Here is a 57,671-nt window from a genome sequence, read left to right on the forward strand (position 1 = left end):
ATAAAGATTTTAGTGCAACTTGCGTAGATAGCACATCAAAAATATAGTATAATAATGTGGCGATAATTATAGAATATGGGACTTATGATAGAAACACCTTATTTTAGTAGTTCCGGTGGTGGTCCCCAATAGAATTTTAGGCAATGGATGCCGTTTTCACGGTGAAAATCAAAGGTATATGACCTGTTTTCATAATAACTGGGCAAGTTTTCAGGATAGTTATCGGTATTTATTTCTTTTAATCGCTCTTTGAAATACAAAAAAAATTCTTCCAGCACATTATCCACACAAAATGCAATAATATTGGCAAGCGACATCTTCCATAACTTCTTCACATCTAAGAAAAACTCATATTCCGATTGATATAACACTAAATGTACCCTTTTCCACGGATTGTCTGTACAGCGCTTGCGATAGGCTATGCGTTTAAATGCCACATACTTTTTTTTCTCATTCTTTGCTGCATACATAACCATGTATACAATAAGTGTCCTAAGCGGCACATCTAATTTTTGTGCATCTTCTTGAAGGATGGCTAAATGCTGCAAAGAAATGCAGGTGGTAGTTTCAAAATCCATTATTTCCTCCCAATGTATATTTTTATTGTGGCAAAGTATACTACCGATAACTATCAGTGCAAGCATTTTATTAGAGAATATAAGGTTTTTTCAACACATTTCAGTATTCGATAATAGCAAAATTACAAACCATATTGGACTTTATAATATTAAACAATACAATAATTAATTATATGCCAATGAATAATATTAACTTGACATATTCAGTAACATGTTGAAAAAAACATTTATGAAAAATATTAAATCATTCCAGCAGTTAAAAGAATCTGAGAAAGAAAATAGGAAAAAGATTATTGTTGATGCTGCAGAGCGAGTATTTGCAACAAAGCCTTTCAATCAAGTAACAATGCGAGATATAGCTAAAGAAGCAGGTATTACAGCAGGTGCCATTTATCGCTATTTTCCGGACCAGCAGTCATTGTTTGTGGAAGCTTTCTTGCGAGGTGCAGAAAAAATAATCAATGACCTTGAACATGTTATTTCTCGCAATAAAAATCCTTTAAAAGATACTATCGCCACATTCTTGAAATTTTTGATGAAGCATGATCAGTATTTCAAGATGATGACCCATTTTATGCTGGATGCACATTTAAACCAGGATCTTGTTGAAAAGCTTAATGAAGCAGAACGCAGATTGCTGGATCAGTTTACAAAGTTGTTTGAACGCAGGCAACATGCCAGGCTCCTTGCTCATAGTTTATTTGCTGCAATGAATGGCGTTGTCATTACATTTCACAATTATCCCGGCAGAAGTCAGAAAGACATACACCAGCATATGAACAGGTTGGGTGATATGCTGTATCAGCTATTTTCTAAGTGATGTTAACTCCGTTGCATGTTCTACTTCATGTAATGCACAATTCTGAAATTCATGCAAAAGGTCATGGCATGCATTTTCCCACATAATACAAAGATGCTCGTTTTCCTGTCCCGGGTAAATAAAATTAATCTGCAAACATTCCTTAAATGATGCAACAATCTCATCAATTGATTTGTTGCTTGCATTATAAAGGATATCGTGAATAAAATCATGTACCGGGTACCATGCTGAAGCGCGTTGAATGTCGCGATACATTTGTGTTAAAAGCACATTGCGTGGACCTTCCCATAATTCATTGATCATCATATCACGGAAAAGTCGTGGCAGGCTTGAAAAATCTTCCATAACGCCATGGCCTCCAAATACTGAAATCGCTTTTCGCAAGATATCAGTAGCATCCCATGAAGCAACTATCTTCTGCAGCATGATAAGGATGCGCACACGGAAACGTTTTTTTTGAATTTCTACATCTTCATCTGTCACAAGGCCACCTTTTAATCCGCCAGGTAATGACTGAAACATCTCGTAGATTTTAAATGCACCGGCCAGTGTCCGTTGTGCATAGTGATTAATTTCATCAAGCTGTCGTTTGAGCAGTGGGAATTGGTTAATGGGGAATCCAAATGCGGTTCTGAACTGTGCATACTGTGTTGCTTCGCGCGCAGCACGTATCATGGCAGCTGCTGCTGATAACCCTACCGTGAGCCGGGAGTGTGTCAGGACTATACCTACAACATTGGCAATACCTCGTTCTATTGGCCCAGCTTTATAGGCGATAGCTCCATTGAATGTAATCTCTGCTGTAGGAAGTTCGGCTGTTCCCAACTTCCATTTAAGTCTGTCGATAGTATATCCATTGCGTTTTCCATTTTTTTTATCAATCCAAGACGGCATGACAAAAAGGCCAACATGCTCAGATTCCCTTGGGCGAGCAGTGATAACAACATAATCTGCGTGTGTTGCAGAACAGAAGAATTTTTTACCGTAAAGAAGCCAGTGGTCACCATTATCTACTGCTTCAATATCATTGGCAGCAACATCTGATCCTCCCTGAATTTCGGAGAGGTACTGGGCACCAATTGCAAACTCACCGTCAATCCCTTCTTTACAATGCTGTAAAATTTTTTCCAGTTCAGTATGGTCATGGTATTTTTCCAGAAGTGCAACCAGTCCTTCGGTACATACTAATGGACAGGCAATACCTGCTTCTCCATTTTCATATATAAGTATTAATTTTACCAGACGTTCCCATGGCAGCGTTTTAGATGAAAATAATCCCTGGCCAAATACTTCCCTTTCCATTTCTTCAAGTTCTTTTGGGCGTACAATGCGGTCTATCCTGTGATTATGCCCATCGTAATGTTGTATGAAAATTCTGTTGTGTGGTTGTGCTATTGTATCAGCTATGTCCCGCCATCGGTAAGAAGCTAATGTCGAAAGCTTACGGGCAGCATGGTCAATTTTTTCAAAATCATCTTTTGCAAAATAATGGGTTACCTTTTGTAAAAATAGATCATCTGCATAATAGTCCACGTTTTGACGCCATTTTAGATATTCATCAAAGGTGTAAGTAGTATTCAGTGCCATAATGCCTCCTATAAAAATTAAATTTGTGACCTTTACATAAGAATGACAAATATCGATTCGTTTTTTTTTCAGTATGGTTGGCCATACGGTAAATAAGTATAATAAAAAAATAAACAATGTTTACAATAGTAAATATAATTTACTATATTATATTTTGTCAATAATTTCATTAATTATTTCTAAATGTTGAAATTTGAATAAAATATAAAATAGTGTACACCGGGGGTGTCCCAAAAGACACCTCTTTGCAATGACTTTTGCCTTCCTGTCATTGCGAGGAACGAAGTGACGAAGCAATCTTGCTTTTGAGGGGCATTGAGATTGCTTCGCTTCGACAAGCTCAGCACAGGCACTTCGTTCGCAATGACATTGCGCTCACGCCATTGCATGCCCTACCGTTTCTTTTGAGACGGCCCCTTGTAGACTTTATTCTTTATGAAATTTTTTAAGGAATTATTACTGCAATAATTTCAGTATATATGTATAAAAATTCTTATTTTAATTGTAAACAGTACAGGCATGCCACTTTGAATTAGGGTGTGCTTGAGTTAGGCAGATAAAATGTAGAAAGCCTATAAGTTTGCTGTGTTTTGATTTGGCACTTTCATTTATATATATTTTTGTTGTATGTTTTACTATATATTTAATATGTAATGGTAACAAAAACGATTGATAATGTAACACTTTGGTACTAAATTGATATTTCATGCCGCATGATGAAATTATAGTTTTTAATATAACCGATATTTATTTTTAAGATATGTTTTCAACAGGTGTGTGATATATGAACGAAAATGTATTAACAAAAATATATGAATTAATACTACAACGCTTACAGCAACCATTTACAGTAGATAGCGCGGTGCTGCATTTTGTTGAATCAACATTGGGGATTGATCCACAGGAACTTGCTGAACATATATCAGATGAAAATGGGATTATTGATCTTGTTATAGTACCTGATATACATTTCAGGAAGATTATTGAACCATATATACCAATGTCTGGTGTAAACGGTGAAGATATAGCAACGATAGCAGGCAGCATTGAAAAAGCTATTCATTATATTTCAATTACTATAGAAGGAAAAAGTATCAATTGTAGTAACTCATCGTATTGCAGTGCATTTATACATAAACTTTATTTAGATAAGAAAAATATTGCTATTTCCCCACAAGAAGAATTATTCAATAAATATATTGCAGCACGTATTGCAATACGTTTATTTGCAAAAAATCATGATTTACACATGTTTCAAAAAATTGCAGATGCTCTGGTAGAGGAAAGTGAAGAATTATTAATATATGATTCAATAAAGTTATTCACAAGCATTGTATATGATGAAACAGACATATACACTGCATTGTCAATATATAAACAGCGTTTACAAAAGCAATTGTGGGATATGTATGAATTTAATAGACTTATGGAATCCTATAGTATGGAATTTTTAATGTCAGTGCGGAAAACATTTCCCGTAGTTGATCCTATCAAAGAACAGTATCACATACGACTTATTGATGCTATATGTATTGCTCTCTTTGGCATGCCTGCAAAAAGTTTTGTTCCGGAAATTGAAATTGATAATGATAACTACCGTGATTTGCTGAATACTATTTAGTATTTTTACTGGTTTAGAGTAAAATCATTGATAATAAGTACGTCATTAAATCCTTCAAGCTTACTGGGTAATTCTTTTTTGTTATACAATTGCCTGATGACATATTCCGGTATGGGAAGACTTAACCGTTTGCTTTGCTCAATGCATTTTTCAAGTGGTGTATCCAGAAAGATGGCACCTATAGTTTTTTTATTTTCCTTTGCAATAGTGATAAACCGTTGTCGGGATTTTTTTGTCATAAATGTGTTGATTATCAATACATTGTGCTTATTTTGAATAAAGTGTTCAGTTATCTTGCGTTCAACATGTTTAGCCAGCACATCATCTTCTTCAGAAAATTTTTCTGCTGCCCATGGTTCACCAAAATGTGTCATTTCATACATAAGTTTTCTTAGCTCCAACCGTGATATACGATATAATCCTGAATTTTTAAAATACATGTTTGTAAATTCAGTTTTACCTGATCCATAAAGACCACAAAGAAGAACTATATTATACGTTTTAAATTTTTCTATGGCTTCATAGTATTTCATGTGGTTACCCTCCAACAATACGATTTAATTATTGTGTCATTTGTAATAGCCCAACATGTGGAGATAATAAATTGTATTATCCAGATATTCATTTTGAGTGTACATAGAGCTCATGGAATCCCATGGTGATAAAAGAAATTCATAATCTCAATTTTGTTGGTACTCAGAATGACATTATGTATCAAGATTTCTCCTTGCTGCTTTTGTCAAAATGCCAATGGAAAAAATGTGAATAGAATGACACGTTAAAACATGCGCAAAACGGCAAAATGATTCAATGCGTTAAAATGGTGCTTCTAGTATAGATTATCGGCAAAAGCTGGTTGTTGTCAATAATTATTACCTAGTTACTATCGCCCCATTTAATCTTTGCAATGCATGCATCCATGTTAGGAACCAGAACATCGTTTTGTATGCGGCCACGCAATGGAGTTGCCCTGTATTCTTTTATAAGGACAGGATTGCCTGAGGCACTTGGGGGATACTGTGCATATTCAACCACAAACAATGGTGTATTGTATTTGTACGCACTTTTTGCAGCTTCAAAACTTCCGGCATTGTTTCCTGTTTCAATGATGATGAGCGCATCAACCATTGCTGCAATTAGGCTGTTACGTTTATATGAATTGTGCAGGGCATATTCTTCCTGAGGATTGAATGGCGATATAAAAAGCCACTGGGACATAGTAACGATATCTTTCAATACATCAGGTATTGAAAGTACATTTATTCCCATAGGTAGGACTGCAATGGTGTTACCGCCCGCTTCTACAGCGCCACGATGTGCCATGGTTTGCGGGCCTTTTGCCAAGCCACTTACCACAGTGACGGAATGCTGAGCGGCAATAGCTGCGGCATGATACGCTATGTGATACCCACGCTCACTGGCATTGTGGTCGGATAATATTGCAACTTTTCTTGTTTTAATGATATCCATATTGGCCAAGTAATACAACACAGGGGGTGGATAATCAACATTCTTCAGAATTTTTTCTGGATAGCGTGTGTCAAAAAAAAGGACTGGCTCAATGTTCCTATCAATTAAATCTTCATATTCACTTTCAATTTTTTCGATAGTTACTGCGATCTTTGCAATAAGCTGACTCAACTCTAATGATAAGCCTGTTTCATGAGCTATTGCCTTTGGTTCTAACTCAAAAATATCATACAGTGATAGATTGAGATGAGAAAGTGCTGTATGAATTGTCTTCAGAGAAGCAATCCCTGCACCTTCAATGCGTGATAGGGCAATCCATAATTTTGTATCGTTCATAATGTAGTATAGTATTATACAATATTCAGAGCGATTGTTATTGTACAAGGTATTTAATCAACTAAATTTTATGTGAAGATCCTATGGAGCAAAAAATATTATATCTGGTTATTGTTTGGACAGGTTGTACGCAACATTGTACTTTTGGGAGATGTTTACTAAATTTTTTATACATTTTTGTTTTATAAAAATTCTTGAAATTTTTATGTAGCAAAATAATAAATTTGTAATTTAGTGGAAACAGATGGAGGAATAATTTGAAAAGAGTTCTTTTCCTATTGATTATATTAAGCGTTTTTAATTCTTTTGTCTTGGCAAAAGATAAACCTGAAATGTTTGTTCAATTAGGACACTCTCACTGGGTGACTTCAGTAGCGTTTAGCCCTGATGGAAGATATGTAATTTCAGGTAGTGAAGACAATACCATTAAACTGTGGGATGCAAAAACTGGGATTGAAATAAGAACATTTACTGGGCACTCAGATTATGTAACTTCAGTAGTATTTAGTCCTGATGGAAGATATGTTCTATCTGGAAGCCGTGATAATACAGCTAAACTATGGGAAGTTGAAACGGGAAAGTGTATTAATACTTTTTCGGGTCACTGGTTTTGGGTTGAAGCAGTAGCATATAGCCCTGATTGTAAATATATCCTTACAGCAAGTAGAGACAATACACTCAAGCTATTTGAAGTGAACACAGGAAAAGAAATTTATACATTAAAAGGGAATTCAGAGGCCATTGTATCAGTTGTATTCAGTCATGATGGAAAATATATTGCGGGGGGTGGTGAAAACAAAGCTATAACAGTATGGGATGTTCAGTCTGGTAAAAAAGTTGCTATTCTAAAAGGTCACATAGGATTGGTAACGTCAGTGGCATTCAGTCCTGATGATAAATATATTGTTTCAGGAAGTGATGATAAAACAATAAAACTATGGGACATGCAAACATACAAGAATATATATACATTCGGAGGTCATCAAGGGGGTGTGACTTCGGTAGCATTTAGCCCTGATGGAAAATACATACTTTCAGGAAGTGAAGATAAAACAATAAAGCTCTGGGAGATAGCAACCGGAAATGAAATCTATACTATGGTAGGTCACCTTTACTGGGTAACGTCAGTAGCGTTTAGTCCTGATGGCAAGTATGCCATTTCGGGGAGCAAAGATAATACAATTAAATTATGGGATATTGAAATAAGAAATGAAATTTTAACGTTTAAAGGTTACGCAAGTGTAATTACATCACTGGCGTATGAACCTGGGAAAAATTATTTAGCTGTTGGGGGCGAAGATAAATCTATTAAATTATGGGATTTAAAAACAGGGAAAAAATTTAAAACGTTAAAAGGTCATTCAGATTATATTACATCAGTAGCCTTTAGTCCAGATGGTAAATATGTCATTACGGGAAGTGAAGATAAAACATTGAAAATATGGGAGATAGTAACTGGCAAAGAAATATTCACATTAAGCGGACATCAAGGAGTGATAACCTCTGTAGCATTTAGTCCTGATGGTAAGTATGCAGTATCAGGAAGCGAGGATAAAACTATAAAACTTTGGGATGTATTAGCAGGAAAAGAAATAAATACATTTACCGGGCATAAAGATTATGTTTCTTCAGTAGCATTTAGTCCTGATGGTAAATATATAGTATCAGGTAGCTGGGATAAAACTTTAATTTTATGGGAAAGGGATTCTTCAAACATAGTTCATATTTTTTCCGGCCATGAGTTTTGGGTAGAATCAGTAGCATTCAGTCCCGATGGAAGATACATAATTTCTGGTGGCAAAGACAATACCATTAAGTTATGGGATAGCATTAGTGGAAAATTAATAGTAACATTTAAAGGCCACACAGGAGATGTTACCAGTGTATCATTTAGTAAGGATGGTAAATTATTGCTTTCTGGAAGCAAGGATACAACGTTACGTCTCTGGGATATAGATACTGGCAAAGAAATCCAAACGTTTAAGGGGCACCTGAGTTCAATACAATCTGTTTCTTTTGATGCAACAGGCAGATATGTTTTTTCGGGCAGTTGGGATGGGACTGTACGACAGTGGGATGTTAGTTCTGGAAAAGAGATAGCTCAATTCATAAGCTTTAATGATGATGAATGGATTATTATAACACCAGAAGGGTATTACACTGCTTCAATCACAGGCGATAAATATTTAGACGTTCGTATTGGGAATACTGTATATAGTATAGAAAATTATAGAGAATCCTTTTACAGGCCTGATCTGGTTAAACTGGCAATTATAGGCAATTCCCTAAAAGAACATAAATCAATTGCTGAAGTAAAAAAACCACCTGTAGTAGAAATTGTTAATACATCCAAAAAGGTTGATGTTGATGAGATCCAGATCACTTTAAAACTTATCGATATGGGAGGTGGTATTGGTGATATTAGAATTTATCTCAATGATACATCCGTGGTTCTGGATAATGGAAGAGGAATTCAAATCACGGAACAAATAAATGATAAAGAAATGTATAGAAAATATTCTATTAAAATTCTCACTGGTCAAAACATTATCAGAGCAATAGCATTTGATAAAGATGGTACTGTTGCAAGTAATCCTGCTATTTATAAAGTAATTTCAACATATAAACCCAATGTTCGGCCATCACTATTTGCAATAGTTATTGGCATCAATGAATACAAGAATCCAAAATTAGAATTAAAATATGCTGTAGCTGATGCAAAACTTTTTGCTCAAGCATTAAAAGATAGTTCCCAGCCACTATTTGATAATGTTTCTGTAAAACTTTTAACTAAAAAAGAAGAAACGACTAAAGAAAATATTATTTCAGCTCTTAAAGAATTGAAGAATTTAAATCCAGAAGATGTGTTTGTATTTTATGTAGCCAGTCATGGCATAGTAGATGATGGAGAATATTTTTTGGTAACATCCAATGTTGGTTCATTAAGTACTGCTAAAGTAAAAGAGGATGCAATAAGCCAGGTTGCATTAAAAGAGTTGATTGCTAACGTGCCTTCAACAAAAAAATTGATAGTTATAGATACCTGTAATGCAGCCAAATTAAGTGAAGCGTTACAGGTAGCCTTTCTTACACGTGGGATGAGTGAAGAAACAGCTATGAAGATACTTTCAAGAGCAGTTGGGTCAACAATATTATCAGCTTCTACCTCAAAGCAGGAGGCGTTGGAAGGATATCAGGGACATGGTCTTTTTACCTATGTGCTTGTGGAAGGTTTAAAAGGAAAAGCTGATTATGATAACGATGGTTTTATCAAAACTCTAGAACTAGCAAACTATATTGATGATCAGGTTCCAATATTGGCTGAGAAAATTTTCAAAAGATCCCAATACCCAACTGCTACACCACATGGGCAGGCATTCCCTATTGGAAAAGTAAAATAAATTAAAATTGTTTTTTTATTGCAATTTAAACTTGAATTTGCTTTTTTTATTAAAGGTAATTGTTAATGGAGGTTACAGTAATTATGAAAAAAATAGTATTGTATGGAGCAATTATCATATCATCACTTGTAACATTGGATGCTTATTCACAGGAATATATTGTTACAGGTATTATGCCGTTTACAGCCACAAACAAAAGTCACTCTGAAGTGGTTGTATCACAATTAACTAAAGTTTTACAGCAGTATCCGTTTATTCAATTAGTCGAGCGTTCACAGATGCAAAGTATTGTGAATGAAATCCAGCTTTCTATGACAGGGCTGGTACATGAACAAACTGCTCTTCAGCAAGGAAAGATTTTAGGAATAAAGGTTATGATTTTTGGAGCTATCGATAAAAATAATATAAGCGCCCGTGCTGTGCATACTGAAACAGGCAGGATAATTGCTGCGTCAAGCAATGCTTTTGGGATGGTAGAACAGATTGGCAGCCAATTGGCTCTAGGTATTGAAAGTTTTTTGGCACGGGAAAATTTAAAGAAAATGCGTAACGATAGCCCCGATATTCACGTTGATTTTTGGGTTGAAACAAAAGATGGTAAAAAACTAAGTCCTGGCCAGGGTTTAAAAATTGGAAATTCGGTTAAGTTTAAATTCAAAGCTAACAAATCAGGCTATGTAACAATTGTGGATATACAACCTACCGGGGAAGTAGTTATTCTTTTCCCTAACCAGTTTAAGCAGGATAATAAGATTTCTGCAAACACTGTATATTCAATTCCTGCAGATGATGATGGATTTGAGTTAACGGTAACAGAACCTGCTGGAGAGGATACAATAACATTGTTCTTTACGGAGAAAAAGGTTGAATGGCTGGATATGAAGAAACTGCAGGGTGAAGGTTTTAAAACTGTCAACACTGAGGAACGGTTAGCAGTAACCCGTGGTTTTGCAGTAACGGCTACTGGGCTCAACAACAAACAATGGGAAAGTGTTATATTGAATATAAATGTTACCAAATAAGGGAGCTTCTAAAACTAGTTTTTTGGATGTTCCCTTGTGTGCACAATATAAGGAAGATAAAACTGCTTTTTAGTATATGAATAATTTAGGAAGAAGTTAGTTTTAGAAGCGCACGTAATTTTTCTGGAGGCACAAATGAAAAGAATATTGATATTTGTTGTTATGTGTATGGTTTGCTGTATGGTAACTGGCATAGTTATTGCAGGTGATACCAGTGTGTATGATGATGCAAAGGCAATTGAGCGCGATTCAAAAAATGCCCAAAAAGAAGCAGAAAAGGGCAACTACGAAGGTTCAAGAGAAGAGGCGGGAAAAGGGTTTGATACACCAACAAGCCCATCAAATAATAACAGTGAGTATGATATTCCGATGCCGGGAGATCCGCAGATTGATAATGAATAGAAATATTTTTATATTGGCAGGGTTGTCTTTACTGGTTATTATAGTGTTATATGCTGACGATTTCCTTACTATAAAATCCGGCTGCATACAGGCAACAATAAATGCTATTACCTGGGAGTTAGAAAATTATCAAAATAAACATACGGTAGCGGAAGAAAAAGGTGATATGGTAAGTGCCCAAAAAATGGCAAAAAGAATTTTACAGTGTCAAGAGGAACTCAAACGTATAAAAGCCATAACTCCTGATAAATATATATTACTGGATACAGAAAGCCAAAATGGGAACCAATTGCTTTTTGAAAAGGATAAAATTTTTGGAATGCTCATGCCACCGCTAGTGAAGCATGTAACAATTACTTTAAAAGAAAAGTGTGAAGAAAAGAAACTCCTTTATATTGATGGCATCACGCGCTCTGGGCCCTTTTATCATGTGGCAGGTATTGTTGATAATTATGAGAATCTTAAAGTGGGCAAAAGGTATAGGTTGACTATTTATCTGGTGTATAAAAAAGAATATTTTGGATTTATACCCAATTATTATGTGTATATATCACACTATGAAGCGATGTAATAATTATGTATACGTTAGTTACTGTTGATTGGCTTGGTACTAAATTTGAAGTGTATAATGATAGTCAAATTATTGGTACAATAGTAAATAAAGTTCCCTGGCTTAAATATAGAAGCATTATTACCGTCAATGATACAAAATACATTGCATATCGTGAAAGTTTAATGGGAAAATGGTTATTTTCATCCAATGAGAATAATGCAGTAATAGCAACTGCAATAAAACCAAGTTTTTTCACGGATAAGTTTATAATACAATATAATTCACAGGAACTATCTCTTTCATCGCCTCAATTAAGCATTAAGAATTATTTCATCATTGAAAGAAACAATATAGAGATAGGAATGATTAAAAGGCCAGGGCTTGTAACAAACAAATGGGTGTGTACCATAAGTGACGATATTCCGGCAGAGATAATACACTTTATGTTTTATCTATCACGAATTGTTATTAGCAGTAGATCTTCATAAAAGGTTAATGATAGCAAGCCAGATAATTTTACAGTTACTATCGCATAGAATATGGTATTGACATTATACATTGATAGTATACCATTTGTTTATAGCTATTACATAATACTGAACAGGGGTTTCTATGACACAAAAAATAACCATTGAAAAGAAAGGACACATATTGCTGATTGGGCTCAACCGCCCTGAAAAGCGCAATGCGTTTGATGTCGATATGTACTGGGACCTGGCAAAAGCATATGGCACGCTGGATGCTGATGATGATCTTCGTTGTGGCGTGCTCTTTGCGCATGGTGAACATTTTACTGGTGGACTTGACCTGGTACAGTGGGTTGAGCCGTTTTCAAAGGGTGAGTATCCCACACTGCCGGCTGACAGCAAGGATCCTTTTGGCATTGATGAGGATAATAGAGTATCAAAGCCAATTGTGGCGGCAGTGCAGGGTATATGCTTCACAGTGGGATGGGAGCTTATGCTTGCAACGGATGTGCGTGTTGCTGCTACTAACTTGCGTTTAGCGCAAATTGAGGTGAAGCGGGGTATTTATCCTGTTGGTGGTGCAACCGTAAGGCTTTTTGAGGAGATAGGCTGGGGCAATGCCATGCGGTATTTACTCACTGGTGATGAGATGAATGCACAGGAAGCCTACCGCCTTGGGCTGGTACAGGAGCTGGTTGAGCCAGGTAAACAGTTAGATCGTGCAATTGAAATTGCTGAAGTTATAGCCAAACAGGCACCACTAGGGGTCAGAGCCATCTTGCGTTCAGCACGGCTTTCGCGTGTGGAAGGGGCTAAAGCAGCACTGGCGCGGTTACTTCCCGACCTTTTGCCCATCATGAAAAGTGAGGATGCTCAGGAAGGGGTCAGAGCCTTCATTGAGCGACGTGAAGCTAATTTCAAAGGCAGATGATGTAAAAAATATTTTACGGGAAAAGTTGTGTAAAAGTTATTAAATAATGTGGTAGGTGGGCAATGCGGGTTGCCCCATTAATGCTTTAGCTATATAATATGCTATTGTGATAGTATATCCTAATTTAAAGCCCGTACTTATTAAAAAACCAACAAATGTCATACAGGCTGCTTTCAGGGCAATCCTTGCATCATTTTGAGCTATAAGCTCGCCTATAAATGCGCCAATAAAAGGGCCAATAACAATACCAATGAATGGTAATAGAATACTGCCCACAATAAGCCCAATCATTGATCCCAGTACACCTTTTTTTGAGCCACCAAAGCGGTTAACAATCCATGATGGCAAAATGTAATCCAGCACAGTCAATATTGCGGCGATAGCTCCTGCAACAAGTAAAAAGGTGAAACTAAAAGAAGCAAAACCACTGAAATTAAGAAGAATAAGTGCAAAGAAGCTCAGTGGTGGTCCGGGAAGTATTGGAAATACCGAACCCAAAATACCACCAATGGCACACAGTATTGCTACTATTAAAAGTACTAATTCCATTATATCATGTAATCAAATAAAAATTTGTGAACAGGGGACGTCTCAAAAGAAACCGTGAAGCACGCAATGACCACAGTGTACGTCACTGCAAGCACAGCGTAGCAGTCTCAATACCACGAAAGATGGGATTGCTTCGTCACTTCGTTCCTCGCAATGACAGGAAGGTAAAAGTCATTGCAAAGATGTTCCTTTGAGACACTCCCTGTATCCTTATTTTTTACCACTCGTCACTTTGCCTATCTACATATTTTTCTCGGACTATGGCTGTAATATCGTCAATATAAAAGTAATTCCAGGCAGGTAGACGTTCTAAAGTGCTTGGATTATAAAGTATCTTCACAATTTCTATGTTTCTTTTCTGTGCTAAATATTTATCTTCCTGTGCTATTTCATCGGTAATGGGAACTGACAATTTACGCCATCCTAAAAAGTTTAACTTCCCCAGTACCAGACGTTTGATATTACCATTTGCATCCTTAACTAAAATTGAAAGCTCACCTGAGAAATTTTTTCCATATACCCACATGTTTATGTATTTGCAGTATTTATCAATAATCAACGGTTTTGCGGGTATAATTGTTAATACCGAACCGCTTTTTGCAAATACCTTTACACCTAAATACCGTTTTGAGTTTTGTACAGGGGCAGGATAATCGGTCCGCATTGCTACTCCTGCCTTTTCGTCTTTTACCACCCGTAAACTAATATTTTTATCGGTATAATCTGTTGTTTCAAAATCTTCTATAATAATTTCTTTATATACCTGGTCACTCAGCTGTTTTTCCTGTTCTAAAACTTTCTGTGCTTCTTTTGCTTTTTCATCCTGTGCATATAAAATGCCAATTGAACAGCATAACAGCAGTGCCATGCAACCATATATGATTTTCTTCATACTCCTAATGACCTCCTTGATGATTTTTACTTATTTTGCTTCATTATAAAGATTTATCAATGTAATGTCAACTTAAAATATTTTACTATTTCATTAAACACAGTTCTAATCAATTCTTATTTCAGCATACACACCAAAGTGGTCCGATACATGTATGCCATCGTAAATAGTATCACAGCAAACTTTTGAATTAATTATTTTATCAGGTGATATTGATGTATTAACAATAACATAATCTATACGCTTTGGCTCAAGTTCATGTATTTTGCTTACGTGTGTATATAATGATTCAAATATTTTATTGGTATCTATTGTGTAATATTTTTGTATATTAAGATTTTTCAATGGATTCCATGTGTACGCGTCGGCAATTTTGTGTTGGACAAAAGTATCCTGGAATCCCTGTTGTAAAAAATATTGCATTTCAGGCATGTCAACTGTTGCGTTAAAATCACCCATAACGATGAGTGGTGCATGTTCAGGGACTATTGCTTTGCAATATTCTGCCATAAGCTTTGATTCATTTTTGCGCCACGTATTATCTGCTTCAAGCTTTTTGATAGCATCCTGGTATTCAGCATCAGTATAACCAAATTTTTGCTGTAATTCTTTCAGCAACATCCTGGTGTGTGGTGTATCCATAGGTGAAGCGTGCCAGTGGGTTACAGCAACATACACTGGTTTAGCATTAACTATCACTCTGCCAATCAGTACCTGTGTAGCATCTTCAGTATGGAATGAAAAATAATTGGTAATAATTCCTCCACCCGAAAGTTGTTTGTGTCCAACCTCTTGTAGATGCAATCCTTTACGGGCAAGGATTGCATCACCTTCTTTTAAGTTTACAGGAATGCCGTATCTTCCAATCTTAAGGCCTGCTACTCCAACATGGTAAATGTAGTCGTAATTAATGTCTTTTGCAAGCTTCTCAACATAATAGGGTAGAAAGTTGGCTTCATTAATAGCTATTATATCAGGATTGTATTTTGCTATTTCTTTTAAAAGTGCCTGATATCGTTTTTCACGTATTTCTGGACTTTCATATTCACCCATTTTAAATGTGCCAATATAATCAAGCCCGGACCATACATTAATGGTCATGCATTTTAAGGTATTAGTTTTTAAGCTTTCCAGTGTATTTTGTTTTTTACATGAAATAACAGTAATCATAGCAGCCACCAGTATGATTAAAAAAAAGTAACCGGGAATATTTTTTAAATACATAGCAACCTCCATTATGTAGTCCCATAGAAAAAGGGATTTTTTAATCCTGTCTTTGAACATGGGATTCTTTGCATTTGACTCAGAATAATAATAACTATCGCATTTTATTTTTAATAATGAATAATGATGATTTCTTTATTATAGTTGTGTCAATTACATTTTGCAATTGATTCCTGGTAACTATCGCCCAGAATACTGTAACAAAATAATTGATTGAATTTCAAAAAGCGATAGTTTACGTAAATAGACTAATTTAAGTTGACTTATGTATAATGACACTATACATGTTTTATGAATTGGTTAACTTCAAATATTGAGAAGGAATGGCTGTTGGCTGAAAACTGTTATACAATGAAATGGGTATCATTACATAGATTATACATGCACTATAGCGGATTACGAAGAATACTACATCTGATATCGGTTGGCTTTTTTGTTGTTTTTTCTATGAGCACGTGCGCTTTAGCAGGTAATGATTTTGACTGGTTCTGGTTTGTGTATGAAAAGGGTGAGTATTATAACAGTACATATACAGTTTACCGGCCAGTATACCTGAAAAACATCTACTATGATTCTTCATTCACTGCTTCGTTAATGCCAGTACTATACTGGAAATATACCACACAACGCCAGCATACTGCTAAAGGTGTGTTTGGCTTCTATGAATCTGTTGATTACTGGGGGCCACATCATTACGAAAATGATACTGGTATTTTCCCATTTCTTTTGTATGGCACTTCAACAGATGAAAAAGATAGATATGTGCATGTGTGGCCATTTGGTGGAACCATTAAAGGCAAGCTTGCAACTGATTCAATCACAACATATTTTTTCCCGGGTGTAGCATTGTTCTTCCTGTATCCAACAACATCATATTATGGTATGGCTGTGTATTTAGTTGCTTCACTGGTACCTGTCTATGTTCATTATACCAGTAAAGATTATGATGCGCATGGAATTTTGTGGCCACTTATTCAGTGGGGTAAAAGCCCTGTGCGTGATGATTTACGCATCATGCCAATATATGCCCACAGTAAAAAGAAAGGATTTTATGATACGTATTCATACGGGCTTTTATATAATGTGCGCAAGGAATATATTGGCAATGACATCATGCATACTGTTTTCTTTGTCCCTTTGTATGCACGGCGCTGGCTTGAATCAGGCAAGGCCCAGAGCTCTTCTTTACTGTGGCCTTTCTTTTCATGGGGTTACAATGATAAACATGGAAATCTTGAAATAAATTTTCCATGGCCATTTGTTCAGATACGTGATTGTGATGATCCATTTATTTATAAGCGTATATATTTTCCATTCTATGGGAAATATATTGAAAAAAATAAAACCACTTTTTTTATTACACCTTTTTACTTTGTACTTGAAAAACAAGCAACCGGGTATGAATCTCAGTATTCCATATATGGAATTCTTTTCTGGTATTTTAAGAGGGATTACAACAATGAGCACCAGCGGTATGGGAAGCACTGGCGTTTTTATAAATTGTGGCCATTGTTTCATTATGAGTTCAATGATAGGGGCGATAGTTCCTTTGCATTTCTTTCCATAATTCCTTTCAGGGATGAAGAGGGCTATGAACGCCTGTACCAGCCGTTTTTCAGTATTATTGAGTATTCCAAGCAGTCAAATGGGGATAGACGCTTTGGGCTGTTATTACGAACGTATTTTCAGCGATGGAATAATAATTATTTTGCAATGAAGATTCCATTCATTATATCATATAGCGAAAGAAGTAATGTACTAAATCATTTATCATTATTGTTATCTTTTTTCAGCTATACCAACGATGATGCTGTACAGGAATTGTGTATTGGTTGGATACCAGTATATAAAAACGTTAAGGATAAAAAAGCCTATAAAGCCAGAATTAAAAAGTTGGCTTCAGTGCGGAATGCAGAAGGTGGTATAATAGTACAGGATTTAAGCTTTTTGTGTGTAAGTACATTGCCAGGCGCAACGGTTTATTCATTACGATTTTAATATTTATGGGGACCTTTAAAAACTGCTTTCTTTGGAAATTATTCTTAAAATAGAAAGCGGTTTTGTCCTATATGTTGTGCCCACAAGGGAACATCCAAAAAACAGTTTTTAGAAGTTCCCTTATTATTTGAATTGTTATGTAAAATTTTTAAAAGGGATAGTTTATATACCTAAAGCTTTTTTAAGGCTGGAATATGGTAGAAAAAATTAAACATACTGTCATTAATTTTATAAGCGATATCGGTACAAATACACTGAATATTATTGCAATGATGGGATATTGTATGCTGCTCTTTTTAGAAGTTGTATATTATTCTAAAGCAGCGTTTGAAAAGCGCCGTGAAATTTTAAAACAGATGTATTATGCAGGGGTTAAAACGTTTATTGTAGTATCAATAGTTGCACTTTTTACAGGGATGATACTTGCTCTTCAAACAGGGCTTGAATTAAAGCCGTATCAGCAGCAGGCTCTGGTTGGTAATATTATTATAGCAACGCTAACACGGGAGATGGCACCATTTGTCACAGCAATTATTTTAATTGCTGCAGTTGGTTCAACCATGGCTGCTGAAATTGGTACCATGACAGTTTCAGAAGAGATAGATGCACTTGAGATGATGGCAATAAGTCCTGTTAAGTTTTTAGTCATGCCACGAGTTATAGCTCTTGCCATTATGTTGCCTATTGCTACAATTTATACTAATCTGCTGGGCAGTATTGGGGGTGGTATTGTTGCATACTTTCAGCTGGATGTAAGCTTTGATGTATATTATACACATGTCCTTGATTCATTGCATTTCAAGGCTACCTATGTTGGGCTTTTGAAAGCTTTTGTTTTTGGTATGATGGTTTCTACCATCAGCTGTGCTAATGGTTTGCGAGCAACAAACGGAGCGTTAGGTGTGGGGAAAGCAACACGCAATTCTGTTGTGTCATCATTTTTGATGGTACTCATTGTGGGATACTATATTACAGCTCTTTTTTATGGAAAATAAAATTCTATAGTCATCAAAATGTGTAAATTATGATTGAATTCAGAAATGTTACCAAAACACTCAGTGGAATAAAGGTTCTCAATAACTTGAGTTTCAAAATTGAAAAAGGTGAAACGTTTGTTATCATTGGGCGTTCAGGTACAGGTAAAACAGTAACATTAAAGCATATTGCAGGATTGCTTGAACCCGATAACGGACAGATTTTAGTTGATGGTGAACAAATGAACAGTATCAGCAAAAGCCAGAGAGATAGATTACGGGAAAAAATTGGATTTGTATTCCAATCAGGGGCATTAATTAACTGGATGACCGTTGAGGAAAATATAGCCCTTCCCCTGTTAGAGCATAAATTGTATCCACCAGATGAAATAAAACGAATTGTAGAAGAAAAGATGGATTTATTACAACTCACATCAGCCCGGGATAAGATGCCAGCTGAAATAAGTGGTGGAATGAAAAAACGTGCAAGTTTGGCACGGGTTTTGGTACGTAATCCCCAAATTATTTTATATGATGAGCCAACGTCAGGGCTTGATCCAGTGATGTCCAGTTTAATTAATACTATTATAAATCAATTAAAAAAAGATTATACAATAACACAGGTTGTTGTAACTCACGATATGGATAGTGCTTATGCGGTTGGTGATAGGATTGCAATGCTGTATGATGGAAAAATTATACAATGTGATGAACCTGATGGAATACGGAATACTGATAACCCAATTGTACGGCAGTTTATTTCAGGTTCATTAGAAGGACCAATTGATGTGTTATAATTATTATACTATTGGAGGGTGATATGAAACAGGAGATAGCGGTAGGGATAATAGTTATTATAGCTCTTACGGTGTTGGGCTATTTTACTATAATAATGAGTGGAGAAATCTTTGAAACACATACATATTACCCAATGACAGTTGTGTTTAAGGATGTTGAAGGTTTGTCGGCAGATGATAAAGTGCGGGTTAATGGGGTGCTGTCGGGATATGTTGATACAGTAGAATTAATTGATAATAATGTTGTTGTAAAATTACGGTTATATAATCATTTTACGCTGTATGAAAATTATGAAATTATGGTACGAAATGAAACAGCTCTGGCTGGGAAGTATGTAAGTATTAATCCAGGAACACCTATGGACGAAAATGGCAAACAGTATGCAGTTATTACCACCAGGGACAATCTTGTGGGAACTGCAGTTACCGACCCTTTTACACTGCTTTCGCGTCTCATTGCTGATAATAGGGGAAATGTTAATGCCACTGTTAAGAATTTGCGTGATATAACTGATAAAATTAATTCGGGAAAAGGCACACTGGGCAAGATAATTAACGAAGATACTGTTCATGGACAGGCAACTGATTTGATCAAGCAATTGCAGGATACTATTGAAGATACCCGTGAACAGGCACCAATAACAAGCTTCCTGCGTGCTGCGTTAACAGCGTTTTAACAATATATGTTACAATCACGTTAAATTTTTCACAACGATAAAAAAAAATATTGGAATTTTACTTGCACCAAACTCATTGTTCTGAAGTTTTAATGGTTATTTTAATAAATTTTGATAAATTTTGATATAACGTATTTCAACACCACCTCACAGAAAGGAATGTTTACATGCCCAGGCGCACTGATATTAAAAAAATTTTGATAGTTGGTTCAGGACCAATTGTTATAGGGCAGGCGTGTGAATTTGATTATTCTGGTTCACAGGCCTGTAAAGCGTTACGGGAAGAAGGTTATGAGATAGTTCTGGTTAATTCCAACCCTGCAACGATAATGACCGACCCTGATATGGCTGATAAAACCTATATTGAGCCAATAACTCATGATATTGTAGCACACATTATTGAAAAGGAAAGACCTGATGCATTATTGCCTACCGTTGGAGGGCAGACTGCACTGAATATTGCTGTCCAGCTTCATGAAAGCGGGATATTACAAAAATTTGGTGTTGAACTGATAGGTGCAAAGATTGATGCCATAAAAAAAGCCGAGGACCGGGACCTCTTTAAAAAGGCAATGCTTGATATTGGGCTTCGGGTGCCAAATTCGGCACTGGCATCTTCAATTGATGAAGCTTTGAAGGTACTGGAAACCATTCCACTGCCCATTATTATCAGACCCGCCTTTACATTAGGTGGTACAGGTGGCAATATTGTGTATAATCAGGAAGACTTTGTTGAGCTTGTGCGTAAGGGATTGGATGAATCGCCAATAAGCCAGGTGTTGCTGGAAGAATCCGTCATTGGTTGGAAAGAGTTTGAGTTAGAGGTAATGCGTGACCTCAAAGATAATGTAGTTATTATATGTTCCATTGAAAACTTTGATCCAATGGGAGTTCACACCGGCGATTCCATAACTATTGCCCCCCAGCAAACCCTAACCGATAAGGAATATCAAAATTTGAGGGATATGGCTATCAAGATAATACGTGAGATTGGTGTGGAAACAGGCGGTTCCAATATTCAGTTTGCAGTAAATCCCAAAGATGGCAGGGTAATGGTTATTGAGATGAATCCCCGCGTCAGCCGAAGTTCTGCATTGGCTTCAAAAGCAACGGGCTTCCCCATTGCAAAGATTGCTGCAAAATTAGCTGTTGGGCTTACCCTTGATGAAATTGCAAATGATATTACCCGTGAAACACCTGCATGCTTTGAACCTACCATTGATTATGTTGTTACCAAGATTCCACGCTGGGCATTTGAAAAGTTTGAAGGTGCTGACACAACGCTTGGCACACAGATGAAATCAGTTGGTGAGGCAATGGCAATTGGGCGTACTTTCAAAGAATCATTTCAAAAAGCGCTGCGTTCGCTGGAAATTGACCGATATGGGTTTGGTTCGGATGGCAATTTGAAACTTGATGCACTTGTTGATGCAATTCCTGAGCGGCAAAGAAATGACATTATTGAACAGAATTTGCGCATTCCACGAGAACAAAGAGTGTTTTATATCAAGAAAGCTTTAGAGTTACAGTGGAGTGTTGAAAAAATCCATGAATTAACGTCAATAGATCCATGGTTTTTAAATCAATTAAAAGAGCTTGTGGAAGCAGAACGTGAATTTGTTGCACAGGCTAAACAGGGTTTGCAAAAAGATAATATTCTCAAAATGAAACAATTGGGTTACTCCGACAGGCAGCTTGCGTTTTTACTTCATAAAGATGAATTGAAAGCATTATACGATAAAGGCCTTGATGTGCAGAAAGACTATTCAAAGCGGTTGAATGAACTGGAAGACAGTATCAGGAAATTTAGATTTGAGCATGCGATAGTTCCTGGGTACAGGCTGGTTGACACCTGTGGAGGTGAATTTGAAGCATACACCCCGTATTACTACTCTTCGTATGATGATGAGGATGAAGCAAAGCATACAACAAAACGCAAGGTCATGATATTAGGTGGTGGCCCAAACCGTATTGGGCAGGGTATTGAGTTTGATTACTGTTGCTGTCATGCATCATTTGCATTACGAGAAGCAGGTGTGGAATCCATTATGGTAAACTCAAATCCTGAGACTGTCTCAACCGATTATGATACTTCAGACAGGTTGTACTTTGAGCCATTGACATTGGAAGATATACTGCATATCTATAACAATGAAAAACCTGATGGCGTTATAGTACAGTTTGGCGGGCAAACCCCTTTGCGGCTTGCACGCCGACTTGAAGCAAATAGCGTTAAAATTTTAGGTACATCTCCTGATTCCATAGACAGGGCTGAAGACAGACAGCGTTTTGCCCAGGTTGTAAATAAGCTTAAGCTTAATCAACCGGAAAATGGCATAGCATTCACTCGTGAAGAGGCAATTGAGCAGGCAACACGGATAGGGTATCCAGTACTTGTGCGTCCATCGTATGTACTGGGCGGAAGGGCAATGTCCATCATTTATGATGAAAAAAGCCTATTAGAGTATATAGTGTCTGCTGTGGAACTATCGCCTGAACATCCTATCCTTATTGATAAATTTTTAGAAGATGCTTTAGAGATAGATGTTGATGCGCTGTGTGATGGTACGGATGTATATATTGGTGGCATTATGGAGCATATTGAACTGGCAGGGATACATTCAGGTGATTCTGCATGCAGTTTACCACCCGTAAGCGTTCAACCTGCCATGATGCAAACAATTATTGAAACAACGACTGCACTGGCAAAGGAACTCAATGTTATTGGACTGATCAATATTCAGTTTGCTATAAAAAATGGCATTTTATATGTTCTGGAGGTTAATCCCCGTGCGTCCCGTACAGTGCCATTTGTGTCCAAAGCAACGGGCGTGCCGCTTGCAAAGATAGCGGTGTGGCTTATGCTTGGTAAGAAGCTAAGGGATTTTGGATTAATTCACATGAAAAAGATTCCCTATGTTAATGTAAAAGAAGCAGTATTGCCTTTCAACAAATTCCCTGGTGTTGATACGTTGTTATCTCCCGAAATGAGGTCAACTGGTGAGGTGATGGGCATTGCTGCACATTTTGGCGAAGCATTTTATAAAGCAGAATTGGGAGCAGGTGACAGGTTGCCCCTATCGGGTAGCATTTTTTTAAGTATTAACCAGCGGTCAAAGGAGGAACTGCTGGAAGAAATGCGGCAGCTGCATAAAGAAGGCTTTAAGCTTATTGCCACAGAAGGTACCGCGGCGTTTCTCAATGAGCATGGTATTCCCTGTGAAAGAGTGTTCAAGGTCAGTGAAGGACGCCCCAATGTTGTTGATATAATAAAAAATAAGCAGGTTGACCTTATTATCAATACCCCAACAGGAAAGCGGCCAAAAGAGGATGCCTACACCATACGCCAGGCTGCAGTGCGTTACCGGGTACCTATTATCACTACGCTGGCTGCTGCTAAAGCTGCTGTACAGGGTATTATTTCTATGAAAAAAGCTGGACAATTTACCGTAAAACCTGTACAGGAGTATCATCTGGAGGTGCAGTAGTGTGTGAAGAAAAAGTATTGATGAATGCAAAACAAATTGAAGCAGCAATTAATACAATCAGCAAAGGTATTGTCAAAGAATTTGGTGATATATCAAATGTGGCGCTAGTTGGCATACAAACCCGTGGGGTGGAGATAGCCAGACGGATAAAGAAACATCTGGAAACAAGTAGCGGTAAAGAAATAAAAATGGGTACTCTTGATATTACATTTTATCGTGATGATTTAGCAACACGGGGAGTGCTTCCGGCAATAAAAGAAACAACAATAACATTCAATATTACCAAAAAGATTATCATTCTTGTAGATGATGTGCTTTTTACCGGAAGAACAATCAAAGCTGCACTGGAAACATTGATGTCATTTGGCAGACCTCAAATAATACGACTGGCTGTCCTTGTTGACCGTGGTAACCGTGAACTTCCTATTCAGCCGGATTATTGTGGCTTGAAGGTGCAGACAAAAGTTAGTGATAAGGTAAAAGTTCGACTTAAAGAAACAGATGATATTGAAGATACTGTGTTATACTGCACCGAATAAATCAAAGAAAAATTATGAAACCCACCTTCCATTGTATTCCATGCCATGTGAACCATAGTTATCGTATTGTATCAAAACTAAATCTTAATGGAGATAGTTCATTACGTTTAATGCAGGAACTTACGCGCGTTAGCATGGATGGTTTTCCAACTCCTCCTGATTGCGCATATAAATTATATAAAACAATTTCGCACGTTACGGGGGTACAGGATCCCTTTAGTGATGAAAAAAAACAAAGCAATGCCTTGATGCTTGATTTGTTACCACAGTTGCGTGCGTTGTGTTCAGGCAAACAATCAATTCAACAGGCTTTGCGGATAGCTGTTGCTGCAAATAGTATTGATTATGGCATTGGAGATCAGGATTGTGGTACTTTTTCGGTGCAGTTTAAAAATTTAGTGGATGATATAGAAGTTCCAGATGATTTTTACAATGAATTTATTAAAGCAATGTCACACTCACAAAAGATTCTTTATATAGCTGATAATGCAGGTGAGATAGTAGCTGATATGCTACTAATACAACAACTTCCAGTGCAAAAGATTACCTGTGTTGTTCGTGGAAATCCTGTGATAAACGATGCAACAATGGAGGATGTGCACTCTGTTGGACTTGATACAATTGTTCCAGTAATTACAACAGGCGATAGTACTCCAGGAATAAACCTTCATAGAAGCAGTAAAGAATTTTTACATGAACTATCGCAGGCGGATATGGTAATCCTTAAGGGGCAGGGAAATTTTGAAACCATGATAGATGCAAATCTTAAAGGGTTTGTAAAAAAAGACACAAAACTTTTTTTTATTTTTAAAGTGAAATGCTTGCCGGTTGCGGAATTTTTACAAAAAAATATAGGTGATAGTGCGTTTATACTACGGGAAGTATAAAGCGTCCATATGACCATATCCATTGATTCTTATGAAATTCTTTTAACTTAATTGAGAAAGATTAAGACATTAAAAAATATGTGGCTTTATAAAAGTCAAGTGCCACAGAAGGGAGTGAAGATTTTTTTGAGGGTCAGAGCCCTGAAGGAACAATAAAAAAGGCCGCCCCAAATTTTGTTTTGAGACGGCCCCTTTATATAAACCTTGTAGCTAAAATGTTTATGCAGCTTTTTTCACAGGAGGCTTGAGCAGAGCCATTACTATCATAAGACCAATAACACCCAGTACAAGTGTTGGCCAGAAAGCAACCTGATATGAGCCAAATACATCTTTTGCCTGCCCGGATATGATGCCACCTATGATTGCACCAAGGCCGTATGCAAAAAATACTACACCATAATTACGTGCATAATTCTTCAAACCGTAGAAAGCAAGTGTAGTAGTTGGTGCTATTGCAAGCCATCCACCCAATATAAGCCAGAATCCACAGAAAGCTACTACGTAAAGGATAACATCCCCTTCTTTTGCCAGTAACATCATAATAGATACTGCAATAATTATTAACAGGTTAAGAATTGCTGCACCTTTTGGAGTAATCTTATCAGTGAGCCAGCCAAAAAGTGGCCGACCTAATGCGTTAAAAATTGCAAAAATCCCAACCAGGGTTGTTGCAGTTTCGCCATCAATTTTGATTATTTCACTGCCTACTGGTTTGGAAATACCAATAGCCATCAAACCAGCCAGACAGCCAATGATATATGCTAAAAATAAGCCCCAGAAGGTAGATGTTTTTACCATTTCAGAGGAATCAAAATCAACTGCACTTGCTGCTGCAGCAGAAGGTGTCCATCCAGCAGGTTTCCAGCCGGATTCAGGATTTCTAAACGGAAGTGCAAGTAGTACAATAAGAATTGCAAATGCAATACCAAAATAAAGGAATGTCGTTGAAAGGCCAACTGAAGGTATCAGAGCGCCTGCTAATTTAGCAGTGATTAACGCTGAGCCGCCAAAACCAGCCAGTACCAGACCTGTGGCAAGCCCTTTTTTGTCAGGGAACCACTGGCCAACAATGTTTATGGGACATCCATAAACAATCCCAACACCGCTACCTGCAATGATACCATATGTTAGTATTAAAAGGTTAATGCTTTTTGCTTCTGCAGCAAAGTATGAAAGCGCCCATCCTAACCCAACAACAAGGCCGCCAAAAATGGATAACTTTTTGGCCCCCAGTTTAGCCATTATTCTACCTGAGAAAAACATGAGGATTGAAAAAAATGCCAGGAAAAACATAAATGGCAAATTACCCTGAGTTGCAGTGATACCAAAGCTTTCCGTGATTGGTTTTAAAAATACGCTGTACGAATACACACTGCCCAGGCACAGGCATATTATCAAGCCTGTAATAACATACACCCATCTACCAGCTTCTGGCGACAGGCCAAAAAGTTTGTTGTGATGTGTCATATAACCCGATCCTCCTGTAAATTTTTAGTTACCTATAGGTTTTATATAAAAAACTATGCAAAGCAAATGTATATTCCTTATATTAGTCAAGAATATTTTTTTGGGCACCTCTAAAAACTACTTTCTTCCTAAAGTTTTATATAATCGAAAGCAGTTTTATCCTAATATATTGTGCTCACAATGAAACATCCGACAAAACCAGTTTTTAGAAGTTCCCTTTATTTGTGTTAAATTGCTTCTTTTTTGTTATTATCCGCTTTTGATATACTCTGCGTTTTGAAGTTGGAGTAAAATTGTCTGGTAACCGCACATGGCTCATCGTACTGCTGTGAGGCATTCCACCATATAAAACCTTTCACGCCAGCATCATGTACCGCCTGTATTTGTTTTGCCATGTATTCCTGGAATGATAAGCCTGACATGGCAACACGTATTTTAAACGCCTGTATGTACATAACAATCTGGGCATTCTTTGTACGTTCTTTTGCTCTTTTCCCGGTTATAAATACCGTGTAATACGGATCGGCCATTAATTTTTTACTCCATGTATAGTGGGAGGGATATGCCATGGGGCAGATGACATCAACCACCTGATCAAGCCCTTCCATGCGCTGGCCAATAGTATCATTGGTATTGAGAGGTATACGGCCAAATATGTCGCAAGCAACTTTTACATTGTATGGTTGCAATTCTGTTTTTGCTCGTGCTAAGAATCCTTCAATAGTTTTAAAACGCTGTTCCAGAGGGACATGTTTCAGTATACCATAATCATTAAAACGTATATAATCAAACTGTATTTCCCTGAAGCCACTTTCACAGGCTTTTTTTGCAAGTTCTAACCTTCCTTTGATGAGTTCCTCAGGGACAGGATATACTTTTAATCCATCGGGGAACATTACCACACGGGCAATTGGATAAATACCTTGCGAAATTACGTAATCAACATTTTCCTTGGGAATTAAAAACTTATTATTGGATTCATTGTGTACATCAATTACTACTGCATTGAATCCTGCATCTTTTGCTTTTGTAATAAAATTTTTAAGTAGATTAATATCACGTCCCGATTGTGAGTTTAAGTAAATCCCTTTATAAAACTCAGGTGCAGGCATTGGCTGTTTGACTTCTTCAACAGTAACCTGCGTATCAGTTTTTCCAAACATCTCAAAGCCAATAAGAATAGCTACTATGGTGATAATACATATAAGCAGTACGGCAATCTTTTTCATAGTGGTTCCTTTCTGTTAGTTATGATTGTGGTATATGGTTATACTATTGCTAAATTTGTCGACTAAAATATATATTCGTTATATCAAAAAACAGTGCTAAAATTTTTATTTACTTATAATGTATGGTTGTTATGTAATACAATGTGTACTACTATATTCTGGCGATAGTTCATGTGTAAACTGCTATGCGATTATGGTCATTACATCCAAAATATTTAGACCCTCAGGGAATCGTTGCTGTATGGCGGGAAGGGTTGCTTGCAAAGAAGGTACTTGAAGGCAATACTAAAGGGTACAGGCATCATCCGCAATTGATACGGTTTGCCAATTACACCCAACCACTGCAAGCTATACAGGCTTATCTTTTCTGGATCTATGATGATGCAAAAAGGCGAGGCTATCAGTTTTCTGCTGAAAAGATTGACACAAAACCACTGATGGCGTTAATCCCGGTTACTATCGGGCAACTACACTATGAATTTGAACATTTGCTAAAAAAGGTGTATATTCGCAACAGAGCCTGGTATCAGGAACTATCGCACAAAAAAAAGAATATACAATGTAATCCTGTGTTTTACTATATTGAAGGTGATAGCGAGCCATGGGAGAAGAAGCAATAAAATCAAAGATCATATCAGATAATCCATTCAGAGCACTGAGGGTGTATAATTTCAGGCTTTTTTTTATGGGCCAGTTTATTTCACTCATTGGGACCTGGATTCAGCAACTTGCTTCAAGCTGGCTTATGTACCGCTTAACTGCTTCATCCATGTGGTTGGGGTTACTTGCATTTTCTGCACAGCTTCCCATTTTTTTATTTACGCCCATTACCGGTGTGGTGGCTGACCGTTATAATCGGCATCGTATATTAATGATTACGCAAATCCTTTTATGTATGCAATCCCTGGTTTTAGGATTACTGGTGGTACTGGGGTATATTACACCAGTGTGGCTATTGGTGCTTAATATCATGCAGGGGTGTTTTAATGCTTTTGATATGCCGGTGCGACAGTCATTTGTATTTGACATGGTTGCCGAGAAGGAACTTTTAAGCAATGCCATTGCCTTAAATTCAGTTGTATTTAACAGTACCCGCCTTATTGGGCCGCCACTTGCTGGTTTCTTAGTGGCGCAGTTTGGCGAAGGTATGTGCTTTTTAATAAATACTGCAACATTTTCTGGAATTATTATTGCACTGCTTTTTATGAAAAATGTTACTTATACTTCTATATCTCGTGCAGGTAATTTCAAGGAAAATATCATTGAAGGCTTTCAATATGTAAAAAACCATTACCCAATCCGTACGGTGTTATTGCTTCTGGCTTTGATCAGTTTACTGGGAATGCCGTATATGGTGCTTATGCCGGTTGTTGCAGTAGAAATTTTGCATGGTGATTCCCACACTCTGGGTTTTCTTTTAGGTGCGGCGGGGTTAGGTGCGCTTATTGGTGCGCTTTTTATAGCATCACGAAGCCATACTACACGGTTTGAAAATACTATTGCTGCTGGTTCACTTTTACTTGGATGCGGGCTTACACTGTTTTCATTTTCACGGAATTTATATATTTCACTGGTTCTCATGTTTATTATTGGTATTAGTTTAATTGTTCAGATGGCATCATCAAATACGTTTATTCAGTCAATGGTGGAAGATTCAATGCGTGGCAGGGTCATGAGCCTGTATACCATGTCATTCATGGGTATGGCTACCATTGGCAATCTATTTGCAGGACTAATAGCACACCGTATTGGTGTTCCCCTTACGCTGCTTTTAAGCGGTGTGGGATGTACTATTGTTGCATTATTGTTTTATAAGAATTTGCATATATTGAAAAAAAATATTATGAATCTTGTTCGATAGTTACTGTATAGGTGAAATTGTTTTTAAAACTTTTGTTGACATACAAACATTATCATTTTATATGTGTAAAGCTCTCCATTTTAGCTTTATACTTCCGTCATAAAATCCTTGTATTATGGGGTATGTGTATGACTATTCTTACCACAATTGAATCCGACCTTAAAGATGCAATAAAAAACAAAAATGAACTGTTAGCAAGCACTCTGCGTATGCTAAAGTCTGACATAATGTATGAAAAAACAAAGGGCACTGAAGAATTAACCAATGAAAAAATAATTGAGGTGTTAACACGCAGTGCCAAACGACGCAAAGAAGCCATAACTGAATATAAAAAAGCAGGTAGAAATGATTTAGCTTCAAAGGAAAAACAGGAACTGGAGATCATCATGAAATACCTGCCGCAGCAGATGAGCGAAGCTGAAATTGCTGCTCATATTGATACGGTTATTGTTTCTATGGGAACTGTTACTAAAAAAGATATGGGCAAGGTCATGGGGCAGGTTATGAAAGACCTGAAAGGCAAAGCAGACGGACAGATTGTTAAGCAGATTGTACAGAATAAACTTGAAAATCTGTAAATTTTTATATATATTATTATCAAATGGCTATCCCCCAAGATACGATTGAACATATACGGCAGAAAGCTGCTATAGAAGATATAATCAAACGCTATGTTCCCACCCTTACCAAAAAGGGTAAGAACTATGTTGGATTATGTCCATTTCATAAAGAAAAGACTCCTTCGTTTACGGTATCACCCGATAAACAGATGTTCTATTGTTTTGGATGTCATGAAGGCGGTAATGTCTTTACGTTTATAGCAAAGGTTGAGCATGTTGATTTTGTTGAAAGTGTAAAGATTGTAGGGGAACTTGTTGGCATACCAGTTCGTGATGATGTAAAATATAAAGATGATGAATACAGCAGGCTTTTAAAAATCAATGCTCTTCTTTGCCAGAACTATCGCAAAGCATTACACCAACCGGCAAACAGACATGCGCTTGATTATCTTTTGAACCGTGGAGTAACCATGCAGAGCATTGATGAATTTGAGCTGGGCTATGCTCCTGACGGGTGGCATTATGCTACTGATAGTATAAAAAATATGAATATTTCACTTGATGTGGCAGTAAAAACGGGCAATATTAATAAAGTAGAAAAAAATGGCACCACTCATTACTATGACAGATTCAGAAACAGGGTTATATTCCCTATTTTTGACCAAAAAAATGAAATTATAGGATTTGGTGGTAGAATAATTGCTCAGGGTGAACCCAAATACCTAAATTCTCCGGAATCACCTGTTTTTCAAAAGCGGAATATCCTTTACGGACTGAATAAATCACGGCAACACATAGCTGAACTTGGCAGGGCAATAGTTGTTGAAGGTTACCTGGATGTCATTGGCGTGTATCAGGCGGGTATTCAAAACGTGGTTGCTCCTTTAGGTACCGCGTTAACACTGGAACAATTGCAGCTTTTGTCACGTTTATGTCATGAGGTAATCATTGTATTTGATGCTGACTCTGCCGGGATTAAGGCTTCGCTCAGGTCACTTGAAGTTGCTCAGAGTTTAAATATTGATATTCGTATTGCACAATTGCCACAGCTTGACCCGTTTGATTTTGTAGCAAAGTTTGGCGTTAGGGAGTTTATGGCAATTATTGACAGAGCATTACAACCCGTTGATTTTAGAATTGAGCGTGTCATTGCGGAAAATAAGGGCAAACAGGTTGATGTATTAAAGCAACTTTTTGCAGTATTGAGGGATATAACTTCTGAAGTAGAGCGGCAGTATTACTTTAAAAAGCTGGCCACCATGTTTCAAGTTCCAGAGCAGGCTATACGCACTGATTATGAGCGTTTTGCAAAAGGGCAAAAAACAAATGGGAGGGCGATAGTAACCAATAATACGCCTTTAGATTTTTATGATAAAAGCCAGCGTGAATTGGTACTTTTACTGTGCAATTACCCTGAACTGGTTGAACATGCAGTTGTGGATTGCTCTCTGTCACAGTTTACCGATACAGTAGCAAAAAATATCTACCAGGCAATAATTGACCTGTATGAAAAGAATGAACCTGTTTCACTGGATAAAATGTTTGATTTTTTCCCTGAAGGCCAGGAAGCACAATTACTTACTCAGGGTTTTTCAAAGCAGTTTGCATTTGAGGATCCTAAGGTTGCCTATTCAGAAATAATATTAAATATGCGGCTGTATACTATCGACAAAAAAATTAATGAATTTGCAGAAAAAATTAAGAAGAACGAACAGGATAATATACAATATTATATGACCGAATTAGAGGTATTGCGCCGGGAAAGAGAAAAATTGGCTTCATATATCTATAACAAAGGCAGTGCAAAGATTTAAGATCACAGTAAATTTTTAATATAAAGGGTAGAGTTTATTATGGCAAAGGGTGATGTTCTTTTAGAAAGCATTCCAGAAGTTAAAAAACTTGTAGATTTAGGGAAAACCAATGGTGAGATTACCTATGATGAGCTTAACGATATTTTGCCCGATAAGATATTAAATTCTGATAAAATTGATGATATTTTCATTCTTCTCAATCAGTTAGGCATCGATGTTGTTGAAGAGCCTACACGGCGTGCGGAAGCAGTGTTGTCAAAAAAAGAAAAATCCCATTCAAAAAAAGCAGCAACTCCAACATCAGAAACCGCTGTTTCCGATGATCCAATTCGTTTGTATCTGAAAGAAATTGGGAAGGTATCACTGCTTTCCGGTGATGAAGAGGTGAAGCTGGCAAAGCGTATAGAAGAAGGCGAAATTCTTATTGAGAATGCTGTGCTGGATTCTACTGTGCTTCTCAATGAGCTTATCAAGAATCATTCAAAAGTTAAAGGCGGCAAAATTAAACTAACCGATGTGTTGCGGATAAATAAACTCTACTATTTTTCTTCTTTTGACATGCATGATTTAGAAAAGCGCTATGAAAATAATATGAGTATTATCATAGCGGAAGATAAAAAAATAATGCAATACCAGAATAAACTACGGAAATTAGCTGAAGAATCCAAAAAGGCATTGGAATTAAAAGAAAAAATAACTGAATCACGCAAAATTATTAAAGATGCGCTGGTAAACCTTCAGGTACATGAAAACGAAATAAATAAAACAGCACAGCGTATTTTGTCAATGGTTACCAGAATAAAGGAAACCCGGCACTTCTTCAAGAGCATTGAAGATCATTTTAACAAATCGGTAAAAGAGTTAAAACAGTATGGTCGTAAATTGGAAAAGAATGAAGATGTAAAAAAAATATTAAAAGAACTGAAAGTCAAGACCAAAGATGAAATTTTAGAGATAGTTAAAGATATCAGAAATAATGAACGCAAAATCCGCCGTATAGAGCAGGAAGCAGGTGCCACCTGTGATGAAATTATGCAGCGGGGCACACAAATTGAGATTGGCCACCGCAAGATTTCACTGGCAAAAAAAGAGCTCATAAATGCAAACCTGCGGCTTGTAGTATCCATTGCAAAGAAATATGCCAACCGTGGTATGCATTTCTTTGACCTTATACAGGAAGGAAATATTGGCTTAATCAAAGCTGTAGATAAGTTTGAGTACCGCAAGGGGTATAAATTTTCCACCTATGCCACATGGTGGATACGGCAGGCAATAACAAGGGCAATTTCTGACCAGGCGCGTACCATACGTATTCCTGTCCATATGATTGAACAGATAAACAAAGTAATGCGTGAAACACGCCTCTTTCAGCAGGAATTTGGCCGTGAACCAAGCCCGGAAGAATTAGCCGACAGGTTGGGCTGGCCGGTAAGCAAGGTTAAAGGTGTGAAGAATGTGGCCCGTGAGCCTATATCACTTGAAACACCCATAGGCGAGGAAGAGGATTCCTTGTTGGGTGATTTTATAGAGGATAAAGAAGTGGATTCGCCGGTGAATACGGCAGCATACAGGCTGCTTTCTGAGCAGATAAATGCAGTATTAAGCACACTGCCGGCGCGTGAACAGAAGGTTATCCGCATGCGGTTTGGTCTGGATGACGGGTATTCCCATACATTAGAAGAGGTTGGGTATGTGTTTAAGGTAACCCGTGAGCGTATCAGGCAGATAGAAGCTAAGGCATTGCGCCGGTTGCGCCATCCCACCCGCGCACGAAAATTGAAAGATTATCTTGACTATATGTAACAATACTTCTATAATAGCAAAAAAATGGGAGAGTGTAACTCCCATTTTTTTTATTTATTATACCATATTAATACCGGGTATACTATGCAACACACCACAAATACTGCCGTAATGAAAGCTGTAACTGTCATTGGTGCAGGTTCATGGGGTACTGCTGTTGCCAATGTAATAGCCCACAACCATCCTGAAATTATTGTCCAAATTTGGTCCTATGAAAAGGATGTTGCCCGTTCTATAAATTCTCAGCATGTCAATACACTGTACCTGCCTGATGTACAACTTGCAAACAACATTGTTGCATATAATGATATTAAAGAGTCAGCCAAAGGAACTGATGCAGTTATCATTGCCACTCCTTCAAAAGTTGTCTATGATACCTGTACACGAATCAGGCGTTATCTTGATTCAAATGTCTATGTTGGCTATTTATCTAAAGGATTTTGCAAGATTGGTTCAGGAATTTATACCATGTCACAGACTATAGAGCTTGCATTACCATTTTTAATGGATAAGGTATGTGCCATATACGGCCCAAGCCATGCTGAGGAGGTGTGCAGAGAATACCATACAGCATTGCATGTTGCCAGTAAATCAAAGGCTTCAATTAATTTTTTCATGAATCTGCTTCAGAATGAATATCTGGAATGCATACCATCAGATGACATCATTGGTGTTGATTGTGGTAGCACCTTGAAAAATCCTGCAGCAATTGCTGCTGGTATTATTAGTAACCTGCCTCAATGCGGGGACAACCTTTCAGGAGCATTGATAGCACAGGCTCATACAGAGATGATACAATTAGGGCGCTGTATGGGTGCAAAGGAACACACCATTATGGGTATAGCTGGCCTGGGTGATCTTGTTGCGACAGCGTTAAGTCAGCATAGCCGTAACAGGCGCTTTGGTAGGGAAATAGCAGAGCAAATAACCCAGAAAGGAACAACGGTTGGTTTCCTGGAAAAGTTGTTATTACGAGTAAAACCTGAAAATGTGCTGGAAAGAATGAGTAAACGCATGCATTACCTGGTTGAAGGGGCGTATGCAATTGAACCAATACTACAACTGGCTGATAAATATAACCTTACCATGCCGGTATACCGTTCATTGTATGATGTGCTTCTGAATAAGCGCGATCCATGGCTTCTCATTGAAACTATTAAAAATCCTGCAAAATATGAAATACTGACACGTCGTGCGCGAATAAAGGTTAAGGAACGTAAAAAAGGCATTGAGCGCATGAGTGGACTGATATTTAAAAATATTGTGGTTGAACGGCTTATGCAGCAATTATGCAGTGAAAATAAAAAACTTCAGGTGATGACCAATAGCAGGGAATACAAAGACGTGCTCCAGCAACACCTGCACGGGCATAAAGAGTATTCCCATGAACTATCGCTGTATAATGATCTTAATGAATCACACTATGAAAAGCAACTGAAAACAATTATTGAATTTTATTATAATAGTATTAGCGATAGATATGTGTATACATTTTCATTGCTGATACTGAAACTGGCAAGGATGTTTTTTTATCTATACGGATTGCTGTACCGCCGCAGAATCACCGAGTTTTTTGAAGAAAGAATTGGGCTAACTGGAGATATTAAATATCTCAAAAAGATTGTGATGACCGCAAACCCGGTTTATTTTTGTAATGCTAAGGACCAGGCCGATTCACTGTTTGTGGTTCTGGCACTTATTAAATTTATATCCATTCCCCTGCCGCGATTTTGTGTTGACAACAGACTTATGGAAAATAAGTTGCTACGGTTTCTTTTCAGGCTTTGTGGCGGATATATTGTACATACAACTCGATGTGCTTCGATTATATACCGGGAAACATTGTTGCAGTATATGCTTTCATGTGTTGAACACGGCATACCAGTATTATATTCTAATTCCATGGAAGATGGATCTCAGGATGAGCAGGTAATCCAGGATATGGTCATTGAGGGCCTGTGCGAATTGTTGCAGAAAACAACAGAAGAAATAGCGGTAATACCAGTTGCAGTTGGCCATAAATTTTATAATCCGGTTACTCATCCAGTTTCATTCCTGAAATTATTCAGGAATGTGACAAAAGTGCATATTTCCCGACCAATTACCCTTTCGCATTTTTCTTCCAGCCCCACATTGGCTGAAGATACTAAAATGATGTTAACGCTGAAACAGCGGCATGATATACCTATTTATCCTCATTATTTTATTGCGTATGTATTACATTCTGCCGGAGGAAGTGCACATGTTGAAGCCATTAAAGCTGAGATTGACAGTATACTGAAACTGCGTAATTTAAAACATATGTATTCTGTTGATGATATACTGCGTGAAGGTATGGAATTCCTTATTTCAAATAATTGTATTGCCCATAGTGGGGAAATTGTTGTTGTTTTAGGTGATAAAAAAGAAGCAATTAAATATTTTGCAGGGTATATTGTATAAAAGATTATCAGGTATTCACCAGTTTGTGTAAAATATCACATGCTTCTTCTACTGAATGAGCAGAGTATATACAGCTGCCATTATTTCTATCGTCAATTGGTTCGTTAACAATCCGTTGACTCCAGCCGCCCGTAAACACACAGCTTATAATAGGTTTGCCGTAATGCCATGCGTATGCCATCTCAGTTAGTGTTCCTGCTTTTCCCCCAATGGAAATGACAACATCTGCTGAAAGCACATTTATGCTGTTTCGGGCAAAACCTATACCAGTTGGGATAACAATATCGCAGTATCGGTTGGCGCCATCAAACCTGTCAAAAGGCAATATGCCAACCACAATGCCTCCGTGGTCATGCGCACCCTGTGAAGCTGCCTCCATAACGCCAGTTCTACCACCAGTAATGAGCACCCATCCGTTTTTTGCAATAAAGGCTCCTATTGCGTAGGCAATATCATGATGCTCTGTATCATCAGCTGAGCCTATAATGACAATCTGAGTTTTTTTCATGGTTACTATCGCCTGACTAATGGAAGTGTAATATATGAATAATTGCGGGTATAATATCCTCTTCTTTTTCAATAACGGTGTGGTAAATCTTTGATGGTATTGAAATATCCTTATAGTTAAAGGTCAATGGTTTGATATCTGCTTGAGTGTTTGTATGTATACACAGATACAGGTTCATTGAAAGTGCAAAGCTATATTGTCCAAAATTTTCTATTAATGTATTTTTAATTAATGCTGAAACTTCATTGAGTGAGTGCAGGCCAAAATGGCTTAACGTACTAAATGGTGATATAATATATATTCCGTATAATGAACAGGGCCCTTTGGTCAGTAATTTTGAGCATACCTGATGGATATATTTTAATGTGGTATTTGGAACATCAAGGGAAATAATATCTGAAATGCCCAAAAGACCTGTAAAGACTTTGATGTGTGCAGCATAGTGCAAAAATGTTTCTTTTGAAAAGAATGATGACGAAGAAATAGCAATGAATGCTAGAGATAGTTCTTCTGAATGAAAAAGGGATGAGCTGTATAGTGAAAAATTTTGAATAACATTCTGGTTTATGGTGTAATCAAGTACATAGCGTGGTGGGGATGAGAAAAAAGAATTATTACATAGTGATAAAAGCGGCTGCACAAAAACATCAGGGCCATGGTACAGCGAAATGGTAGTCTGTTCATTCTTTGCAGTATATGCAACAATTGCTGAGAATAGGGAAAAATTTTCAGCATTATGAGTAGCTAAAACATTGAGGATATAATTTTCATACTGGGGTTGGGATTTTATTTCAAGAGCCTTTTCTTTATAGGTATGGTATTTATGCAGCGCTTCATCAAATGATATGTCCCCTTCTGAAAATGAAGCAATGGTTTGCTGTATGTCTTTCAAAATAGCTGTAAAATTGTTTTTCATACTTTTTTTTAAGTTGGGGCATAAAACAGTATGCCCCAACTAATGTTCATTATTGGTATTCACTTAATACATTTGATGCAATAACAAGCCGCTGTATTTCAGATGTCCCTTCATATATTTCGGTAATTCTTGAATCACGGTAAAATCTTTCTGCAGGGTAATCTTTAATATACCCATATCCTCCAAAAATTTGCAATGCTTTATGTGTTGCCCTGTGCGAAGCTTCCGAAGCAAAAAGTTTTGCCATGGCTGCATTTTTTGAATAACGCCTGCGGTCAGGGCCGCTACCAATAAGCATTGCAGCCTGATAGGTTAAAAGTCGTGCGGCCTGAATTTCAGTAGCCATGTCAGCAATCATCCATTGAATTGCTTGCTGACGTGCTATGGGCTGGTTAAACTGCACTCGTTCAAGCGAGTATTTAACAGCAGCATCCATTGCTGCCTGTGCAATGCCCAATGCCTGAGCAGCAATGCCAACTCTACCGCCATCCAGAGTATGCATGGCAATTTTAAAACCGTCACCTTTTTTGCCCAAAAGGTTTTCTTCAGGAAGCTCACAGTTTTCAAATACAAGTTCAGTTGTTGATGATGCACATATTCCTAATTTATCTTCGGTTTTGCCAACTGAAAATCCCGGAGTTCCTTTTTCCACAATAAACATACTAAGGCCTTTATGGCCAACGCCCTTCTCGGTAACTGCCATAACAACGGCAACATTGGCAACACCACCGTTGGTTATAAAATTTTTTGTGCCATTGAGTACCCACTTGCCATTCTTAAATTCAGCAGTAGTTTTGGTCCCTGCTGCATCAGAACCGGCATTGGGTTCGGTGATGCCAAAACAGCCAATCCATTCACCTGAGCATAATTTTGGCAGGTATTTCTTTTTCTGCTGCTCAGTACCAAAGTAATAAATAGGTGACAGGCACAATGAGTTATGAGCAGATACAATAACTCCTGTTGATGCACACCCGCGGGAAATTTCTTCAACAGCGATGGCATAGGTAAGGTAATCCATTCCCGATCCGCCATATTCTTCCGGGTAAACAACACCCATCATCCCCATTTCCCCTAATTTTTTAACATGTTCCCATGGAAATTCATGTGTGCGGTCATAATGTTCAGCTTTTGGTGCAAGTTCGTTTTCTGCAAACTTCCTGCACATATCTTTGACCATCTGTTGTTCTTCAGATAAATTAAAATCCATAAGCCGATCTCCTTATACTATCTCTATAAATATTTTCTGTATACTATCGTTTCATATATGGATTTATTTTGTCAAGGCAATAACAATTGACAGGTAAAAAGCATGGATTTTTTATGTTGAAAAAAAGGCTGGTACATACTACAAATGGCTATAGTATTTATGCGGCGATAGTAACTGATGAGGGATGAACAGTATGGTAAAAAAAATATTGATGGCAATAGCCTATAGTATGCTTGTTTCATGCGGTTATTTCAGGGTGACCGATCTTTCAGCGAGCAAGGTTTGTGCAATTCCGTCAGGAGCAGCATTAGGTGCGGTAAGTATTAACTATAATGAATCAGGCCTTCTTGATATGAGTTTTGGTGTTCTTCTGGCAGATGATAAAGTTTACGTTAAGGATAATATCCAGAAGAAAGTGCTTGTATTTGACAGGGATGGAAAATGTTTAATTGCTATTGGTAATATCAGTGCAACGGCAGAAGGCAAGGATATAAAAAAAACACAGGTTAAATTTGACATAATAGGCACCATGGTTGCCGATTCAGATGAAAACCTGTATGTACAAAATAGGCTTGCGTCTGTCCAGCGCATTGATGCGGCGGGAACGCCAATTGATATGTCACCTTCTTTTATACTGGTTTTTGACCAGGATGGCAAACTACAATACACAATAGGTCAGACGGGAATGCCAACAGTTCCTTTTTACTATATTGAGCATTTGGAGATAGATAAAAAAAACAGGCTTTTTGTTATAGCGCGCACGTATGATATATGGAGCGTTTACCGCTTTGATAAACGCCAGAGGGATTATTACATGACGTTTACCCGAAATTACTTTGTAGACGCGGTTGATGCCACAACATCATATACCGGCAAGATAGAAAATATCAGGATATTACATAGTGGCGATAGCTTCTTGCTTTCAGTTGCCTTTTACAATAACACCCGGTTTAAATACAGAAAGTTATACCAGTTTGATATTAAAGAATCAAAGCCTGTTGAATTGTTAAAAATATCCGAGCCAAAGAATGAATTATTTACGGTGGTGCAGAATAAATATATCTATATGTGGAATGTTGATGAAACCAACGAAGTAAAGTTTATGCTGTATAATTTTGATGGTACAATGATTGGGAATGTACGGTGCAAATTCCCGGGACAGGCATTGTTTTCGGATATAGATATTACCAATGAGGGTAAATTATATTCCTACCATGCCTACTCAACAGGATTAGAAGTATATGAATGGAAGTGATACATGAAGGTAGTCACAGCGCAGCAAATGCAGGAAATTGACCGTATCACCATACAGCAGTATGGAATCCCCGGTGAAGTGCTGATGGCGCTGGCAGGCAAGTCAGTTGCTGATTATGTATTGCATACTGTTAAAGCTAACAGTGTTGCAGTTTTCTGCGGAGTGGGCAATAACGGAGGTGATGGCTTTGTTGCTGCATATCTGCTATCACAGCACTTGCCTGTTGATGTATTTATACTGGGTAACACCGACAAGCTTACACCTTCATCAAAAATATACTATGATGTATGCCAGCATGCCAAAGTACGGTGTTTTGCAATTTCCTCTGAATCGCTGCCAACAATACATTGGGAAACCTATGATTGTATCATTGATGCGCTGACCGGTACGGGATTTTCAGGCAAGCCAAAAGGTTTATTAGAGCAGGTGATTAGTTACATTAATAAAAGCGGAAAAATGGTCATTGCCATAGATATGCCAAGCGGGCTTCCTGCAGATGGTGCAGTTGAATCCGAGCCAATTGTACAGGCGCATACTACCATAACCATGGGACTTCCCAAGATTAATTTAGTTACCTATCCTGGCAAGTACTATGCAGGCAATGTCATCGTTGCTGATATTGGATTTCCTTCTGCGCTGTGTACATCAGGGGACATTTGTCGGCAGCTTATTGATGAAGAGTTTTTCACCAGTAACTATCGCCCCGCTACTCACTATGATGCTCATAAAGGCGCAAATGGCCATCTTTTGTGCATAGGCGGATTTGACGGTATGGAAGGTGCAATCCTGCTATGTGCAAAGGCCGCTTTTGCAGCAGGCATAGGGTTAGTAACACTCGTAACAACTCAGCAGTCGCGTGCAATTATTGCTGGTAAAATTCCCGAGGCCATCACGCGCGCTTTGAACGCTACAGCCAATGAACCTTTTGTAAAAGATATGTATAATACTGTTGAGTTTACGAGCATATATAAAGAAATGCTGGCACAACTTGAAAATATAGTACAGCTTTCACGTCCCACTGTGTGTATTATTGGTCCCGGCCTGGGAAGAAATGCAAGTTCAGCAGCAACAGTTGCAGCTTGCTTGAAAATTGCGCACACAATAAAGTTACCCATAATTATTGATGGTGATGGGTTGTATTGTTTAGCACAGCTTCCTGAAGCAAAGCTTCCTTTACACTGTATTATTACGCCACATTTTAAAGAAGCAGAACGGCTCACTGGTACTGCTGTCAGTGATTTAAAGAAAAACCGTTTGCTTTCAGCAGAAGGCCTGGCACATAAGATACAATGTATTGTAGTGTTGAAAGGCCCAGCATCCATAGTAACTAATGGTAGCGCTACCTATATAAACACAACGGGTAATCCTGCGCTTGCAACAGGAGGTTCGGGTGATGTGCTTTCGGGTATTATGGGGTCATTGCTTGCAAAAGGATATGAGCCTGCGATTGCAGCAGCACTGGGCGTTTACATACACGGCAAAGCTGCTGATGTCTACTACTGCGAAACTGGCAACACCATGATGCAGGCCAGTGATATTGTAGAGTATATACGTAAAGCGGTGAAACAAACTTAACCTTTAGCACTCATCACAAAAACGTCTTCTAATGTTGGGAGTATTGGTTCAATGGTAACAGTATGAATGTTGTGTGATTGTAACAGTTTTTTTATGACAGTAAATTGTTTACATTGTTTTTCAAGAACAACATGAAGGTCAGTCCCAAAGAGAGCTACTTCAATAACAAAATTTTCTTTACTCAGCACATTGTATGCTTCAAGGTAACTATCGGTCACAATTTTTACAATAGTGTAGGGTAGTTTTTCTTTCAAGCCCTGAGGTGTATCAAGGGCAATAATTCTTCCTGCAATAATAAGTGCAATGCGGTTACAGTGCTCTGCTTCGTCCATATAATGGGTTGTTACAAAAACTGTTTTACCTTCTTTTGCCAGTGTGTAAATCTCATCCCAGAAGATTCGTCGCATTAAAGGGTCAACACCTGAGGTTGGTTCATCTAGAAATAAAATCTGCGGATCATGAATCAGAGCCGAGCCTAATGCAAGGCGTTGCTTAATGCCAAGGGGCAGGTTTTTCACCAGGCTGTACCTGTGGTCTTTGATATTTACCAGTTCATAAATGAAGTTCATACGTTGCTTTAAAACATTTGTGCTAAGACCATATACTGTGCCATAAAATTCTAAATTTTCCTCAATAGTAAGATCCTCATACAGGGAAAATTTTTGCGACATATAGCCAATAATTTTTTTTATGTCCCACTGCTGACTGACGATATCAAGTCCTCCTACGCTTCCTGTTCCTTCATCAGGTTGCAATAATCCACATAGCATTTTTATGGTGGTGCTTTTACCAGCACCATTGGGTCCAAGCAGTCCAAAAATTTCACCCTTAGCTACAGAAAAGCTTACCCTATCAACAGCAGTAAAATCCCCAAAACGCTTTGTGATGTTTTCAACTATTACTGTTTCCATATTACTATGTCCTTTTGCCAAATTGCCAAACGCTTATCCTGAGTATTCCTATTCCCATAATTAAAAGGATGAGCATGTTTTGCCACAGATAGGTAAACCCTGTGCCTTTTAAAAATACACTGCGGACAATCTCAACAAAATAGCGCATGGGGTTTACATACGTTATAAGCTGAAAGATGAGTGGCATGGAGTATATGGGGAATATAACGCCCGAAAGCAATATTGCCGGCACAAAGAACATAAATGATGACAGCATGGCCTGTTGCTGTGTTGATGACACGGTTGATATGAAAAGTCCAATGGCTAATGTAGAAATAATGTAAATTGCACCACATAGCAAAAGAAAGATGAAACTACCCCTGAAAGGAATGCCAAACCAGAAAATGGCAATGGCGGTTATGATGAAAATGTCAACAAACGCAATAATGGCAAAGGGTACTAATTTGCCAATGATGTATTCATTGGGCTTCAGTGGTGATACCTTAATCTGTTCCATGGTGCCAGCTTCCCGTTCTTTAACAATGGACATTGCCGTCAGCATGATGGTAATAAGGGAGATAAGCATCGCAATCACTCCGGGAAGATAAAAATTAATGCTTTTTAAATCCTGATTAAACCAGTACCGTGGAATAAGTTCAATGGTACCTGATGAAATGCCAGATTTTAGCCGTTGCATCACTTTTATGGTAATGGTGCTGATAAAGCGTTCCTGCACATACGAAAGTGTTAATGCATTAATGTATGATTGAATCACAGAAGCCCTGCTAGAATCAGTGCCATCTAATATCACCTGCAATGAAACAGGTTTGCCAATCTTTAAATTCTTGCCAAAATTATTGGGGATCTCTAAATAAAAATCAATGTCACCTTTTTCAATCAAACGCAATGATTGCTCTGGCGAATCTACATATGCATACATTTGAAAGTAGGGGGAAGCAACAAACTGCTGAAGAAACTGCCTGCTCAATGATGTGCGGTCTCTGTCAAAAACTGCAAACGAGACATTAGTGACATCAGTATTAACCGCATAGCCAAACACCAGTGACATAAGAATAGGTGGCACAATCATAATTGCCCTCAGTTTAGGGTCGCGCATGACAAGAGCAAATTCTTTTTTTATCATTATCCTGATATTGTTTAGCGATAGTTTCATGGTAACTATCCTGCATACCGTAAATTAATTTTTTTAATGCCAATGATAATCATAATACATGCAAACACTGTCATAAAAATGATCTGAGTTGTAAGCAGTGATGCGGCTAATCCTTTTAGCGCAATACCTTTTATGAGTGCAATCATATAGCGTGCCGGAATGATGTACGTTATAGCCTGGAGGATAATTGGCATATTTTTAATGGGAAATATAAAACCTGATAAAAGAATGGTTGGCAGATACGTTGCTATCATTGCCACCTGAATTGAAAGCACCTGTATGCGCGTAGCCGAAGAGATAACCAGTCCAAAGGTGCAGGTGCCAATTAAGAATAATATTGAAACAAGTAAAAGTTCGGTAAAACTTCCCCTGACAGGAATATTAAATACAAAGTAGCCAACAACGTAGGTAATGACCACATCAAACATGCCTATGAAAATATAGGGAATGAGTTTGCCAGCAATCACTTCCCATGAGCGCACAGGCGTTGTAATAAGGCTTTCCATGGTACCACGTTCCCATTCACGGCTTATTGCAAGAGAGGTGATGAGTGCGCTGATTATAGCAAGCACTATAACGATGATGCCTGGCACTACAAAATTTTTACTCTGCAATTCTTCGTTATACCATACACGGCTTTCAATATTTACCGGTATCTGTATTGAGCCAAAGCCTGCACGGTTCAGGTGTTCCTGCATCCATGCAATATTATACTGTGATACAATAGCATTAAAATATGCTGAAGCGATAGTAGCCGACATGGAATCTGATGCATCTACTATAAGCTGCAGGTGCACCGATTGCCCGCTTTTTACGTTTTCAGTAAAATTGTACGGGATGATCAGCGCTGCAACTGCTTTACCGCTGTCAATTGCTGAATCGATATCATTGTATTTTGTTACATAGCCTTTGCAGGTAAGGTATTCACTGTGCATGAAGATTTCGGAAAATTGTCGTGATGTAGGTGTTTTATCCTGATCATAGATAATAAATGCAACGTTTTTCACATCCATATTCAGCGCGTAACCAAATATGAGCACTAAAAACGCAGGCGTAATGAGTGCAAGGATAAGACTGCGGATATCCCTGTAGATGTGGATCCATTCCTTTTGAGCTATCGCCATAATTCGTATAATTATTTTCATATTATTGTGCCTTTGCTATTGCTTCCACAAATGTATCTTCAAGTGAAGGAATAACTTCACGTATAGAAATAACACTAATACGGTGTTTAACACACAACAAGCTGATTTCCTTTTTTGCCCTGTGAACATTGTCCACAAACACGCGCACCGCATTACCACTGCGCACTGCATGGCAATAGTGCGGGTGTTGCCGTAACATCTTTTCGGTTCCAACAGGATTTTTACTTTGAATTTCAATCAGAGGTTTACCAATCATTGACTTAACAGTGGCAGGTGTGTCCACAGTAAAAAAAGATCCATTGTACATCAGTGCAACCCTATTGCAGCGTTCAGCTTCATCTAAGTATGCAGTGCTCACCATAATGGTAACACCTTCCACACACAGGTCGTACAAGATGCGCCAGAATTCTCGACGTGAAACAGGGTCAACGCCGTTAGTGGGTTCATCAAGCAGAAGCACAAGCGGCCGGTGCACAAGGCAGCACGCAAGCCCTAACTTCTGTTTCATGCCACCAGAAAGTTTACCAGCAAGCCTGTCCTTAAACGGTTCTAAGTTGCTGAAGCGCCACAGTACCGGCAACATTTTTTGAATTTCTTTCTGGCGCATACCAAAGATCTTCCCAAAAAATGTGATGTTTTCAAGCACTGTTAAATCTTCGTATAGCCCAAAGCGCTGCGGCATGTAGCCAATGTGTTCTTTAACATAGTAGATATCATCGTCATAGGGCCTGCCGTCAAAATACAGGTTGCCACTATCAGGCTGTAATATCCCGGCAACCAACCTGAGCAAGGTGCTTTTACCTGCACCATCAGGACCAACAATGCCAATGATCTCGCCCTTGCGCAGGGTAAGGTTTATATTGTTTACTGCTTTTATACCACCAAAAGATTTTGTGACATTCCTTACATCTATCATTGTTCACCTGTCAGTATTACTGCATCTGCGGGCATCCCCGGCTTTAATTCTTTTCCGGAGTTGTCTATGGCAATCTTCACTGCAAAGACTAACTTCACGCGTTCCTCTTTTGTTTGAATAGTTTTTGGGGTAAATTCAGCCTTTTGGGCAATTGCAACAACCTTGCCGGTAAAAGTTTTATCCGGGTAACTATCGACAAAAACATGAGCCTTTTGTCCGTGTTTAACCAGTCCAATATGCTTTTCGTTAACGAAGATTTTAATCCATGCTTTGGTAAGGTCAGCAAGCGTCATGATTGATGTGCCGGGAAAGGCAAGCTCACCCACTTCTAAGTTTCGTGAAAGCACCACACCGCTGATTGGAGCATATAACACTGCTTGCTCAATGGTTGCCATAACATAATCGTAATTGCCCTTTGCAACGTTGTATGCTGCCACTGCGTTGTCAAACTCACGCTGCGATATGGAGCCGGTAGTAAAAAGTTCACGTGCTCGTTTCAGATTTTTTTCAGCGTTGTTCAGGTTTGCAAGTGCAGACAGTTTCTGTGCCGACAGTTCGTCATAGGCTAATTTTACAATTAAATCACCCTGCTTTACTTCTTCACCTTCGTCAAAGGGCAGGGAAACAATCCTACCAGCAATTTTAGATGCAACCTCAATCTCAGTGACTTCAATGACACCGGAGCCTTCAATATGCTTGCCGTTTGTGCCCATATAGCGCACAAGCTCAAAATACAGTGTTACACCAACTACAACAATAAGTACAACAATAACAGGAATTATACGCTTATTTTTCATTGTGCACCTCCGCAAAGATAAGATCAGTACAATCAAAACCAGTGTCCTTTTTTAGCTGCGCAACAGCACACCAAAAATCATTTATTGCTTTAATATATCCCATGCGCGCTGAAGTAAGCTGAAGTTCGGCATTAAGCAGATCGGCGTTTTTTATAACACCCGCTCTATAGCTTTCTTTTGCCACGCGCAACCCTTCTGTAGCAGTTTCAATGTTTTTACGTTGCGATAGCATACTCTGATAGGCAGTCATAAGCCTGCCATAATCAGCACGCACAGCAATGGCAATTGCCTGTTTAAGTTGTTGAAGCTGCTGGTCAATTTCTTTCAACTTTTCTTTTTGTTCACGTTCCACTCCCTGAACGGAATCAACAGGAGCAAGAGCCCCCCAGCGGTAGGTTGCAGCAACACGCACCTGCCAGGTAGTCTGCCATTCTCTTGTTCCAGTAATGGCCGACAAATCCATACTTTGCCCAAAAGGTAACTGTATCTGCGGTGCATCCGGCAAAAGGTAGCTTTTGCCATAGTAGCCTGTTACACTGAATGTTGGCCACAGGTACACTGATTGTGCAGCATCAACACTATCGCCAATAATATCTTTGCTAAGAGTAAGCTGTAGTACTTCTGGCCTGTGAATAAGAGCCTTTTCAACCAGCGTATTAACAATATCGTATGAGTTTGGCTGTTTTATAGAACTATCAAACCCTTCAAAGATAACGGTATATGTGCCGCTTTTAGCACCCAGGTAATAGTTAAAAAGGTCAAGTGCAGTTGAAAAGTTATTACGCGCCTCAATGAGCAAAGGTTCCTGACTTTGCAACTGCACCTGGGCTTGGAGGAGTTCAAATTTAGGGATTGTGCCAGTGTTAAACATCCGGTTGACATCGGCTACATTAGCCTGTAATACGGCAATAGAGTTTTCTCTCAGTCTGATTATTTCGTTAGCAGTAATTACATCAAAATAGCTTTTGATGACATTGTATTCAATGTTTGATTTTACTTTTTTAACTTCTTCCTTTGCAAGTTTGTAATTGTTGTAGCTTTGCGATAGTGAATTATAAAAATTGCCAGGATTTATACCAAAGCGCACCTGCACAAATTTTAAATCATACTGACCGTCAGAGAGGCTCATAAAGCCATTTTCAGCATACTGTCGCAGGGCGCTTGCTTCAGATTCTAATGCTGGATACAACATTCCCCATGCTTGCGCTATTTTTTCGTCAGCCTGTTTTAACCGGTGTTGTGCCATGATATATTCCGGGCTGTTTTTTAACGCTATGTCAATTGCATCATTGAGTGAAAGTGGCTGCTGTGCATGTGTGTATGAAAATAAAAGCAAAAACAATATGGGCGATAGTACCTGTATAATACATTTTGCTTTCATATATCCTCCTTGATGATACCGTGTGACATCAATTGCAAAAGATTGGCAATATATTCGTTTACATGATTGTCACTAAAATAAAGAGTATGCAGAGAGGTGCCCTGTAGAATCTGTCGCATAAGATTATAAAAGATAACAGCACCAGCAACTGAAATCATGGTATATTGTGGATGAAGCTTGGGATTGATACTTTTACCTTTCCCTGCCTCAAATATATTGCCAATAAGTTGAGTTACAGGCTCAATAATGGTTGGAGCTATAATATTTTTTATAAATTTTCCACCACTTGAAAGCTCACGCATAATAATAATAAAATAACGCTTGTCTAAGTTGCTTATATGGTTTGCATACGCTTCAATAATGATAAGCAGGTTACCAGTTTCCTGTGCTTTTGCTATATTAGCAGTTATGGTAGTAACAATAGTTTGTGCAAGTTCCTGTAATATGTGTGCATACAGTGCTTCTTTACCAGAGAAATGATAATAAATCATTGCCTTGTTTACTCTGGCTCTTTTAGCTATGCGGTCAATGCGCGCGCCATCCAGTCCATACCGGGAAAATTCATCAATTGCCGCATTCAGTATTTTGTCTTTTGTTGGTATCATGCTTATCCTGTAGTTAACTAACCGTTTAGTTAACAAAGTAGCATTTGCATCTAAAAAGTCAAGATTTTTTTAGATCCGTGAAATATAATCTGCACTAAAATGATTAAACCCTTTTGCTGCTCTGACCCCTTACAATAATATCACCCCTTCGGGGTTAGTGTGATGATGTTATAAAAATAATATGCTCTGACCCCACTAAGGATCTTACGTATCATTCTATCCATTAAGGATCTGCCCCAAATCCCACTATCTCTCTAATGACTCAGCGCACTCTGCGTGATGCATCAGTTTGTCTCACGCAGAGACCGCAGAGATGGGGAGAGTGTTGGCTCTGACCCCTTACAATAGTATCACCCCTTCGGGGTTTTGTAGTCAATAACAGCATATCATCCTTAACGTGATTCAGGATCTTATTGGTGAGGATAAAGATTCCGGGTCAAGCCCGGAATGACGTATTACTCTGTCATTTCGAAGGAACGAAGTGACTGAGAAATCTTAAAGTGGGAGGCATAGATTTCTCACTGCGCTCGAAATGACATAAAGGATTGCTCAGAATGACAAAAAGAGATGACCGGAATGACGTATTGGCAACAAGTCATCCTAAACCTTGACTTGAATTTATTTCAGGATTGATTCAGGATCTACCTATAAAGCTCTGACTCCAAAATCCCACTATCTCTCCAATAACTCAGCATACTCTGCGTGATGCATCAGTTTGTATCACACAGAGACCACAGAGATGGGGAGGGTGTTGGCTCTGACCCTTACAATAGTATCACCCCTTCGGGGTTTTGTAGTCAATAACAGCATGTCATCCTGAACTTGATTCAGGATCTTATTGGTGATGATAAAGATTCCGGGTCAAGCCCGGAATGACGTATTACTCTGTCATTTCGAAGGAACGAAGTGACTGAGAAATCTTAAAGTGGGAGTCAAAGATTTCTCACTGCGCTCGAAATGACATAAAGGATTGCTCAGAATGACAAAAAGAGATGACCGGAATGACGTATAGGCAACATGTCATCCTAAACCTTGTCTTGAATTTATTTCAGGATTGATTCAGGATCTACTTATAAAGCTCTGCCACCCAAATCCCACTATCTCTCCAATAACTCAGCATACTCTGCGTGATGCATCAGTTTGTATCACACAGAGACCACAGAGATGGGGAGGCTCTGACCCCACCACATACACTTACAGCAGCATAAAAGCATATTTACAGGAAGATGCTGATGTAGGAGTGCCCATAGATTACCATGACTATTTTAAAGAGTTGGGGAAAACATTTGCCGAAAGGGTAAAAAGATTTATGTACTATGACGAGATGGGGGTGTCCCAAAAGACACCTCTTTGCAATGACTTTTGCCTTGCTGTCATTGCGAGGAACGAAGTGACGAAGCAATCTTGCTTTTGAGGGGCATTGAGATTGCTTCACTTCGTTCGCAATGACATTGCGCTCATGCCATTACATGCCATACCGTTTCTTTTGAGACGGCCCCTCTATAGCAGGATGGGTGTAGAAGGGGGTCAGAGCATAGGAGCTTCAGCAGTAACTATCGCTTAAAAAAATGGACCCAATCATCTGGTGAAAAAAATGTTGCATAAAATAGGCTGATTATAGTACTATAACGGAAATAAAAGGAAACGTGCTATGGATAAAAACAGGCGAATACTCATTGCAATACTGGTTATTCTTGTCTTTGCGGTAGTGCTTGCTATCATTCAAATCAGCATTACCATGCAACGGCAGGCAACGTTAGGAGCGCGTATCACGCTTGCAGAAGGTCCCGGGGTTGGCGTGGTGCGTGTGTATGGTCGTATTGAATCCACAGGCGATATGCTTTCACAGGCAAATGCTGATTATGTAATTAAGCGTTTAGATGAATTGGCACAGGACAGTCGCATAAAAGCGATAGTTGTGCGGATTAACTCACCGGGTGGGACTGTTGCTGCAACACAGGAGATTTATAACAAGATACTATCGCTCAAGAAAAAAAATATACCGATTGTTGCATCAATGGGTGATTTAGCAGCATCAGGTGGTTATTATATTGCTTCAGCGTGCAATGCTATAGTTGCCAATTACGGCACTATTACCGGCTCCATTGGTGTTATTGCCATAGCTCCTAATCTCCGTGGGCTTTTTGAAAAATTGGGCATACGTATGAATGTCATCAAAAGTGGCAAATATAAAGATATACTTGCCTCATACAGAGAGCTTTCCCAGGAAGAGTTACAGCTTATACAGCAGATCATTGATACAAGCTACCAGAAGTTTGTGCACGATGTTGCAGTTGGCCGAAACATGGCAGTAAGCGATATCATGCCGTATGCTGATGGCAGAGTGTTTACCGGCAGCCAGGCTTTAGAATTTAAGCTGGTTGATGAAGTGGGAACCTTTGAAGATGCAGTAAACAAGGCACGACAGCTTGCAAAATTGCCTGAAGATAGTGCAGTGTATGAAGATACCGCAAGCCCTTTTGAAAGGATACTTGCTACCATGTCTTCATTGGTAAAACCAAAGCTTGAACAATATATAAACTCAAATTATTCTTTAGTAGAGTACAGCTACCTGCCATGAATATAGTACAGTTCATTGATTATTTTTACAATGCCATAGTTGATCCTGAAAAGCTATCGCAGATTATTGCAGTAGAGGAAAGAAAACATTTTGCCATAAGTGCAATAGTTGTAGCAATTGTGGTTTTTATGGATGTAGTGGCGCAGTCGCTTTTAACCGTGCAGTCCGCCTTTTTTTATTATAAGCTGACGTATGGCTTTGTGGCGCTTTTCCTCATTAACATTGTTTGTATTGTACTATATGCGGGCTTGCTTACCATAACATTACAGATTGCTGGTTATCAGGCATCAGGTGGATTTATAATTAATGCGCTGGCACTTGCACAGGTGCCACGGATATTTATTGTGCCGATTGTTCTGATATTCCATTCGTTATATTTTGCACCGGTGTTTTTTTATAGTTTAGGTTCACTTGCACTGATACTGTGGTCAATCATTATTGTCATGCGGTGTGTTTCGCAGCGGTATTCACTGGAAGCTATCAAGGCAATAGGTTACTTAGCTGCACCGGTTATTGTTGCAGGAATTATGGGCTTTTTAATCTTTGTTGCTGGTATTATGGTAATAATTGGGCTTTTATCGTAGTTGTTATATAGCTTTACGCACAGCGCCTGAACGGATGCACCGTGTGCATACATTCTTGCGTACTACTTTGTTGCCTTCAACGACACGAATTTTCTGAACATTAGGATGCCACACTTTTTGAGTCTTTTTATTGGAATGGCTTACATTGTGCCCAAATAAAACAGCCTTCCCGCATACTTCACATTTAGCCATTGTTATCTCCTGTTCCTGTATTAATGATTATATGATAGCATTCAGCAATATTAAATAGTACGTATTTGTAACCGATAGTTGCCTATATAATAGCTAAAAAATGCTAATTTGTCAATTTTTTATTAACACACTGCTGTATCAATAAATACGATTATGAATAAAAATTAGTATAGTATACACCCACGTCTTCGTTGGTGGTACTGCTATACGTTTTTTAATCTTGAACTATTTTACAATAATTACAGATAGTGCCCTGAAAAATGATAGACAATAATTTTTGTGACTTGTAAAAATTGCAACAATTTTCTAAAAAATATTTCAATATTTATTGGAGATGTGGCACAATTATTCATTATGTACGTTTGCAAACATTTTAAATAAATATTATGCAAAGTAGCTACAATTTTGACTTGCTTAATTACCCAATTAAGGTGGAAAGAACTGTGAAAGTTGTGTAACACATGGCGTTTACAATACTCAATTTGGTGTTTAAAGGAATGCTCTGGTGCCAAAATTGATGCTAAAGTAGCCAGTAGTAAAATTTTATATTGTAGGTTTAGGTAAAAGTATATATATTTATTCTGGAGTAAACCATTATTGATGTAAGCACTATTGGGTTTCTATAGCTAATAGGAATACGCATATTAACGAGTATGCATTCCATAATAATGAAAGGTCATCCTGAACGTGATTCAGGATCTAAATGAAGGAGAGATTCCGAATCAAGTACGGAATGACATGATGAGTGTAGATTCCGGATTAAGTACGGAATAACATGATGAGTGTAGATTGCGGATTGGGTCCAGAATGACAGTTAACAAAAAGTCATCTTGAACGTGATTCAAGGTCTAAATGAACAAGAGATTCCGAATCAGGTCCGGAATGACATGATGAGTGTAGATTGCGGATTGGGTCGGGAATGACAGTTAACAAAAAGTCATCGTGAACTTGATTCAAGGTCTAAATGAATGAGAGATTCCGGATCAGGTCCGGAATGACATGATGAGTGTAGATTCCGGATTAAGTACGGAATAACATGATGAGTGTAGATTCCGAATCAAGTTCGAAATGACATGATGAGTGTAGATTGCGGATTGGGTCGGGAATGACAGTTAACAAAAGGTCATCCTGAACGTGATTCAGGATCTAAATGAAAGAGAGATTCCGAATCAAGTTCGGAATGACATGATAAGTGTAGATTCCGAATCAAGTTCGGAATGACATTAGTGTAATCCTATTTTGAAGGGGAGCAACCGTTATGAAGATTACTGAAGACATGAAACTTAAAGACGTAATATCCCATCATGTTCAGGTAGCTAAAGTTTTTAAAAAATATAACCTGGATTGTATTGGATGCAAGGGGGCGGATGAGGATACTATACGGATTGTGGCAACTAATTATGGACTTGATGTGCAGCAGTTTGTAAAGGAACTTAATGAAGCCATAAAAGAGGCTAAGAATTAGTTTATGGCATTACAGCACACCATGCGAGTTATTGGTGGTAGTTTTAAGGGGCGCATTATCCCCTTTGAAAAAAAGTTAAAAGGAGCCGAAGCCACCAGCCAGCGTTTAAAAAAGGCGTTATTTTCAATACTGGGTGAAGATTTAACGGGCAAAAATTTTCTGGATTTGTATTCCGGTACCGGCCAGATTGGTTTGGAAGCATTAAGCAGGGGTGCTTCACTGGTTGTGTTTAATGATTGCGATAGAAACCGCTATCAGTTTGTTAAGGATATTGTTCACATGTGGGAATTATCCGGAAGGTCACTGCATTACAACATTGATGCAACCAGATGTCTCTTGCTATGTAGTGAACGAGGTGTTGTGTTTGATGTTGTGTTTTGTGATCCTCCGTTTGAAAAAATAGCTGGTATCCCTGCAATGTATAGCAAAATATTGCAGGCTATTTCTGATAGTAGTAGTATACATGAATATTCGGTTATCCTTGTGCAGCATTATCATACAAACATTATGCCTGAGAGGATTGGAAGGTTAATAAAAAAAGATACGCGAAAATATGGTACAAATTCATTAAGTATCTATAACGTAGTACTATAGTAAGAGGGGTACAGATGGCATACGCACGCTGTATAAACACACTGCAATGTGTTTGGACAGTGTTGTGAGGAAAGTCCGGACACCGCAGGGCAGGATGCCGGGTAACACCCGGGCGCCGCAAGGTGATGGAAAGTGCAACAGAAAACATACCGCCCCATATAGGGTAAGGGTGAAAAGGCGAGGTAAGAGCTCACCGCATCTGCAGTAATGCAGGTGGCAATGCAAACCCCATCCGGTGCAAGGCCAAATAGGCAACCGCTACTAAAGTGGCCCGCTTGAGGTTGCGGGTAGGCCGCGTGGACATGCATGGCAACATGCATGCAAGATTGATGGCTGTCAAAACAGAATCCGGCTTATGGACCCCTCTTTATTTTTTTGCAATTACCAGTTGCCATGCCCTGTCTGAAAGCTGATAGACGCGGGGTGTTTTGAAGCCAGCATTAGCAAGCCAATCAAAATATTCTTCTCGTGAATAGATATTCCCTTTTTTGCTCTGTGTTAGCATGTGCAGGGCAAGGGTAGCACCCAAATAGCTTTCATTCCGCAAATTGTCAAAAATGGCAATAATACCATTGTCGTTAAGTATATCATGGCACATAGTAATGATTTTTTGATTGTCTTCAGGCGATTGCCCATGGCACAGATTGCCAAGGAAAGCAATATCCACATTACATTTGGGTAATGCCACTGTTGCATCTCCTGTTACTATTTCTATATTCGGGATGATTTGTAATTCATCCTGCGTTACTGCTAGCGATTGAGGAAGGTCAAACACAATTGTTTGTATCCCTCGTTTTGCAAATTCTTTAGCTATGGTACCTGGTGCACCACCAATATCAATACACATTGTGGGGTCAGAGCATTGAACAATACACAGATCTACTATCTCGGGTGCCAATTTCTTTTTCCATGGCGAATCCATACCTTTGATAAAATCATACATTGATAATTCTTTAAAACTTGTTTCATCGGGACTGCCGGTGCGCAAAACATGCGGTAGGGTTTTCCACGGGTTTATTAAATACAATAAAAATTGTAAAAAGTTGCCCTCGTATTCATCGCTATTCTCATCAACAAGATGACTCACACAATATTCTGTTGGGATGTATGTATTATTGTTTTTTATAAGGTAGCCTAATTCAACAAGTGCTTCCAGCAGTATCCAGGTTGCTCGTTTATCAAATTGCATTCGCAAAGCAAGTCCATCTGCAGTATCGGGCTTGCTATGAAGCTCTTTGAACACGCCAAGGCGGTGTGCCTGTCCCACAAAGATGGCTTCTTCGAAATAATGCTGTAAAGTTCGTACGGGTGTTGGGGTCAGAGCCATATATACCTTTCCTTTTAAAGTATGGATTTTTTACAATGAACTATCGCCCATAATTATTGTAATGGTTTTTGTGCATACAGTATGATACTTTTTGGGAAAAAGTTGTCAAAGAAACGTTCAACCTTTTGCATAAACGGCGAGAACAGTACACGCGTCAAAAAGTTGCGATAGTGTCTGGTGAAAAACTGGTTTTCTAAATGAAGGCCCACCACGCAGCGGATAAGCCAGTAGATAGTATGGAATGAATGGCGAAAGTCAATGGCATAAATTTTAAGACCGTTTTGTTCCATGATATGTGCCAGTGCTCGAGGGACATATTTGCGAATGTGCCCACCAGGCGAGGTGAAGTATTCATACGTCATTGTGTCATATATAAGCTCGGAAATATAGGTGGGGACAGTTATGGCAATAAGCCCCCCAGGTTTTAATACGCGGGAAAGTTCACTACAGGCTTTGTTGTCATCAGGAACATGTTCCATAACCTCGGAACATATGATGCGGTCAAAGGTGTTATCCCTAAAAGGGAGGTTAAGGGCATCGCCCACAAGTACCTGAAAACGGGCCCCCGGCTTTGACTGGCCACTGTCGCGCATGTGGACTAACGTAAACCGGGTGCGGCGAACACAATCCATATCCATATCCATGGAAAAGACGTTTGCTCCGCGTGCCACAAATTCAAATGAATGCCGCCCCAAACCACAACCAGCATCAAGTGCAGCGTCACCATCCTGCACAGCCAAAAGATCAAAGTCAACGGTGAGCATCAATTGCCTCCTGGTATACGGTAACCATCTGTTTGGCTGCATTTTCCCAGGTGAAGGTTTTTAAAACGCGCTCTCTAGCTGCTTTACCTATGCGCTCACGCATCAATGGATTTTCAATAAGATAGTCTATGGCCTGGGCCAGTGCGTATGGGTCGCGGGGTGGTACCAGTATTCCTGTTTTCATGTGCTCTCCTACAACCTCAGGCAGAGCGCCGCCGGTAGCTGCAATAACGGGAAGCTCGCAAGCCATGGCTTCAGCTGCCGGGAAGCCAAATCCTTCATACAATGAAGGACACAGCGCTATCTGAGTTTGAGCATATAACTGTACAAGTTTATCCAGTGGAATTTTTCCGGTGAATGTGATGCGGTCATTGAGGTTGAACTTATCAATCCATTTGGGTACATAATTGCGGTTGGGAGCACCACCATCTACAATGGTTAAATGAGCTTTATGCCTGGTAAGGGTCAGGGCTTTCAGCATGTAGATGACACCTTTTTTACGGTCTTCTACATTGCCTACAAAAATTAAGCTGTTAGGCCGCTTATGCGTTTTTATGGGATAAAAGATGGAGCTATCCATCCCATTGTACACTACACGCTGCTTTTCAATTGGCACGCCAAATGCATTATAAATTTCTTTGGCCGAATCATGTGATACAGTAATAATAAGATCCATTTTATTGGCCACATATTTCTGCATCACAAGCGGATAGTACAGAATACGCTTGGTTTTTAAAAAAAAGCTTGATGGATATTCAAACCATGTGGAGCGGTCAATAGTTAACGGATGATGAATGGTTGATACAAATGGTATGCCAAATTGCTTAATGAGCAAAAATCCATATCCCAAGCATTGGTTATCATGGATGATATCAAATGAATGAGTTTTTAAAAGCTCACGCAACTTACAGTATGCCCGTATAGAAAAGGATTCAATTTCAGGAAAGATGCCAAACTTTGATGCCATAAATTCATAGAAATTTAAAGGCTCTAATGTGGCAAATGGTCTGTCAGGTTTTACAAAATCCTTCACATTAAAATAATTATGGTTATCAATATAGTGATAGGTAACACCTTCTATGGGGAAAGGATAGGGTGGTCCCACAATGGCATGTACCTCATGACCCAATTTTGCCAGTTCGCGTGCCACATACATTAAATAAATTCCCTGCCCGCCACAATATGGATTTCCTCTATAGCTTAGTAGACATATCTTCATAGCTTGCTCCTGTACTGCTCAATTACATCATGGTACACTGCCAGTGTATTTTTAGCTGCAACAGGCCATGCAAAATTTTCCTCAACACGCTTCCTTCCCTTTTTGCCTAATTCTTCACGCAGTGCTTGATTGTGTAATAGTTTCAATATGCCATCTTTTAATGCAACAGGGTCTTTTGGTGGTACAA

At 38.4% G+C, this 57,671-nt stretch carries 52 protein-coding genes and 1 other RNA gene (1 of these 53 running past the window's edge); 29 read left to right on the forward strand and 24 right to left on the reverse strand.

The annotated features are described in order from the left end of the window. Window positions 1-98: 98 nt before the first annotated feature. Complete coding sequence (locus AB1444_04435; protein MEW6525900.1) at window positions 99-578, reverse strand: hypothetical protein; 480 nt, start codon at window positions 576-578, stop codon at window positions 99-101. A 229-nt stretch (window positions 579-807) separates the two neighbouring features. Here AB1444_04435 and AB1444_04440 point away from each other — a divergent pair, with 229 nt between their 5' ends. Beyond that, window positions 808-1,398 (forward strand): TetR/AcrR family transcriptional regulator, encoded by a 591-nt coding sequence (locus AB1444_04440; GenBank protein ID MEW6525901.1) that lies wholly within the window; start codon window positions 808-810, stop codon window positions 1,396-1,398. Here AB1444_04440 and AB1444_04445 read toward each other — a convergent pair. Beyond that, on the reverse strand, window positions 1,384-2,985 hold the full coding sequence (locus AB1444_04445) for an acyl-CoA dehydrogenase family protein (protein ID MEW6525902.1): 1,602 nt from the start codon (window positions 2,983-2,985) through the stop codon (window positions 1,384-1,386). The genes AB1444_04440 and AB1444_04445 overlap by 15 nt on opposite strands. A 784-nt stretch (window positions 2,986-3,769) precedes the next feature. Here AB1444_04445 and AB1444_04450 point away from each other — a divergent pair. After that, window positions 3,770-4,606, forward strand: a complete 837-nt coding sequence (locus AB1444_04450) for a hypothetical protein (GenBank protein ID MEW6525903.1) — start codon at window positions 3,770-3,772, stop codon at window positions 4,604-4,606. Window positions 4,607-4,611: 5 nt separating this feature from the next. On the opposite strand, the gene AB1444_04455 is transcribed toward AB1444_04450, so the two are convergent. Both AB1444_04455 and AB1444_04460 read right to left on the reverse strand, forming a co-directional pair. Continuing rightward, window positions 4,612-5,139, reverse strand: coding sequence for an AAA family ATPase (locus AB1444_04455; protein ID MEW6525904.1), 528 nt, complete (start codon window positions 5,137-5,139; stop codon window positions 4,612-4,614). Between the two features lie 343 nt (window positions 5,140-5,482). Next, window positions 5,483-6,412, reverse strand: a complete 930-nt coding sequence (locus AB1444_04460) for a DNA-processing protein DprA (GenBank protein MEW6525905.1) — start codon at window positions 6,410-6,412, stop codon at window positions 5,483-5,485. Between the two features lie 257 nt (window positions 6,413-6,669). On the opposite strand from AB1444_04460, the gene AB1444_04465 reads away from it, so the two are divergent. The 6 genes from AB1444_04465 to AB1444_04490 all read left to right on the forward strand — a co-directional run bounded on the left by AB1444_04465 (window position 6,670) and on the right by AB1444_04490 (window position 13,188). After that, the gene (locus AB1444_04465) at window positions 6,670-9,813 is read left to right on the forward strand and encodes a caspase family protein (protein MEW6525906.1); all 3,144 of its coding nucleotides are present in this window, start codon (window positions 6,670-6,672) and stop codon (window positions 9,811-9,813) included. A gap of 83 nt (window positions 9,814-9,896) precedes the next feature. After that, the gene (locus AB1444_04470; protein ID MEW6525907.1) at window positions 9,897-10,835 is read left to right on the forward strand and encodes a DUF4384 domain-containing protein; all 939 of its coding nucleotides are present in this window, start codon (window positions 9,897-9,899) and stop codon (window positions 10,833-10,835) included. Between the two features lie 135 nt (window positions 10,836-10,970). Beyond that, window positions 10,971-11,237, forward strand: coding sequence for a hypothetical protein (locus AB1444_04475; GenBank protein MEW6525908.1), 267 nt, complete (start codon window positions 10,971-10,973; stop codon window positions 11,235-11,237). Then, window positions 11,230-11,808 carry a hypothetical protein gene (locus AB1444_04480; GenBank protein MEW6525909.1) on the forward strand — a complete coding sequence of 193 codons (579 nt, stop codon included), beginning with the start codon at window positions 11,230-11,232 and terminating at the stop codon, window positions 11,806-11,808. The genes AB1444_04475 and AB1444_04480 overlap by 8 nt, the downstream gene beginning before the upstream one ends. Before the next feature lie 5 nt (window positions 11,809-11,813). Beyond that, window positions 11,814-12,278: a hypothetical protein gene (locus AB1444_04485; protein ID MEW6525910.1), complete on the forward strand. Its 465-nt coding sequence runs from the start codon at window positions 11,814-11,816 to the stop codon at window positions 12,276-12,278. A gap of 124 nt (window positions 12,279-12,402) precedes the next feature. Next, the gene (locus AB1444_04490; GenBank protein ID MEW6525911.1) at window positions 12,403-13,188 is read left to right on the forward strand and encodes a crotonase/enoyl-CoA hydratase family protein; all 786 of its coding nucleotides are present in this window, start codon (window positions 12,403-12,405) and stop codon (window positions 13,186-13,188) included. 39 nt (window positions 13,189-13,227) lie between these two features. Here the strand turns inward: AB1444_04490 and AB1444_04495 are convergent, their stop codons facing one another. From AB1444_04495 to AB1444_04505, 3 genes are all read right to left on the reverse strand, one after another. Further along, complete coding sequence (locus AB1444_04495; protein ID MEW6525912.1) at window positions 13,228-13,737, reverse strand: DUF456 domain-containing protein; 510 nt, start codon at window positions 13,735-13,737, stop codon at window positions 13,228-13,230. Between the two features lie 217 nt (window positions 13,738-13,954). Beyond that, window positions 13,955-14,629 carry a flagellar filament outer layer protein FlaA gene (locus tag AB1444_04500; GenBank protein ID MEW6525913.1) on the reverse strand — a complete coding sequence of 225 codons (675 nt, stop codon included), beginning with the start codon at window positions 14,627-14,629 and terminating at the stop codon, window positions 13,955-13,957. A 105-nt stretch (window positions 14,630-14,734) separates the two neighbouring features. Beyond that, window positions 14,735-15,853, reverse strand: coding sequence for an endonuclease/exonuclease/phosphatase family protein (locus tag AB1444_04505; GenBank protein ID MEW6525914.1), 1,119 nt, complete (start codon window positions 15,851-15,853; stop codon window positions 14,735-14,737). Window positions 15,854-16,144: 291 nt separating this feature from the next. Between AB1444_04505 and AB1444_04510 the strand changes: the two genes are divergently transcribed. The 7 genes from AB1444_04510 (at window position 16,145) to AB1444_04540 (ending at window position 25,213) form a co-directional block, all read left to right on the forward strand. Further along, window positions 16,145-17,851, forward strand: coding sequence for a hypothetical protein (locus AB1444_04510; GenBank protein ID MEW6525915.1), 1,707 nt, complete (start codon window positions 16,145-16,147; stop codon window positions 17,849-17,851). Window positions 17,852-18,045: 194 nt separating this feature from the next. Then, entirely contained in the window at window positions 18,046-18,846 is an 801-nt protein-coding gene (locus tag AB1444_04515; GenBank protein MEW6525916.1) for an ABC transporter permease, read from the forward strand. 29 nt (window positions 18,847-18,875) lie between these two features. Then, entirely contained in the window at window positions 18,876-19,622 is a 747-nt protein-coding gene (locus AB1444_04520) for an ATP-binding cassette domain-containing protein (protein ID MEW6525917.1), read from the forward strand. A 23-nt stretch (window positions 19,623-19,645) separates the two neighbouring features. Next, complete coding sequence (locus AB1444_04525) at window positions 19,646-20,299, forward strand: MlaD family protein (protein ID MEW6525918.1); 654 nt, start codon at window positions 19,646-19,648, stop codon at window positions 20,297-20,299. Between the two features lie 167 nt (window positions 20,300-20,466). After that, the gene (gene carB, locus AB1444_04530; protein MEW6525919.1) at window positions 20,467-23,787 is read left to right on the forward strand and encodes a carbamoyl-phosphate synthase large subunit; all 3,321 of its coding nucleotides are present in this window, start codon (window positions 20,467-20,469) and stop codon (window positions 23,785-23,787) included. Continuing rightward, a complete protein-coding gene (gene pyrR, locus AB1444_04535; protein MEW6525920.1) occupies window positions 23,787-24,326 on the forward strand; it encodes a bifunctional pyr operon transcriptional regulator/uracil phosphoribosyltransferase PyrR in 540 nt (179 codons plus the stop codon). Before carB ends, pyrR begins: the two co-directional genes overlap by 1 nt. Before the next feature lie 14 nt (window positions 24,327-24,340). Further along, entirely contained in the window at window positions 24,341-25,213 is an 873-nt protein-coding gene (locus AB1444_04540; protein MEW6525921.1) for an ARMT1-like domain-containing protein, read from the forward strand. Between the two features lie 219 nt (window positions 25,214-25,432). Here AB1444_04540 and AB1444_04545 read toward each other — a convergent pair whose 3' ends face one another. Together AB1444_04545 and AB1444_04550 are read right to left on the reverse strand one after the other, a co-directional pair. Further along, the gene (locus AB1444_04545; GenBank protein MEW6525922.1) at window positions 25,433-26,680 is read right to left on the reverse strand and encodes an OFA family MFS transporter; all 1,248 of its coding nucleotides are present in this window, start codon (window positions 26,678-26,680) and stop codon (window positions 25,433-25,435) included. A gap of 227 nt (window positions 26,681-26,907) precedes the next feature. Then, entirely contained in the window at window positions 26,908-27,909 is a 1,002-nt protein-coding gene (locus AB1444_04550; protein MEW6525923.1) for a putative glycoside hydrolase, read from the reverse strand. A 185-nt stretch (window positions 27,910-28,094) separates the two neighbouring features. Between AB1444_04550 and AB1444_04555 the strand changes: the two genes are divergently transcribed. The 6 genes from AB1444_04555 to AB1444_04580 all read left to right on the forward strand — a co-directional run bounded on the left by AB1444_04555 (window position 28,095) and on the right by AB1444_04580 (window position 36,389). Then, entirely contained in the window at window positions 28,095-28,529 is a 435-nt protein-coding gene (locus AB1444_04555; GenBank protein MEW6525924.1) for a pyrimidine dimer DNA glycosylase/endonuclease V, read from the forward strand. Then, window positions 28,511-29,770: an MFS transporter gene (locus tag AB1444_04560; protein MEW6525925.1), complete on the forward strand. Its 1,260-nt coding sequence runs from the start codon at window positions 28,511-28,513 to the stop codon at window positions 29,768-29,770. Before AB1444_04555 ends, AB1444_04560 begins: the two co-directional genes overlap by 19 nt. A gap of 128 nt (window positions 29,771-29,898) precedes the next feature. Next, the gene (locus AB1444_04565) at window positions 29,899-30,348 is read left to right on the forward strand and encodes a GatB/YqeY domain-containing protein (protein MEW6525926.1); all 450 of its coding nucleotides are present in this window, start codon (window positions 29,899-29,901) and stop codon (window positions 30,346-30,348) included. 23 nt (window positions 30,349-30,371) lie between these two features. Continuing rightward, window positions 30,372-32,144 carry a DNA primase gene (gene dnaG / locus AB1444_04570; protein MEW6525927.1) on the forward strand — a complete coding sequence of 591 codons (1,773 nt, stop codon included), beginning with the start codon at window positions 30,372-30,374 and terminating at the stop codon, window positions 32,142-32,144. 39 nt (window positions 32,145-32,183) lie between these two features. Continuing rightward, window positions 32,184-33,947: an RNA polymerase sigma factor RpoD gene (rpoD, locus tag AB1444_04575; protein ID MEW6525928.1), complete on the forward strand. Its 1,764-nt coding sequence runs from the start codon at window positions 32,184-32,186 to the stop codon at window positions 33,945-33,947. 84 nt (window positions 33,948-34,031) lie between these two features. Next, window positions 34,032-36,389, forward strand: coding sequence for an NAD(P)H-dependent glycerol-3-phosphate dehydrogenase (locus tag AB1444_04580; protein MEW6525929.1), 2,358 nt, complete (start codon window positions 34,032-34,034; stop codon window positions 36,387-36,389). Window positions 36,390-36,396: 7 nt separating this feature from the next. Here AB1444_04580 and AB1444_04585 read toward each other — a convergent pair whose 3' ends face one another. Genes AB1444_04585 through AB1444_04595 form a run of 3 tightly spaced genes read right to left on the reverse strand, consistent with a single transcriptional unit; the run spans window position 36,397 to window position 39,020 of the window. Beyond that, window positions 36,397-36,897 carry a TIGR00725 family protein gene (locus AB1444_04585; protein MEW6525930.1) on the reverse strand — a complete coding sequence of 167 codons (501 nt, stop codon included), beginning with the start codon at window positions 36,895-36,897 and terminating at the stop codon, window positions 36,397-36,399. 16 nt (window positions 36,898-36,913) lie between these two features. Further along, window positions 36,914-37,813, reverse strand: coding sequence for a hypothetical protein (locus AB1444_04590; protein MEW6525931.1), 900 nt, complete (start codon window positions 37,811-37,813; stop codon window positions 36,914-36,916). Window positions 37,814-37,862: 49 nt separating this feature from the next. After that, window positions 37,863-39,020: an acyl-CoA dehydrogenase gene (locus AB1444_04595; GenBank protein ID MEW6525932.1), complete on the reverse strand. Its 1,158-nt coding sequence runs from the start codon at window positions 39,018-39,020 to the stop codon at window positions 37,863-37,865. 193 nt (window positions 39,021-39,213) lie between these two features. Between AB1444_04595 and AB1444_04600 the strand changes: the two genes are divergently transcribed. Both AB1444_04600 and AB1444_04605 read left to right on the forward strand, forming a co-directional pair. Beyond that, complete coding sequence (locus AB1444_04600) at window positions 39,214-40,275, forward strand: hypothetical protein (GenBank protein MEW6525933.1); 1,062 nt, start codon at window positions 39,214-39,216, stop codon at window positions 40,273-40,275. A 3-nt stretch (window positions 40,276-40,278) separates the two neighbouring features. Beyond that, window positions 40,279-41,850 carry an NAD(P)H-hydrate dehydratase gene (locus tag AB1444_04605; protein MEW6525934.1) on the forward strand — a complete coding sequence of 524 codons (1,572 nt, stop codon included), beginning with the start codon at window positions 40,279-40,281 and terminating at the stop codon, window positions 41,848-41,850. On the opposite strand, the gene AB1444_04610 is transcribed toward AB1444_04605, so the two are convergent. From AB1444_04610 to AB1444_04640, 7 genes are read right to left on the reverse strand one after another with little or no spacing between them, the layout of a single operon-like run. After that, entirely contained in the window at window positions 41,847-42,761 is a 915-nt protein-coding gene (locus tag AB1444_04610) for an ABC transporter ATP-binding protein (GenBank protein MEW6525935.1), read from the reverse strand. The genes AB1444_04605 and AB1444_04610 overlap by 4 nt on opposite strands. 4 nt (window positions 42,762-42,765) lie before the next feature. Next, a complete protein-coding gene (locus AB1444_04615) occupies window positions 42,766-43,914 on the reverse strand; it encodes an ABC transporter permease (protein MEW6525936.1) in 1,149 nt (382 codons plus the stop codon). A 5-nt stretch (window positions 43,915-43,919) separates the two neighbouring features. Beyond that, window positions 43,920-45,059: an ABC transporter permease gene (locus AB1444_04620; protein MEW6525937.1), complete on the reverse strand. Its 1,140-nt coding sequence runs from the start codon at window positions 45,057-45,059 to the stop codon at window positions 43,920-43,922. A gap of 1 nt (window position 45,060) precedes the next feature. Beyond that, window positions 45,061-45,975 carry an ABC transporter ATP-binding protein gene (locus AB1444_04625; GenBank protein ID MEW6525938.1) on the reverse strand — a complete coding sequence of 305 codons (915 nt, stop codon included), beginning with the start codon at window positions 45,973-45,975 and terminating at the stop codon, window positions 45,061-45,063. Continuing rightward, a complete protein-coding gene (locus AB1444_04630) occupies window positions 45,972-46,772 on the reverse strand; it encodes an efflux RND transporter periplasmic adaptor subunit (GenBank protein MEW6525939.1) in 801 nt (266 codons plus the stop codon). The genes AB1444_04625 and AB1444_04630 overlap by 4 nt, the downstream gene beginning before the upstream one ends. Beyond that, window positions 46,762-48,153 (reverse strand): TolC family protein, encoded by a 1,392-nt coding sequence (locus AB1444_04635; protein ID MEW6525940.1) that lies wholly within the window; start codon window positions 48,151-48,153, stop codon window positions 46,762-46,764. The genes AB1444_04630 and AB1444_04635 overlap by 11 nt, the downstream gene beginning before the upstream one ends. Continuing rightward, window positions 48,150-48,758 carry a TetR/AcrR family transcriptional regulator gene (locus tag AB1444_04640; protein MEW6525941.1) on the reverse strand — a complete coding sequence of 203 codons (609 nt, stop codon included), beginning with the start codon at window positions 48,756-48,758 and terminating at the stop codon, window positions 48,150-48,152. The genes AB1444_04635 and AB1444_04640 overlap by 4 nt, the downstream gene beginning before the upstream one ends. 1,054 nt (window positions 48,759-49,812) lie before the next feature. Here AB1444_04640 and AB1444_04645 point away from each other — a divergent pair. The 3 genes from AB1444_04645 to AB1444_04655 all read left to right on the forward strand — a co-directional run bounded on the left by AB1444_04645 (window position 49,813) and on the right by AB1444_04655 (window position 51,923). Further along, the gene (locus AB1444_04645) at window positions 49,813-50,172 is read left to right on the forward strand and encodes a hypothetical protein (GenBank protein MEW6525942.1); all 360 of its coding nucleotides are present in this window, start codon (window positions 49,813-49,815) and stop codon (window positions 50,170-50,172) included. 237 nt (window positions 50,173-50,409) lie between these two features. Next, window positions 50,410-51,339: a signal peptide peptidase SppA gene (gene sppA / locus AB1444_04650; GenBank protein MEW6525943.1), complete on the forward strand. Its 930-nt coding sequence runs from the start codon at window positions 50,410-50,412 to the stop codon at window positions 51,337-51,339. Continuing rightward, window positions 51,336-51,923 (forward strand): hypothetical protein, encoded by a 588-nt coding sequence (locus AB1444_04655; protein MEW6525944.1) that lies wholly within the window; start codon window positions 51,336-51,338, stop codon window positions 51,921-51,923. The genes sppA and AB1444_04655 overlap by 4 nt, the downstream gene beginning before the upstream one ends. A gap of 3 nt (window positions 51,924-51,926) precedes the next feature. Here the strand turns inward: AB1444_04655 and rpmB are convergent, their stop codons facing one another. Beyond that, on the reverse strand, window positions 51,927-52,115 hold the full coding sequence (gene rpmB / locus AB1444_04660) for a 50S ribosomal protein L28 (protein ID MEW6525945.1): 189 nt from the start codon (window positions 52,113-52,115) through the stop codon (window positions 51,927-51,929). A 1,258-nt stretch (window positions 52,116-53,373) separates the two neighbouring features. Here rpmB and AB1444_04665 point away from each other — a divergent pair. The 3 genes from AB1444_04665 to rnpB all read left to right on the forward strand — a co-directional run bounded on the left by AB1444_04665 (window position 53,374) and on the right by rnpB (window position 54,545). Beyond that, window positions 53,374-53,580, forward strand: coding sequence for a DUF1858 domain-containing protein (locus tag AB1444_04665; GenBank protein ID MEW6525946.1), 207 nt, complete (start codon window positions 53,374-53,376; stop codon window positions 53,578-53,580). 3 nt (window positions 53,581-53,583) lie between these two features. Continuing rightward, a complete protein-coding gene (locus tag AB1444_04670; GenBank protein ID MEW6525947.1) occupies window positions 53,584-54,174 on the forward strand; it encodes an RsmD family RNA methyltransferase in 591 nt (196 codons plus the stop codon). Window positions 54,175-54,176: 2 nt separating this feature from the next. After that, an RNA gene (rnpB, locus tag AB1444_04675) (RNase P RNA component class A) lies at window positions 54,177-54,545 on the forward strand. Here the strand turns inward: rnpB and AB1444_04680 are convergent. The 4 genes in view from AB1444_04680 to AB1444_04695 are tightly spaced (at most 53 nt apart) and all read right to left on the reverse strand, a layout consistent with a single transcriptional unit that may run on beyond the window. Then, window positions 54,542-55,501 carry a class I SAM-dependent methyltransferase gene (locus AB1444_04680; GenBank protein MEW6525948.1) on the reverse strand — a complete coding sequence of 320 codons (960 nt, stop codon included), beginning with the start codon at window positions 55,499-55,501 and terminating at the stop codon, window positions 54,542-54,544. The genes rnpB and AB1444_04680 overlap by 4 nt on opposite strands. 53 nt (window positions 55,502-55,554) lie before the next feature. Then, window positions 55,555-56,265 carry a class I SAM-dependent methyltransferase gene (locus tag AB1444_04685; GenBank protein ID MEW6525949.1) on the reverse strand — a complete coding sequence of 237 codons (711 nt, stop codon included), beginning with the start codon at window positions 56,263-56,265 and terminating at the stop codon, window positions 55,555-55,557. Next, window positions 56,252-57,484 (reverse strand): glycosyltransferase family 4 protein, encoded by a 1,233-nt coding sequence (locus AB1444_04690; protein MEW6525950.1) that lies wholly within the window; start codon window positions 57,482-57,484, stop codon window positions 56,252-56,254. Before AB1444_04690 ends, AB1444_04685 begins: the two co-directional genes overlap by 14 nt. After that, window positions 57,481-57,671, reverse strand: the 3' portion of a protein-coding gene (locus AB1444_04695) for a glycosyltransferase family 4 protein (GenBank protein ID MEW6525951.1). 1,048 nt of this gene lie beyond the right edge of the window; only the last 191 of its 1,239 coding nucleotides appear in the window; its start codon lies off the right edge, out of view; it ends in the stop codon at window positions 57,481-57,483. The genes AB1444_04690 and AB1444_04695 overlap by 4 nt, the downstream gene beginning before the upstream one ends.

Source organism: Spirochaetota bacterium, assembly GCA_040756435.1.
Classification (GTDB): domain Bacteria; phylum Spirochaetota; class UBA4802; order UBA4802; family UB4802; genus UBA4802.

What these genes read in the sequence shown, in the direction of transcription:
- AB1444_04510 (MEW6525915.1), top strand. Translation starts at nt 16,145, where the DNA reads ATGAATTGGTTAACTTCAAATATTGAGAAGGAATGGCTGTTGGCTGAA.
- AB1444_04525 (MEW6525918.1), top strand. Translation starts at nt 19,646, where the DNA reads ATGAAACAGGAGATAGCGGTAGGGATAATAGTTATTATAGCTCTTACG.
- AB1444_04455 (MEW6525904.1), bottom strand. Translation starts at nt 5,139, where the DNA reads ATGAAATACTATGAAGCCATAGAAAAATTTAAAACGTATAATATAGTT.
- AB1444_04615 (MEW6525936.1), bottom strand. Translation starts at nt 43,914, where the DNA reads ATGAAACTATCGCTAAACAATATCAGGATAATGATAAAAAAAGAATTT.
- AB1444_04475 (MEW6525908.1), top strand. Translation starts at nt 10,971, where the DNA reads ATGAAAAGAATATTGATATTTGTTGTTATGTGTATGGTTTGCTGTATG.
- AB1444_04580 (MEW6525929.1), top strand. Translation starts at nt 34,032, where the DNA reads ATGCAACACACCACAAATACTGCCGTAATGAAAGCTGTAACTGTCATT.
- AB1444_04610 (MEW6525935.1), bottom strand. Translation starts at nt 42,761, where the DNA reads ATGGAAACAGTAATAGTTGAAAACATCACAAAGCGTTTTGGGGATTTT.
- AB1444_04635 (MEW6525940.1), bottom strand. Translation starts at nt 48,153, where the DNA reads ATGAAAGCAAAATGTATTATACAGGTACTATCGCCCATATTGTTTTTG.
- AB1444_04565 (MEW6525926.1), top strand. Translation starts at nt 29,899, where the DNA reads ATGACTATTCTTACCACAATTGAATCCGACCTTAAAGATGCAATAAAA.
- AB1444_04585 (MEW6525930.1), bottom strand. Translation starts at nt 36,897, where the DNA reads ATGAAAAAAACTCAGATTGTCATTATAGGCTCAGCTGATGATACAGAG.
- AB1444_04625 (MEW6525938.1), bottom strand. Translation starts at nt 45,975, where the DNA reads ATGATAGATGTAAGGAATGTCACAAAATCTTTTGGTGGTATAAAAGCA.
- AB1444_04520 (MEW6525917.1), top strand. Translation starts at nt 18,876, where the DNA reads ATGATTGAATTCAGAAATGTTACCAAAACACTCAGTGGAATAAAGGTT.
- AB1444_04495 (MEW6525912.1), bottom strand. Translation starts at nt 13,737, where the DNA reads ATGGAATTAGTACTTTTAATAGTAGCAATACTGTGTGCCATTGGTGGT.
- rpmB (MEW6525945.1), bottom strand. Translation starts at nt 52,115, where the DNA reads ATGGCTAAATGTGAAGTATGCGGGAAGGCTGTTTTATTTGGGCACAAT.
- AB1444_04670 (MEW6525947.1), top strand. Translation starts at nt 53,584, where the DNA reads ATGGCATTACAGCACACCATGCGAGTTATTGGTGGTAGTTTTAAGGGG.
- AB1444_04590 (MEW6525931.1), bottom strand. Translation starts at nt 37,813, where the DNA reads ATGAAAAACAATTTTACAGCTATTTTGAAAGACATACAGCAAACCATT.
- AB1444_04445 (MEW6525902.1), bottom strand. Translation starts at nt 2,985, where the DNA reads ATGGCACTGAATACTACTTACACCTTTGATGAATATCTAAAATGGCGT.
- AB1444_04450 (MEW6525903.1), top strand. Translation starts at nt 3,770, where the DNA reads ATGAACGAAAATGTATTAACAAAAATATATGAATTAATACTACAACGC.
- AB1444_04620 (MEW6525937.1), bottom strand. Translation starts at nt 45,059, where the DNA reads ATGAAAATAATTATACGAATTATGGCGATAGCTCAAAAGGAATGGATC.
- AB1444_04690 (MEW6525950.1), bottom strand. Translation starts at nt 57,484, where the DNA reads ATGAAGATATGTCTACTAAGCTATAGAGGAAATCCATATTGTGGCGGG.
- AB1444_04680 (MEW6525948.1), bottom strand. Translation starts at nt 55,501, where the DNA reads ATGGCTCTGACCCCAACACCCGTACGAACTTTACAGCATTATTTCGAA.
- AB1444_04500 (MEW6525913.1), bottom strand. Translation starts at nt 14,629, where the DNA reads ATGAAGAAAATCATATATGGTTGCATGGCACTGCTGTTATGCTGTTCA.
- carB (MEW6525919.1), top strand. Translation starts at nt 20,467, where the DNA reads ATGCCCAGGCGCACTGATATTAAAAAAATTTTGATAGTTGGTTCAGGA.
- AB1444_04505 (MEW6525914.1), bottom strand. Translation starts at nt 15,853, where the DNA reads ATGTATTTAAAAAATATTCCCGGTTACTTTTTTTTAATCATACTGGTG.
- AB1444_04440 (MEW6525901.1), top strand. Translation starts at nt 808, where the DNA reads ATGAAAAATATTAAATCATTCCAGCAGTTAAAAGAATCTGAGAAAGAA.
- AB1444_04550 (MEW6525923.1), bottom strand. Translation starts at nt 27,909, where the DNA reads ATGAAAAAGATTGCCGTACTGCTTATATGTATTATCACCATAGTAGCT.
- AB1444_04600 (MEW6525933.1), top strand. Translation starts at nt 39,214, where the DNA reads ATGGTAAAAAAAATATTGATGGCAATAGCCTATAGTATGCTTGTTTCA.
- sppA (MEW6525943.1), top strand. Translation starts at nt 50,410, where the DNA reads ATGGATAAAAACAGGCGAATACTCATTGCAATACTGGTTATTCTTGTC.
- AB1444_04490 (MEW6525911.1), top strand. Translation starts at nt 12,403, where the DNA reads ATGACACAAAAAATAACCATTGAAAAGAAAGGACACATATTGCTGATT.
- AB1444_04555 (MEW6525924.1), top strand. Translation starts at nt 28,095, where the DNA reads ATGCGATTATGGTCATTACATCCAAAATATTTAGACCCTCAGGGAATC.
- AB1444_04435 (MEW6525900.1), bottom strand. Translation starts at nt 578, where the DNA reads ATGGATTTTGAAACTACCACCTGCATTTCTTTGCAGCATTTAGCCATC.
- AB1444_04605 (MEW6525934.1), top strand. Translation starts at nt 40,279, where the DNA reads ATGAAGGTAGTCACAGCGCAGCAAATGCAGGAAATTGACCGTATCACC.
- AB1444_04655 (MEW6525944.1), top strand. Translation starts at nt 51,336, where the DNA reads ATGAATATAGTACAGTTCATTGATTATTTTTACAATGCCATAGTTGAT.
- AB1444_04540 (MEW6525921.1), top strand. Translation starts at nt 24,341, where the DNA reads ATGAAACCCACCTTCCATTGTATTCCATGCCATGTGAACCATAGTTAT.
- AB1444_04545 (MEW6525922.1), bottom strand. Translation starts at nt 26,680, where the DNA reads ATGACACATCACAACAAACTTTTTGGCCTGTCGCCAGAAGCTGGTAGA.
- rpoD (MEW6525928.1), top strand. Translation starts at nt 32,184, where the DNA reads ATGGCAAAGGGTGATGTTCTTTTAGAAAGCATTCCAGAAGTTAAAAAA.
- AB1444_04665 (MEW6525946.1), top strand. Translation starts at nt 53,374, where the DNA reads ATGAAGATTACTGAAGACATGAAACTTAAAGACGTAATATCCCATCAT.
- AB1444_04560 (MEW6525925.1), top strand. Translation starts at nt 28,511, where the DNA reads ATGGGAGAAGAAGCAATAAAATCAAAGATCATATCAGATAATCCATTC.
- AB1444_04470 (MEW6525907.1), top strand. Translation starts at nt 9,897, where the DNA reads ATGAAAAAAATAGTATTGTATGGAGCAATTATCATATCATCACTTGTA.
- AB1444_04685 (MEW6525949.1), bottom strand. Translation starts at nt 56,265, where the DNA reads ATGCTCACCGTTGACTTTGATCTTTTGGCTGTGCAGGATGGTGACGCT.
- AB1444_04480 (MEW6525909.1), top strand. Translation starts at nt 11,230, where the DNA reads ATGAATAGAAATATTTTTATATTGGCAGGGTTGTCTTTACTGGTTATT.
- AB1444_04485 (MEW6525910.1), top strand. Translation starts at nt 11,814, where the DNA reads ATGTATACGTTAGTTACTGTTGATTGGCTTGGTACTAAATTTGAAGTG.
- AB1444_04630 (MEW6525939.1), bottom strand. Translation starts at nt 46,772, where the DNA reads ATGAAAAATAAGCGTATAATTCCTGTTATTGTTGTACTTATTGTTGTA.
- AB1444_04595 (MEW6525932.1), bottom strand. Translation starts at nt 39,020, where the DNA reads ATGGATTTTAATTTATCTGAAGAACAACAGATGGTCAAAGATATGTGC.
- dnaG (MEW6525927.1), top strand. Translation starts at nt 30,372, where the DNA reads ATGGCTATCCCCCAAGATACGATTGAACATATACGGCAGAAAGCTGCT.
- AB1444_04515 (MEW6525916.1), top strand. Translation starts at nt 18,046, where the DNA reads ATGGTAGAAAAAATTAAACATACTGTCATTAATTTTATAAGCGATATC.
- AB1444_04460 (MEW6525905.1), bottom strand. Translation starts at nt 6,412, where the DNA reads ATGAACGATACAAAATTATGGATTGCCCTATCACGCATTGAAGGTGCA.
- AB1444_04640 (MEW6525941.1), bottom strand. Translation starts at nt 48,758, where the DNA reads ATGATACCAACAAAAGACAAAATACTGAATGCGGCAATTGATGAATTT.